This window comes from Sanguibacter sp. TS_SC_8, assembly GCF_055361235.1.
The window spans coordinates 3,546,610-3,603,706 of sequence record NZ_CM143955.1 but is presented as its reverse complement, the minus strand read 5'-3'; the positions used below and the strand labels follow the sequence as shown (position 1 = coordinate 3,603,706).

49 protein-coding genes (2 of these 49 running past the window's edge) are annotated in these 57,097 nt (G+C 72.1%); 30 read left to right on the top strand and 19 right to left on the bottom strand.

The window, feature by feature from the left end; all coding sequences use genetic code 11:
• The 3 genes from ACWA15_RS16225 to ACWA15_RS16215 form a co-directional block, all read left to right on the top strand.
• On the top strand, nt 1-137 hold the final stretch of the coding sequence (locus ACWA15_RS16225; RefSeq protein WP_464056527.1) for a GntR family transcriptional regulator. Its footprint begins 601 nt before the window's first position; the window shows 137 of its 738 coding nt (coding positions 602-738); its start codon lies beyond the left edge, outside the window; the stop codon is at nt 135-137.
• A gap of 145 nt (nt 138-282) precedes the next feature.
• Nucleotides 283-1,389, top strand: coding sequence for a transaldolase family protein (locus tag ACWA15_RS16220; protein WP_464056525.1), 1,107 nt, complete (start codon nt 283-285; stop codon nt 1,387-1,389).
• A gap of 28 nt (nt 1,390-1,417) precedes the next feature.
• The gene (locus ACWA15_RS16215) at nt 1,418-2,173 is read left to right on the top strand and encodes a phosphotransferase (protein ID WP_464056524.1); all 756 of its coding nucleotides are present in this window, start codon (nt 1,418-1,420) and stop codon (nt 2,171-2,173) included.
• Between the two features lie 19 nt (nt 2,174-2,192).
• Here ACWA15_RS16215 and ACWA15_RS16210 read toward each other — a convergent pair whose 3' ends face one another.
• Genes ACWA15_RS16210 through ACWA15_RS16200 form a run of 3 tightly spaced genes read right to left on the bottom strand, consistent with a single transcriptional unit; the run spans nt 2,193 to nt 4,728 of the window.
• Nucleotides 2,193-2,825 carry a DNA-3-methyladenine glycosylase I gene (locus ACWA15_RS16210; protein ID WP_464056523.1) on the bottom strand — a complete coding sequence of 211 codons (633 nt, stop codon included), beginning with the start codon at nt 2,823-2,825 and terminating at the stop codon, nt 2,193-2,195.
• Nucleotides 2,822-3,511, bottom strand: coding sequence for an alpha-ketoglutarate-dependent dioxygenase AlkB family protein (locus ACWA15_RS16205; RefSeq protein WP_464056522.1), 690 nt, complete (start codon nt 3,509-3,511; stop codon nt 2,822-2,824). Before ACWA15_RS16205 ends, ACWA15_RS16210 begins: the two co-directional genes overlap by 4 nt.
• Entirely contained in the window at nt 3,508-4,728 is a 1,221-nt protein-coding gene (locus ACWA15_RS16200) for an MFS transporter (RefSeq protein WP_464056521.1), read from the bottom strand. Before ACWA15_RS16200 ends, ACWA15_RS16205 begins: the two co-directional genes overlap by 4 nt.
• Before the next feature lie 453 nt (nt 4,729-5,181).
• Here ACWA15_RS16200 and ACWA15_RS16195 point away from each other — a divergent pair, with 453 nt between their 5' ends.
• The 4 genes from ACWA15_RS16195 to ACWA15_RS16180 all read left to right on the top strand — a co-directional run bounded on the left by ACWA15_RS16195 (nt 5,182) and on the right by ACWA15_RS16180 (nt 9,752).
• Nucleotides 5,182-6,687, top strand: a complete 1,506-nt coding sequence (locus ACWA15_RS16195) for a hypothetical protein (protein WP_464056520.1) — start codon at nt 5,182-5,184, stop codon at nt 6,685-6,687.
• A 110-nt stretch (nt 6,688-6,797) separates the two neighbouring features.
• Entirely contained in the window at nt 6,798-7,628 is an 831-nt protein-coding gene (locus ACWA15_RS16190; RefSeq protein ID WP_464056518.1) for a sigma-70 family RNA polymerase sigma factor, read from the top strand.
• 141 nt (nt 7,629-7,769) lie between these two features.
• On the top strand, nt 7,770-8,345 hold the full coding sequence (locus ACWA15_RS16185; protein WP_464056517.1) for an RNA polymerase sigma factor: 576 nt from the start codon (nt 7,770-7,772) through the stop codon (nt 8,343-8,345).
• Nucleotides 8,346-8,381: 36 nt separating this feature from the next.
• Nucleotides 8,382-9,752 carry a hypothetical protein gene (locus ACWA15_RS16180; RefSeq protein WP_464056516.1) on the top strand — a complete coding sequence of 457 codons (1,371 nt, stop codon included), beginning with the start codon at nt 8,382-8,384 and terminating at the stop codon, nt 9,750-9,752.
• Nucleotides 9,753-9,776: 24 nt separating this feature from the next.
• Here ACWA15_RS16180 and ACWA15_RS16175 read toward each other — a convergent pair whose 3' ends face one another.
• Nucleotides 9,777-10,295 (bottom strand): DUF3806 domain-containing protein, encoded by a 519-nt coding sequence (locus tag ACWA15_RS16175; protein WP_464056514.1) that lies wholly within the window; start codon nt 10,293-10,295, stop codon nt 9,777-9,779.
• A gap of 168 nt (nt 10,296-10,463) precedes the next feature.
• Here ACWA15_RS16175 and ACWA15_RS16170 point away from each other — a divergent pair, with 168 nt between their 5' ends.
• Nucleotides 10,464-10,904 (top strand): OsmC family peroxiredoxin, encoded by a 441-nt coding sequence (locus tag ACWA15_RS16170; RefSeq protein ID WP_464056513.1) that lies wholly within the window; start codon nt 10,464-10,466, stop codon nt 10,902-10,904.
• A gap of 71 nt (nt 10,905-10,975) precedes the next feature.
• On the opposite strand, the gene ACWA15_RS16165 is transcribed toward ACWA15_RS16170, so the two are convergent.
• Both ACWA15_RS16165 and ACWA15_RS16160 read right to left on the bottom strand, forming a co-directional pair.
• Nucleotides 10,976-13,555 (bottom strand): ABC transporter permease, encoded by a 2,580-nt coding sequence (locus ACWA15_RS16165; RefSeq protein ID WP_464056512.1) that lies wholly within the window; start codon nt 13,553-13,555, stop codon nt 10,976-10,978.
• Nucleotides 13,555-14,328, bottom strand: coding sequence for an ABC transporter ATP-binding protein (locus ACWA15_RS16160; protein ID WP_464056511.1), 774 nt, complete (start codon nt 14,326-14,328; stop codon nt 13,555-13,557). The genes ACWA15_RS16165 and ACWA15_RS16160 overlap by 1 nt, the downstream gene beginning before the upstream one ends.
• Nucleotides 14,329-14,683: 355 nt before the next feature.
• Here ACWA15_RS16160 and ACWA15_RS16155 point away from each other — a divergent pair, with 355 nt between their 5' ends.
• The gene (locus ACWA15_RS16155) at nt 14,684-17,620 is read left to right on the top strand and encodes an FAD-binding and (Fe-S)-binding domain-containing protein (RefSeq protein WP_464056510.1); all 2,937 of its coding nucleotides are present in this window, start codon (nt 14,684-14,686) and stop codon (nt 17,618-17,620) included.
• Between the two features lie 47 nt (nt 17,621-17,667).
• Nucleotides 17,668-18,321: an SDR family oxidoreductase gene (locus ACWA15_RS16150; RefSeq protein ID WP_464056508.1), complete on the top strand. Its 654-nt coding sequence runs from the start codon at nt 17,668-17,670 to the stop codon at nt 18,319-18,321.
• A 140-nt stretch (nt 18,322-18,461) separates the two neighbouring features.
• Here the strand turns inward: ACWA15_RS16150 and ACWA15_RS16145 are convergent, their stop codons facing one another.
• The gene (locus ACWA15_RS16145; protein ID WP_464056506.1) at nt 18,462-19,064 is read right to left on the bottom strand and encodes an acetate uptake transporter; all 603 of its coding nucleotides are present in this window, start codon (nt 19,062-19,064) and stop codon (nt 18,462-18,464) included.
• A 217-nt stretch (nt 19,065-19,281) separates the two neighbouring features.
• Here ACWA15_RS16145 and ACWA15_RS16140 point away from each other — a divergent pair, with 217 nt between their 5' ends.
• Both ACWA15_RS16140 and ACWA15_RS16135 read left to right on the top strand, forming a co-directional pair.
• Nucleotides 19,282-19,578, top strand: a complete 297-nt coding sequence (locus ACWA15_RS16140; protein ID WP_464056505.1) for an MTH1187 family thiamine-binding protein — start codon at nt 19,282-19,284, stop codon at nt 19,576-19,578.
• A gap of 29 nt (nt 19,579-19,607) precedes the next feature.
• A complete protein-coding gene (locus ACWA15_RS16135; protein ID WP_464056503.1) occupies nt 19,608-20,846 on the top strand; it encodes a restriction system modified-DNA reader domain-containing protein in 1,239 nt (412 codons plus the stop codon).
• A 52-nt stretch (nt 20,847-20,898) separates the two neighbouring features.
• On the opposite strand, the gene ACWA15_RS16130 is transcribed toward ACWA15_RS16135, so the two are convergent.
• Both ACWA15_RS16130 and ACWA15_RS16125 read right to left on the bottom strand, forming a co-directional pair.
• A complete protein-coding gene (locus ACWA15_RS16130; protein ID WP_464056502.1) occupies nt 20,899-22,005 on the bottom strand; it encodes an alpha/beta hydrolase in 1,107 nt (368 codons plus the stop codon).
• Entirely contained in the window at nt 22,002-22,961 is a 960-nt protein-coding gene (locus tag ACWA15_RS16125) for a zinc-binding dehydrogenase (RefSeq protein ID WP_464056500.1), read from the bottom strand. The genes ACWA15_RS16130 and ACWA15_RS16125 overlap by 4 nt, the downstream gene beginning before the upstream one ends.
• Nucleotides 22,962-23,034: 73 nt before the next feature.
• On the opposite strand from ACWA15_RS16125, the gene ACWA15_RS16120 reads away from it, so the two are divergent.
• Complete coding sequence (locus ACWA15_RS16120) at nt 23,035-23,856, top strand: class I SAM-dependent methyltransferase (protein WP_464056499.1); 822 nt, start codon at nt 23,035-23,037, stop codon at nt 23,854-23,856.
• Nucleotides 23,857-23,901: 45 nt separating this feature from the next.
• Here ACWA15_RS16120 and ACWA15_RS16115 read toward each other — a convergent pair whose 3' ends face one another.
• Nucleotides 23,902-24,633, bottom strand: a complete 732-nt coding sequence (locus tag ACWA15_RS16115) for a maleylpyruvate isomerase N-terminal domain-containing protein (RefSeq protein WP_464056498.1) — start codon at nt 24,631-24,633, stop codon at nt 23,902-23,904.
• Between the two features lie 60 nt (nt 24,634-24,693).
• On the opposite strand from ACWA15_RS16115, the gene ACWA15_RS16110 reads away from it, so the two are divergent.
• Complete coding sequence (locus ACWA15_RS16110; protein ID WP_464056497.1) at nt 24,694-25,644, top strand: hypothetical protein; 951 nt, start codon at nt 24,694-24,696, stop codon at nt 25,642-25,644.
• On the opposite strand, the gene ACWA15_RS16105 is transcribed toward ACWA15_RS16110, so the two are convergent.
• The 3 genes from ACWA15_RS16105 to ACWA15_RS16095 all read right to left on the bottom strand — a co-directional run bounded on the left by ACWA15_RS16105 (nt 25,604) and on the right by ACWA15_RS16095 (nt 29,309).
• Nucleotides 25,604-26,563, bottom strand: coding sequence for an aldo/keto reductase (locus ACWA15_RS16105; RefSeq protein WP_464056495.1), 960 nt, complete (start codon nt 26,561-26,563; stop codon nt 25,604-25,606). The two genes, ACWA15_RS16110 and ACWA15_RS16105, sit on opposite strands and share 41 nt — an antisense overlap.
• A 34-nt stretch (nt 26,564-26,597) precedes the next feature.
• Nucleotides 26,598-27,839 carry a homoserine O-acetyltransferase MetX gene (gene metX / locus ACWA15_RS16100; RefSeq protein WP_464059544.1) on the bottom strand — a complete coding sequence of 414 codons (1,242 nt, stop codon included), beginning with the start codon at nt 27,837-27,839 and terminating at the stop codon, nt 26,598-26,600.
• A 120-nt stretch (nt 27,840-27,959) separates the two neighbouring features.
• Entirely contained in the window at nt 27,960-29,309 is a 1,350-nt protein-coding gene (locus ACWA15_RS16095; protein WP_464056493.1) for a bifunctional o-acetylhomoserine/o-acetylserine sulfhydrylase, read from the bottom strand.
• A gap of 493 nt (nt 29,310-29,802) precedes the next feature.
• Between ACWA15_RS16095 and ACWA15_RS16090 the strand changes: the two genes are divergently transcribed.
• Together ACWA15_RS16090 and ACWA15_RS16085 are read left to right on the top strand one after the other, a co-directional pair.
• Entirely contained in the window at nt 29,803-31,266 is a 1,464-nt protein-coding gene (locus ACWA15_RS16090) for a C40 family peptidase (protein ID WP_464056492.1), read from the top strand.
• A gap of 208 nt (nt 31,267-31,474) precedes the next feature.
• Nucleotides 31,475-35,248: a choice-of-anchor I family protein gene (locus ACWA15_RS16085; RefSeq protein WP_464056491.1), complete on the top strand. Its 3,774-nt coding sequence runs from the start codon at nt 31,475-31,477 to the stop codon at nt 35,246-35,248.
• Nucleotides 35,249-35,319: 71 nt separating this feature from the next.
• Here the strand turns inward: ACWA15_RS16085 and ACWA15_RS16080 are convergent, their stop codons facing one another.
• From ACWA15_RS16080 to ACWA15_RS16065, 4 genes are all read right to left on the bottom strand, one after another.
• Entirely contained in the window at nt 35,320-36,858 is a 1,539-nt protein-coding gene (locus ACWA15_RS16080) for an alpha/beta hydrolase family protein (RefSeq protein ID WP_464056490.1), read from the bottom strand.
• A complete protein-coding gene (locus tag ACWA15_RS16075) occupies nt 36,855-37,700 on the bottom strand; it encodes a hypothetical protein (protein WP_464056489.1) in 846 nt (281 codons plus the stop codon). The genes ACWA15_RS16080 and ACWA15_RS16075 overlap by 4 nt, the downstream gene beginning before the upstream one ends.
• Nucleotides 37,694-38,173, bottom strand: a complete 480-nt coding sequence (locus tag ACWA15_RS16070; RefSeq protein ID WP_464056488.1) for a hypothetical protein — start codon at nt 38,171-38,173, stop codon at nt 37,694-37,696. Before ACWA15_RS16070 ends, ACWA15_RS16075 begins: the two co-directional genes overlap by 7 nt.
• A 137-nt stretch (nt 38,174-38,310) precedes the next feature.
• Entirely contained in the window at nt 38,311-38,808 is a 498-nt protein-coding gene (locus ACWA15_RS16065) for an inorganic diphosphatase (RefSeq protein ID WP_093181478.1), read from the bottom strand.
• Between the two features lie 215 nt (nt 38,809-39,023).
• Between ACWA15_RS16065 and dacB the strand changes: the two genes are divergently transcribed.
• The 9 genes from dacB to ACWA15_RS16020 all read left to right on the top strand — a co-directional run bounded on the left by dacB (nt 39,024) and on the right by ACWA15_RS16020 (nt 49,687).
• Complete coding sequence (dacB, locus tag ACWA15_RS16060; RefSeq protein WP_464056487.1) at nt 39,024-40,433, top strand: D-alanyl-D-alanine carboxypeptidase/D-alanyl-D-alanine endopeptidase; 1,410 nt, start codon at nt 39,024-39,026, stop codon at nt 40,431-40,433.
• Entirely contained in the window at nt 40,430-41,497 is a 1,068-nt protein-coding gene (locus ACWA15_RS16055; RefSeq protein WP_464056486.1) for a zinc-dependent metalloprotease, read from the top strand. Before dacB ends, ACWA15_RS16055 begins: the two co-directional genes overlap by 4 nt.
• 57 nt (nt 41,498-41,554) lie before the next feature.
• Complete coding sequence (gene tilS / locus ACWA15_RS16050) at nt 41,555-42,679, top strand: tRNA lysidine(34) synthetase TilS (protein ID WP_464056484.1); 1,125 nt, start codon at nt 41,555-41,557, stop codon at nt 42,677-42,679.
• A gap of 16 nt (nt 42,680-42,695) precedes the next feature.
• Nucleotides 42,696-43,250 (top strand): hypoxanthine phosphoribosyltransferase, encoded by a 555-nt coding sequence (gene hpt, locus ACWA15_RS16045; protein ID WP_464056483.1) that lies wholly within the window; start codon nt 42,696-42,698, stop codon nt 43,248-43,250.
• Between the two features lie 192 nt (nt 43,251-43,442).
• On the top strand, nt 43,443-45,521 hold the full coding sequence (ftsH, locus tag ACWA15_RS16040; protein ID WP_464056481.1) for an ATP-dependent zinc metalloprotease FtsH: 2,079 nt from the start codon (nt 43,443-43,445) through the stop codon (nt 45,519-45,521).
• Nucleotides 45,522-45,552: 31 nt separating this feature from the next.
• On the top strand, nt 45,553-46,131 hold the full coding sequence (gene folE / locus ACWA15_RS16035) for a GTP cyclohydrolase I FolE (protein WP_464059542.1): 579 nt from the start codon (nt 45,553-45,555) through the stop codon (nt 46,129-46,131).
• A gap of 23 nt (nt 46,132-46,154) precedes the next feature.
• Entirely contained in the window at nt 46,155-47,015 is an 861-nt protein-coding gene (gene folP / locus ACWA15_RS16030) for a dihydropteroate synthase (protein WP_464056479.1), read from the top strand.
• 48 nt (nt 47,016-47,063) lie between these two features.
• On the top strand, nt 47,064-49,205 hold the full coding sequence (gene folK, locus ACWA15_RS16025; protein ID WP_464056477.1) for a 2-amino-4-hydroxy-6-hydroxymethyldihydropteridine diphosphokinase: 2,142 nt from the start codon (nt 47,064-47,066) through the stop codon (nt 49,203-49,205).
• Entirely contained in the window at nt 49,205-49,687 is a 483-nt protein-coding gene (locus ACWA15_RS16020) for a DUF3180 domain-containing protein (RefSeq protein ID WP_464056476.1), read from the top strand. Before folK ends, ACWA15_RS16020 begins: the two co-directional genes overlap by 1 nt.
• A 13-nt stretch (nt 49,688-49,700) precedes the next feature.
• Here the strand turns inward: ACWA15_RS16020 and ACWA15_RS16015 are convergent, their stop codons facing one another.
• Both ACWA15_RS16015 and ACWA15_RS16010 read right to left on the bottom strand, forming a co-directional pair.
• Complete coding sequence (locus ACWA15_RS16015; protein ID WP_464056475.1) at nt 49,701-51,482, bottom strand: ABC transporter substrate-binding protein; 1,782 nt, start codon at nt 51,480-51,482, stop codon at nt 49,701-49,703.
• Nucleotides 51,483-51,501: 19 nt separating this feature from the next.
• Complete coding sequence (locus ACWA15_RS16010; protein ID WP_464056473.1) at nt 51,502-52,173, bottom strand: PadR family transcriptional regulator; 672 nt, start codon at nt 52,171-52,173, stop codon at nt 51,502-51,504.
• A gap of 150 nt (nt 52,174-52,323) precedes the next feature.
• On the opposite strand from ACWA15_RS16010, the gene ACWA15_RS16005 reads away from it, so the two are divergent.
• The 5 genes from ACWA15_RS16005 to pstA all read left to right on the top strand — a co-directional run.
• A complete protein-coding gene (locus tag ACWA15_RS16005; protein ID WP_464056472.1) occupies nt 52,324-53,034 on the top strand; it encodes an ABC transporter ATP-binding protein in 711 nt (236 codons plus the stop codon).
• Between the two features lie 8 nt (nt 53,035-53,042).
• Nucleotides 53,043-54,989 (top strand): FtsX-like permease family protein, encoded by a 1,947-nt coding sequence (locus tag ACWA15_RS16000; RefSeq protein WP_464056471.1) that lies wholly within the window; start codon nt 53,043-53,045, stop codon nt 54,987-54,989.
• 315 nt (nt 54,990-55,304) lie between these two features.
• Nucleotides 55,305-55,634: a hypothetical protein gene (locus ACWA15_RS15995; protein WP_464056470.1), complete on the top strand. Its 330-nt coding sequence runs from the start codon at nt 55,305-55,307 to the stop codon at nt 55,632-55,634.
• Nucleotides 55,631-56,656, top strand: coding sequence for a phosphate ABC transporter permease subunit PstC (gene pstC / locus ACWA15_RS15990; RefSeq protein ID WP_464056469.1), 1,026 nt, complete (start codon nt 55,631-55,633; stop codon nt 56,654-56,656). The genes ACWA15_RS15995 and pstC overlap by 4 nt, the downstream gene beginning before the upstream one ends.
• 4 nt (nt 56,657-56,660) lie before the next feature.
• On the top strand, nt 56,661-57,097 hold the beginning of the coding sequence (gene pstA / locus ACWA15_RS15985; protein ID WP_464056468.1) for a phosphate ABC transporter permease PstA. Its footprint extends 883 nt past the window's final position; the window shows 437 of its 1,320 coding nt (coding positions 1-437); it begins with the start codon at nt 56,661-56,663; the stop codon falls past the right edge of the window.

The following is a 57,097-nucleotide window of genomic DNA, read 5'->3' as shown; positions in this document are numbered from 1 at the left end:
TCGACGAGGCCGCGCGCGCCGCGCTGCTGACGATGGAGCGGACGGCGTACGACGACGCCGGCCGGGTCATCGAGTTCGGCCGACACATCTACCGGGCATCGCGCTACATGTTCGACACCACGCTGTTCTCCAACTGACGGCGGCGCGGGTGTGTGTGCCCGCGTCTCACGTCTGATTGTCAGGACATACGGTTGACAGTCCGGCCCGTCGCAGGTTGAATGATGTCCCTCAGCGCGATGGTGCTCTGACCGCGACCAGCGACGACAGCGATGGAGAGTTCCCGTGACAGATGCGTTCGAGTCGGCGTCCACGCAGGCCACACACGAGGCTGCTCCGCTGCGACGGATGACGCAGGCGTTCCCCCGCACCGCGCTGTGGAACGACTCGGCCGACCCGGTCCAGCTGGCGGCGTCGATCGGCTTCGGGGCCGTCGGCGCGACGTGCAACCCCGTCATCGCCCTCGCGGCCATCCAGGCGGACCTGCCGCGGTGGCGCGCCCGGATCCGCGAGATCGCCGACGAGCTGCCGCAGGCCACCGAGAGCGAGATCGGCTGGCGGGTCGTGGAAGAGCTCTCCATCGACGCGGCGCTGCTGCTGCTTCCGGCCTTCGAGGCGAGCGGGGGACGGAACGGACGGCTCTCGGTGCAGACCGATCCCCGGCTGCACCGCAACGCCGCCGCGCTGGTCGAGCAGGCCGAACGGTTCGCCGCGCTGGCCCCGAACATCATCGTCAAGATCCCGGCGACGGCGACGGGCATCGACGCCATCGAGGAGGCAACCTTCCGCGGCATCGCGGTGAACGCCACGGTCTCCTTCACGGTGCCCCAGGCCGTCGCGGTGGCCGAGGCCGTCGAACGAGGTTTCGCACGGCGCGCCCAGGCGGGGCTCCCCGAGATCGAGCTGGGATCGGTCGCCACGATCATGGCCGGGCGCCTCGACGACTGGCTCAAGTCCATCGCGGCCTCGCAGGGGCTGCTCATGACGCCGGGCGTGCTGGACTGGGCCGGCGTCGCCGCCCTCAAGCACGCCTACGAGATCTTCCAGGAGCGCGGCTACCGCACCCGCGTCCTCGCGGCCGCGTTCCGCAACCACCTGGCGCTCTCCGAGCTGGTGGGCGGGGACCTGGTGATCTCACCGCCGTTCGAGTGGCAGGCCAGGATCAACGACTCCGGGCACGAGCTCCCCACACGTATCGGGGTGCCGGTCGCCCCGGAGATCATGGCCGAGCTGCTCACGATGGGGGAGTTCGTGCGGGCCTACGAGGCCGATGGCATGTCGCCGTCGGAGTTCGAGGGCTTCGGCGCGGCGCGCCGCACGTTGCGCCAGTTCCTCGTGGCCGACGAGCAGCTCGACGCGATCGTGCGCGACGTGCTCGTGGCTGCGGCCTGAGGCGCGATCATCAGGGGACAATCACAGCATGGGTGAACAGCTGGACGGCGGATTCGACGGCGGTGCTCACCTGGTCGACGGGACGGTTCGCCGGGTTCCCGGCGCCTGGAGCCCAGCCGTCGCCGCCCTGCTGAGGCACCTGGAGTCGACGGGGTTCGTCGGGGCGCCGCGCTCGCTCGGAGCAGATGGACACGGCCGTGACGTCGTCACGTACCTCGACGGTTCGACAGTCGGCAGCGCCCGCCCGTGGCCACGGTGGACGCACAGCGTCGAAGCGCTCCTCGACGTGGGGGACTGGCTCAGGCGCTACCACTGCGCCGTCGCCGACTTCGTCCCGCCCGAGGACGCGCGGTGGCGCGAGGGCCAGGCGTGGACGCCTGGTCTGATCGTCGGGCACAACGACGCGGCGCCCTACAACGCGGTCTGGAACGACGACGGGCTGGTGGGGTTCGTGGACTGGGACATGGCCGGACCGACCACGTGCGCCGAGGACCTCGCCTGGGTCGCGTTCTCGTGGGTGCCGCTCCATGCACGCCACGTCGTCCTCGACGAAGGCTTCACCGCGTTCGGGGAGCGCCGTGCTCGCCTGGAGGTGTTCCTCCGGGCCTACGGGTGGGACGGCACGACACACGATGTCCTCGACCTCGTCCGTCGACGTGTCCAGACGCAGCTCGACGTCGTGCGGTCGGTGGCCGCCAGCGGCGACGAGACCTATCGGAGGATGCTGGCGCACGGAGTCGACCGCAACCTTCAAGGCGCTCTGGACGGCCTCAGCGCCGTCTGACTGTGGCACGGTTCCGGCGTCACGCCCGTGGCCACACCCCGGACGACCCACGCCGGTGGCTGGTCACCAGATGGGTGTCGATGATCCCGATGGCCTCCATGAGCGCATACATGGTGGTCGGCCCGACGAAGGCGAATCCCCGGGCCCGCAGCGCCGTGGACAGGGCGAGGGACTCCGGTGACCGGGTGGGGACCTCCTCGGGGGAGCGAGGCTGTGGGGTGGTGGCCGGCTGGTGGGACCACACGAGCTCGACGAGCCCGCCGTCGGCCCGCAGCGCGATGGTCGCGCGCGCGTTGGTGATGGTCGCGAGGATCTTGGCGCGGTTGCGCACGATGCCCGCGTCGGCCAGCAGCCGGATCACGTCGGAGTCGTCGAAGAGGGCCACGGCGTCGGGGTCGAAGCCGGCGAAGGCCGCGCGGAAGGCGGGGCGCTTGCGCAGGATGGTCGCCCAGGACAGCCCGGCCTGGAACGCCTCCAGGCTGATCCGCTCGTACAGACCGTGCTCGTCGCGCACGGGCAGGCCCCACTCGGTGTCGTAGTACTCGCGCAGCAGCGGGTCGCGGGACGCCCAGGCGGGACGGGCGAGCCCGTCCTCCCCGACGACCACGCCGGGTGCGGCGGTGGCCCCGTCGGCTGGGTGCGCCGGGGTCACGGGGCCAGCCCGGTGACTCGCATGGTGATGTTGATCCGGCCGTGCTCGAGACCGCAGCCGGTCGGTGCGGTTCCCGGGTGCACCTTGGTCACGCCGTGGAAGGCGAGCCGGGACGGGCCGCCGAAGACGAACAGGTCGCCGGAGACGAGGTCGACGTCGCGGTAGGGGCGGGACCGGTGCTCGGTGTTACCGAGGCGGAAGGTGCACGTGTCACCGATGCTGAGCGAGACGACCGGGGCACGGGAGAGCTCGTCCTTGTCCTGGTGCAGGCCCATCCGCGCGGCGTCGTCGTAGAAGTTCACCAGCGCGGTGTCCGGGGTGTAGCTCGCTGCGGCGGCGGGGTCCTGGTACGCCTCGAGGTGGGCGCGCCGCCCGAGCCGGACCATCCAGTCGGGGAAGTCGAGCACCTGGGCGCCGTTCACGTCGGTGGCCTGGCGGGTGTACCGGTACGGCTGCCAGTGCCAGCCCAGGCACACGGTCCTGACGCTCATCTGGTGCCCGCGGACCGTGGCGGCGCGGATCGGGACAGGTCCGGCCACCCACTCGTGGAACCGGGCGACGATCCATCGTTGCTGGTCGAGGGTGAGCCATCCGGGGACGTGGACCGCCCCCGGGGCGACCTCGGCCCGCGGGCGAGGGAGCAGGTCGTCCCCGAACAGCGTCCCTGTCGAGCCGTCACCGGTCATGCGCGGACGTCCTCCCGGGGGTTCTCACCTGTCTCGTCCATCGTGCCGTCTCCGGCGGGTGGTGGCGACGCGGGCTCAGGCGCCCGCGCGCTCGCCGCGATGAGCCCGCTCACCGTCATGATCGTCAGTGCCCCGATCACCACGAAGAGCGGAGCCGTCCATCCCCCGGACCGGGTGTGCACGGCTCCGAGGGCGAACGGCCCGACGGCGGCTGCCGCGTAGCCGAGCGACTGCACCATGGCCGACATCCGCCGGGCCTCGTTCTGGCCGCGCGAACGCTGCACCACAAGGGTGAAGATCACGGTGAAGTTGCCACCCTGGGACATGCCGGCGCAGGCGGCCCACACCGGCCACAGCTGCGGCGCGAGGAGGAGTCCGACCGGCAGGGTGAGCCACAGGGCGCTCATGCCCGCGAACACTGTGCGCAGGGACGCCCCGCGAGCGACGAGGAGCGGCACCCCGACGCCGCCGACGATGCCGAAGAGCTGGAAGAGGGAGGCCGCGCCGCCCGCCCCGGAGTCGCTCATACCGCGCAGGTCGCCGAGCAGCTCGGGCAACCAGGTGGTGACGGCGTAGTAGGAGAAGGACTGGCCGGCGAAGGCCAGCATCAGGCACCAGGCGATCCCTCGACGCCAGACCGGACCCAGCTCGCCCGCTCCGCCGGCCGCGGTGCCGCGGACGAGTGCCACCTTGTCGTGCGCCCGCCCGGCGGTCGCCCGGCGCCACAGCACGCCGGCGGCGAGCATGAAGGCCGACCAGGCCACGAGCGCCCACTGCCAGCCGACGGCCGCGGCGAGCGGGGCGGTGATGAGGGTGGTGATGACGGACCCGAGGTTGAGCGCAGCCGTGTACATCCCGGTCACGGCGCCGGCTGACTGTGAGAAGTCGCGGCTGATGAGCACGGGCACGGCGACGTTGCCGATCGTGATCGCTGCGCCGATGACCACGGTCCCCACGAGAGCCAGCTCGAAGCTCCCCGCGGACCGGATGCAGGTCCCGATGAACACCCCGAGCAACGAGAGCGAGATCGCCCGCTCGATGCCGACCTTGGCCAGCAGGATCGAGGCGAAGGGGGCGCAGATCGAGAAGCACAGCACCGGGATGCCGGTCAGCAGTCCGACGGTCTCCGGGTTGACGCCGAGACCGTCGGCGACCGTGTTGACGATCGGGGCGAGCGAGACGAAAGGCGCTCGGAGGTTGAGCGCGAACATGAGCATCGCTGCCAGGAGGAGACCGCTCGAGCCGTAGATCTTCGTGCGGCGTGTGATGACTGCTCCTCGTGACGTGCGGTGTCTGGACCGGTCCAGGCTACGTCAGTTCAGCGGGAGAGCCCTTTCCTCAGTCCCGGGCGCGGACGCGAGCAGCCCGTGTGCACCCTGCGGGTGGGCTCCGGGTGAGGCGGTGGGTGACGCAGTGGGTGACGCAGTGGGTGAAGCAGTGGGTGACGCCGTGGGTGAGTCGCCGCGCCTCCGACGGTCGATCGGGAATCACCTCGGGGTCGCCCAGCGACTCCGTCATCTCGAGATCGGGCGGCTGTCTCATCAGTAGGTGACTGGAGCACGGACGACCCACGGACGCCCCCTGGACGACCTCTGGCTGGCCTCCGCGTACCTGAGCAGCGACTCGACGACCAAGACGATGGAGGTGGCGTGATGCGAGGATCTCGGTGGGTGTTCGGTGCAGCATGGACGGGCAGGGTGATCGCCGGTCTGGTGGCCGTCGTGCTGGTGACGGCATGGGGCGTCGTCGGGCTCGGGCGGGCGGAGGCCGCCCCGCTCGGCGGGGCGGTGCCCATCGAGACCATCACGGAGTTCGAGGCACCCCGGTGCCCCGGCAGCACGACCCTGGATCCCACGAACCCGAGCACGCACGCGGGACTGGACAACCTGCTGCTGGTGACCGGTCCACGCCTGGCCGCGTATCGCTCCGGTGCGGTGGTGCCGTTGTACGACGCCTCCGGACAGACCGAGGATGCGCCGCTGTGCGGTACCCGGTACGTCGCCGGCGCCGGGGGAGCGGCGGACGCCGTCTCGCAATGGATGTTCTGCACCTCCTGGGCGGACGACCTGTGCGGTGACGTCACCGAGGACGGGCAGGCGACGGACCGCGACGGCGCACCGGTCGGGGACATGGAAGCGCTCGAGGACCACCCGAGCCTCGGTCCCGACGCCGAACGGCTCATCGCCTACCTCATCGAGAACGGGCACTCCTACCAGGGCGTCGGTAGCTATGCGTTCGGCGGCGTCACGCAGGCGACGGCCGACGAGTCGACCAGCTCGCGCAGGGCGCTCCAGATCCTCGTGTGGTGCATCACCGACCGGGACACCATCCCCAACCCCGACTTCGGGACGACCTGCGAGCGCAACCTCCCGGTCGAGGAGCAGCAGCGGCTGCTGGCGCTCATCCCCGTCGTCACGGTCCCGGAGCTGAGCTTCGCCGCCTCCGGGGAGGTCTTCGACGTCGAGGAACAGGCGCGGTTCACGTTGACGACCAACCTCTTCATGACGCCGATCGACCTCACGGCCTCTCTGCTCGGCACCGTCAGCGTCTGCGCCGGCGAGGCGACCATCACGGGCTCTGTGCTCACCGTCGCCCGCCCCGACGGGTCGCCGACGGCGCACATCGAGCTGTGCGCGACGGCCACCACGGCAGGCTCGGCCTCCGTGACCGCGACCACCACGCCGGCGCCGGTGACCCGCGCGGCGTGGAACCAGTCGGACCCTGGACTCTCGGCGTTCACCTGCCAGGTCTTCGCCTCCGTCGTGGATGTCGCCGTCCCACCGCTGACCTCCACCGCGACCGCCACCTTCGCGGTCCCCGACCCGGAGCCGACGCCCGACCCGACCCCCGATCCGACCCCGGACCCGACGCCCGATCCGACCCCTGACCCGACGCCGGCTCCCACCCCTGCGGTGACGGATCGCCCGACGCAGGGAGCGGCACCGTCCGCCGCTCCGACCACCACGGCGAGCGTGACCACCCAGGTGTCCGGCGTGGCCGGCGCCTTCGGGGTCCGCCCGCCCGTCTCGGCGGTGACCCCGTCGGTCGTGGATCGGGCCGGGCTGGCACAGTCCGGAGCCGACGACGCTTCGCTGGTGCTGCTGGCCGGGCTGACCTGGCTCACCGGCGTCGTGCTCGTCGTCGTCAGCCGGCTCCGTCGTCGTGGACAGAGGTGACGCCCTGTCGAGGATGGCGGTTTTCACCCGGCTCCGCTCGCACCTCATCCCGTGAAGCTGCCGATACCAGGGAGACGGCGGAACAGGTCGACGATCGGGTAGGGCTGGCGATGGCACACGAGGGGACGCCCGGGTCGGGCGACGTTGAGCTGATCGAGGAGAGCCGTGCCGGCTCGGCGGCCGCCTTCGCGGAGCTCTGGCGACGCCACGCGGCTGCGGGTCGCCGGGTCGCGGCCCGGGTCACTCACGCGAGCGACCCCGACGACCTGGTGCAGGAGGCGTACCTGCGGATCTACGCCGCGATCCTCAAGGGGAGAGGGCCGGACGCGGCCTTCCGTCCCTACCTCTACCGGACCATCCGGAACATCGCGATCACCTGGGCGGAGAAGCCCCTCGAGCAGTCGATCACCGTCCTGCGGGAGGTCTCCGACGGCGCGGACATGGCCGGGACGGCGCTGGAGAACTCGATCACGGCCAGGGCCTTCCGCAATCTCCCTGAGCGCTGGCAGTCCGTCCTGTGGTACTCCGAGGTCGAAGGTCTTGATCCCGCGGAGATCGCCCCGCTCCTGGGAATCACGGCCGGCGCGGTCTCGGCCCTGGCCTACCGGGCCCGGGAGGGTCTGCGCAAGGAGTGGCTCCAGGTTCACGTCAACACGGCCTCGGTGCCCCCCGAGTGCCGGTGGGCTGCCGAGCGGATGGGGGACTTCACCCGCGGCGGGCTGCGCGGTGCCGCGGCGACGAGGTTCGAGCACCATGTCGGCGACTGCTCGCAGTGCACGGTGCTCATGGACGAGGTCGGTGAGGTCTCCCGCACGCTCGGTCTGATCATGGTCCCGCTCGTGGCGGGTGTCCCGTGGGCGGCCTTCACCGGGGCTCGCGACGCCGTGCTCGTCCCACCCGTTCTGCCCGTCCCACCCGCCTTCGCCGCCGGCGCGCGCTGAACCAGCAGGTCATCGTTACCCAACCGTCACCGACCGACCTGCAAGGACGGCCCGGCGCGCGACACTTCTCACGTAGGGCGCACCTGCCGATGCGTCCGCACCGTGCGCTGCCGTGCGCTCGCCGACGTCTGGAGAACCACCGTGACGCTGACCGGCCCGAGCGGCCCCCCGACCGAGCCGGCGCGCGACGCCGCGTGGTTCGACGCGCTCTTCCGTGACCACGCGCTCAGCGTCTTCCGCTTCGTCGTGCGCCGCGCCGCCCGGGACGATGCCGACGACCTCACCGCCGAGGTCTTCACCACCGCGTGGCGTCGGCGCGAGGACGTGCCCCAGGGCTTCGAGCTGGCCTGGCTCTACCGGACCGCGGGGTTCACCGTCGCCAACCACCATCGCAAGGCTCGCCCGGTCCTCGTCGAGACCGTGCCCGAGACCGGCGACCCGACGTCGCCGGAGCTCGTGGTCCTCGCCGACCTGGAGGTCCGCGAGGCCTTCGCCCGCCTCGGCGAGCGCGACCGCCAGATCCTGCTGCTCGCCGCCTGGGAAGGGCTCCAGGGGGAGGCGCTCGCCGGCGTCCTGGACATCTCCCGCTCAGGAGCCGACGCCGCGCTGTCACGGGCCCGCAGCCGCCTGCGCCAGGCCTGGGACGGCACCGCGGTCACGGCGGACCCCGCGCAGGCACCTGCAAGATCGACCGGCTCCACGACACAGACCAAGTAGCAGACCCGCGATCGGGTCCCTCACCTGGAGGTCCTCATGAACACCAGCGACACCGACCCGCGCGACGAGCGACTCTCCGACCCGGGGTACGAGCGGCTGCGCGCGATCGACCCGGCTGCCACGACGGAGCCGGACCTCGCGGTCATCAAGGCCACGGTCGACGCGGTGACCGCGCAGACGGACGCCGCGTCCGAGGCGCCGGTCGTGGACCTCTCGGCCCGGCGGTCCACTCGCCGCCCGCCGCGCTGGCTGCAGGTCGCGGCCGCCGCCGTCGGCGTCGTCGCGGTGGGCGCGGGTGCCTTCGTCGTCGGGCAGCAGACCGCGGACGCCCCGGTCACAGCCGACGCGGCCAGCGCGCCGGTCGGCACTCCTGAGCCGGGGATCCTCAGATCAGCGCCCGCCGGTCCTCCCGCCGGTCCGGGCACTGGTCCGGCCACCGAGGGCGGGTTCGCCGCTGGGGTGCAGGATTCAGCCACCCAGAGCAAGAGCGCCGGCAGCGCCATGGACATGGTCGGCCCGGGGTACAGCCGGACGGTCTTCACGTCGTCGGGGCTGTCGGACGCCACCGCGAGCGGGCAGGCCTGGGGATTCGATGCCGCGTCCACGTTCTCCGCCGAGACCGCGGCCCGCCTGGCGGCGGCCCTCGGTGTCACCGGCGACCCGACACCCAGCTACGGCAGCTGGCACGTGGGATCCACCGACTGGACCGCGGCGGCGCTCGACCTCACCGGCGACGGCCTGACGAGCTTCTACTACTCCGACCCGGCGCACAACCCGTGGGACGAGGGGTCCACGACCTCCCCGGCCACGCCCGAGGCCGCGACCGCGGCGCTGACGGACGCGATGACCACGCTGGGTGTCGACCCTGCCGGCTACGAGATCACCGTCGACGAGGTGCAGGACCTGCGCGCCGCCTCGGTCACGGCGACCCGGCTGCAGAGCGGGAGCGCAGGGGAGGGCATGTGGTCCGCCATCGTCACCACCGACGGGCTGTACAGCCTCAACGGCTCCCTCGCGCCGCTCGTGGACCTGGGCACCTACGAGGTGGTCAGCCCGCAGACGGCCGTCGAGCGCCTCGGCGACGAGCGCTTCGGGGCGTCTCCTGACTACTCCGCCTATGCCACGACCGACATGGAGGTCGCCCGGGACACGGTCACCACCCTCCCTGCCCCCGACGACCCGGCTGCCATCCCGGTCCTGCCCGGCGTCGTGTCCCCCGGGTCCAGCTTCGCCTGGCCGGTCGCGAACGTGGAGATCACCGCGGCGACTCTGGGCACGGGGACCTACTACCAGCCGGACGGATCCGTCGCCCTGCTGCCGACGTACACCCTCACCGGATCGGACGGCAGCATGTGGACGGTCGTCGCGCTGGCCGACGCGCACCTGGACTTCGCCGCCACGAGCTGAGGCCCGGGCGGGGCGAGCAGGTGCTCAGCCCCGCCCGACCGCAGCACGTGCCAGGGAGGGGCTCAAGGTCACGCTCATCGTCTCGATGAACGGCGCCATCCACCCGGTCTCGCCGGTGATCCACCGGCGCGCCACGGCGTCGACCGGGAAGATCGTGCCGCGGAACAGGTCGTTGCGGATGGCGACCGTCGTGGTGGGCTGCCCTGCGGCGACCATCCACCGCGTGCCGGCCGTCCGCACGACGAGGACGTCACCGAGCGTGACCCCGAGTGCGGTGATCACGTAGTTGGGGTCCCAGCGCTCGCTCTCGCCTGCCGCGTGCCAGGCGTGGCAGTACGTGTCGAAGAGCCGAGAGATGTCGTTCACGGACGTGACATCCACTTCCGGGGAGCGCAGGTGGACTCGCAGCTCCTCCATCCACACGAGGTCGACCGGGGTCGGGTCCCGCAGGACCACCTGGCCGTCAGAGCACGCGGCGTCGAGGTCTGACGTGGGCGAGGGGATGCCACGATCCTGCTCGGCGAGGCGCAGCTGTGGCTTCATGTCTGACCTATCGGTTCCGGACGGAGGTTTCTGAAGCGTTCACACCACCTTCACGACGCCGTGGGACGTGTTTCACCTGCGGTCCTGCCAGGATCTGGCGACGGGTCGACCGACGGGGAAGCGGCTACGGTGGGCGTGTCATGTCCCCGGATTTGAAAGAGGTCTCTCATGGCTAGTCGTACCGCACGCACTGCCTGGAACGGAACGCTCAACGAGGGCGGCGGCCAGGTCGAGCTGTCCAGCTCGAAGGTCGGGACCTTCGACGTGTCCTTCCCCAAGCGGGCCGCTGACGAGGCTGGTGGCACCACCAGCCCGGAGGAGCTCCTCGCGGCCGCGCTCTCCTCGTGCTACTCGATGCAGTTCTCCGGTCTCCTCGGCGCTGCCGGTGGGAACCCGGTCGCCCTCGATGTCTCCGCCGAGGCGACCTTCGCAGCTGACCCGGCCGGCGGGTTCCACGTCCCGAGCATCGCGCTCACCGTCCGCGGCGAGGTCGAGGGTATCGACGAGGCGACGTTCCTCCAGGTCGCCGAGGACGCCAAGGCGACCTGCCCGGTGTCCAAGGCGCTCACCGGCACGACCATCACCCTGCACGCGACCTTCGAGCAGTAGCCCTCCCCGCTCGCGCTGCCACCCGCTCGCCTCTCGCTCCGCCCGTCACGGGAGCGGGAGGCGAGCGAGGGTCAGTCGACCGTGACGGCCTCCAGGACGGGCAGGCGGGCTGCGCGGATCGCCGGCCACGCGGCGGCGAGCACCCCCACGACCACCGCGATGACGAGCATCGTGACCAACGAACCCCACGGGACGACCAGGTCGGTCAGCCCGCTGCTGGAGAACACCGTCGGGAGCCCCGCCGCGAGCGCCACCCCGACCGCGAGCCCGAGCACCGTCCCGAACACTGCGGTGAGCACCGACTCGATGGCGATGGTCGTGGCGAGCTGGGCCCGGCCCAGCCCGACCGCGCGCATCAGCCCGATCTCCCGGGTCCGCTCGATGACGGACAGCGCGAGGGTGTTGACGATCCCCAGGATGGCGATGACGATCGACAGCCCGAGCAGCGCGTAGAGGATCGTCAGCATCTGGTTGACCTGGCTGGCCAGGTCGGAGATGAACTCCTCGTTGTCCTGCACCGAGACGATCACGTATGGCGCAGCCGCCGCGGTGACAGCGGACTTGAGGTCCTCGATGCTCACTCCGTCCGAGCCCTTGACCAGCAGGATCGTCACCTGGTCAGCCGGCGCCGCAGCGAGCTGGTTGAAGCTCGTGTCGGCCATCACGAGCGGCGTGTCCAGGGCCGCCGAGCTGAAGATCGCCCCGATCGGTGCCGTGACGGTCCCCCGCTGGGAGGAGACGGTCAGCACGTCACCGACCACCCACCCCTCGGCGTCCGCGGTGCTCCGCTGGACCGCGACCGACCCGTCGGCGAGGGTCGCCAGGTCACCCTCGACAGTGGTGGTCTGCCACGTCCGCCCGAAGGTCGACGGCGAGGAACCGAGGGCGTAGAGCATCTCCGGCTCCTCGGTCGAGGACGCCTCGGAGACGAAGAAGGAGTCCACTGTGACGGCGTCGGCCACACCGACCTCGGGCAGGGCAGAGATGTCGGTCACGGCGCCGGCAGGCACCGTCTGGGATGCGGACTGGATCACGAGGTCGGCGAGGGACTCGTTCTCCACGACCGAGCGCATCGACGCCTGGGTCGACGCGGCGAGCACCGAGGCCGCACCGACCAGGCACATGCCGATCATCAGGGCGCTCGCGGTGCTGGCCGTGCGGCGCGGGTTGCGCGTGACGTTGCCGTGGGCGAGCTTGCCCAGTGGCTTGCCCCACGCCACGAACGGTGCGGAGAGCACCGAGAGCACGGGCCGGGCGAGGACCGGGGCCAGCACGAGGGCGCCGATCACGACCGCCACTGCGCCGAGGCCTAGCAGTCCGCCGGTGCTCACGGTCTCGTCCGCGGCGGCCTGGGCCACCGCAGCCACCACCGCGCCGGCGCCGGCGCCGGCGACGACCACCCCGAGGATCCCGCGGACCCGCAACGAACCAGCCGGTGCGGGGGAGTCCTCCCGCATGGCCTCGACCGGCGGGACGAGGGCGGCCCGGCGGGCCGGGACGGCTGCCGCGGCGATCGAGACGACGATGCCCAGCACGAGGGAGATGACCACCATCGAGGTGGTCAGCGGGATGTCACCGGCCAGCTCCATGCCCATCCTGGAGAACAGCGACCGGATGGCGGTCACCAGGCCAAGACCACCGACGATCCCCAGGGCCCCACCGAGCGCGCCGACCACGGCGGCCTGGACCAGGATCGAGGAGAACACCTGCAGCGGCGAGGCACCCACCGCCCGCAGCAGCGCGAACTCGCGCTGACGCTGGCGGACCGTCATGGCGAAGGTGTTGGCGATGATGAAGGCGCCCACGAAGAGGGAGATACCGGCGAAGATGAGCAGGAAGGTCTCGACGAAGCCGAGCATCGTCGCGACGTCGGATCGAGCCTCCTCGCGCATGGCGGTGCCGGAGAGCGCCTCGACCGGGGTCGGGGAGCCGGCGGACTCCACCGCGGAGCGCACCCGGTCGGTGAGCACCTGGTCGTCGGTCGACCCGTCCCCGTAGACCGAGATCGTCGAGACCAGCCCGTCGGGGGCGAAGGTCGCCTCGGCGGTGGCCTCGTCGAGGAAGACGATGGTCGCCCCGGCCATCGAGGCGCCCAGGTCGATCAGCCCGGTCAGGGTGGCCTCGTGGATCTGGCCGCCCACGACGAGGGTCGTGGTGTCCCCGACGCTCAGACCGGCGGCCTCCGCGCTCGCCGCCTCGAGGGCGAACTGCGTGGCGTCGGCGGGCGGTGTGCCCTGCGCGATGGAGATCGACGGGTCGTCGTCGGAGTAGGCGATGGCGAAGCTCGGCGCGCCGCCACCGGAGACGGCGGTGCCGTCGTCACCGACGAGCACGATCGGGCCGGTGAAGTCGGGGAGTGCGACGTCGACGCCGTCGACGTCGGACACGGCGGTGGCCAGGTCGGCGGGGATGGTGTTGCGGACGGCGCCGGCGCTCGCGCCGCTGGGCACCATGGTGGAGGAGTCCTCCGCCCCGCGCAGGTACACGTCGCCGACGTACCCGGTGTCGATGATGGTGTCGAAGGTCGTGGAGAGCATCTCGCGCAGCGCGAAGGTGCCCGCCACGAAGGAGACGCCGAGGACGACGGCGAGGATCGACAGGCCCAGGCGTACCAGGTGCGCCTGGATGTTGCGGAGGGCGACCTTGAGCATCAGACGCTCGCCTTCTGGCGGGTCAGCGAGCCGAGGACCTTGAGGATGCTGTCCGGGGTCGGCTCGGTGAGCTCGGCGACGATCAGCCCGTCGGCGAGGAAGAGCACCCGGTGGGCGTAGCTCGCCGAGACCGGGTCGTGGGTGACCATGACGACGGACTGGCCCAGGTCGTCGACCGAGGAGCGCAGGAAGGTCAGCACCTCCCGGGAGGAGACGGAGTCGAGGTTCCCGGTGGGCTCGTCGGCGAAGACGACCGACGGCTTGGACACGAGCGCCCGGGCGCAGGCGACCCGCTGCTGCTGCCCGCCGGAGAGCTCGCTCGGGCGGTGGCGCAGGCGGTCCTCGAGTCCCACCGCTGCCACGACGGCGGCCAGGTGGTCCTTGTCCACCGGGCGCCGGGCGATGTCGAGCGGGAGGGTGATGTTCTCCAGCGCGGTGAGCGTGGGGACGAGGTTGAAGGACTGGAAGATGAAGCCGAGCTGGGTCCGGCGCAGCTTGGTCAGCTGGCGCTGGTTCATGGTCGAGACGGGCAGGTCGTCGACCACGACGGTCCCCTCGGTGGGGGTGTCCAGGCCGGCCATGCAGTGCATGAGCGTGGACTTGCCCGAGCCGGAGGGGCCCATGATCGCGGTGAACTGCCCGCGGGCGAAGTCCACGTCGACCCCGGCCAGGGCGTGCACGGCGGTCGCGCCCTTTCCGTAGGTCTTGACGAGACCGCGCGCGGTGGCGATCGCGGCGCTGCGCGACGGCGGGCTGGCGGGGGTGGAGGACATCGGAGTCTCATCTCTGGCGTCGGTGGAACCGGGGAGTCTGGGATCGAGAGGGAACGATCGGGGGCAGATGCTGCGCACAAGGGGCAAAGCTGCCCTGTGACCATCCTGTCCTGGGATCGTGACCTGCGTCGATGGGGGAACCCCCTGATTTCACCCTGAGACGAACCCGAGGGTCAGGGTAGGGGGAGCCCCCCGAATACCAGGCGCGGTGGGCCGGAGGCCGCGCTGCAGTGCACTCTCATCCAGATCACCACACCGGGGCCGCCCCTGCCACAGCAGCCCCTCCGAGCGCCTCGACCGACCGGTGGGTGGAAGTCCCAGCCGACCATCGCGGCGACGGTGGGAGAATGTCCGCGTGGCAAGCCCAGTAGATGTTGAGATCACCGATCCCGGCGCACCCCGGTCCGCCCGGTCCGCCGCTGACGCCCGCGCCGCCCTCGTGGCTGCGCTCCGAGCTGCCGTCGACGGGGAGGTCTCCGACTCCTCCCTGCGCCGCGCCGAGTACACGACCGACGCGTCCAACTACCGCGTCGTCCCCCAGGTCGTCGTCATCCCCCGGGACGTCGACGACGCGCTCGCGGCCATCACGGTCACCCGCGAGGCGGGTGTCCCCATCACCACCCGAGGTGCGGGCACCTCCTGCGCGGGGAACTCGATCGGCCCCGGTGTGGTCATCGACTTCTCCCGGCACGTCAACACCATCTACGAGGTCGATCCCGAGGCCCGCACCGCCCGGATCGACCCCGGCGTCATCATGTCCTCGCTGCAGAAGGTCGCCGCCCCGCACGGCCTGCGCTTCGGGCCCGACCCGTCGACGCAGAACCGCGCGACCCTGGGCGGGATGATCGGCAACAACGCCTGCGGCCCGCACGCGGTCGCCTACGGGCGGACCTCGGACAACGTCGTCGACCTCGACATCGTCGACGGCCTCGGCCGCCGGTTCACCGCCGGCGGCGACGGCCAGGGCGTCGACAGGGTCCCCGGCCTGGGCGAGCTCGTCACCGCGAACATGGCGCTGCTGCGCACCGAGCTGGGCCGCTTCGGCCGGCAGGTCTCCGGCTACTCCCTCGAGCACCTGCTGCCCGAGAACGGCAACCACCTCGCCCGGGCGCTCGTGGGCACCGAGGGGACGGTCATGTCCATCCTCGGGGCGACCGTCCGCCTCGTCCCGATCGCCGGCGCCCCGACCCTCGTCGTGCTGGGCTACCCCGACATGCCGTCGGCGGCCGACGCCGTCCCCGCCCTGCTCACCCACTCCCCGCTCGCCGTCGAGGGCCTCGACGCCCGCCTGGTCGACGTCGTGCGGCGCGCCAAGGGCGCCGGCTCCGTCCCGGCGCTCCCGCCGGGCGGCGGCTGGCTCATGGTCGAGGTCGGCGGGTCCACCGCGGCGGAGGCGATGGCCAACGCCGAGGCGATCGTCCGCGACTCCGGCACCACCGCGACCCGCATCCTCCCCGCCGGCCCCGAGGCGACCGCCATGTGGCAGATCCGGGCCGACGGCGCAGGCCTGGCCGGGCGGACGCCGTCGGGCGCCCAGGCGTGGCCCGGCTGGGAGGACTCGGCCGTACCGCCCGCCCAGCTCGGGGCGTACCTGCGCGACCTCGACGTGCTCATGGCCGAGTTCGGCGTCGACGGTCTGCCCTACGGGCACTTCGGCGACGGCTGCGTGCACCTGCGCATCGACATCCCGCTCGAGACCTCCGGGGACATCCTGCGCTCGTTCATGACGCAGGCTGCCGCGCTCGTGGGCAAGTACGGCGGCTCCCTGTCCGGTGAGCACGGCGACGGACGGGCCCGCTCGGAGCTGCTGCCCGCCATGTACTCACCCGCCGCCATCACGATGTTCGAGCAGTTCAAGGCGCTCTTCGACCCGAATGACCTGCTCAACCCGGGGGTGCTGGTGCGCCCGAACGCGATCGACGCGGACCTGCGCCGCCCGCACGCCAAGCCGATCCTGGCCAAGACGGGCTTCAGCTTCACCCACGACCACGGGGACTTCACCCAGGCGGTCCACCGCTGCGTGGGGGTGGGCAAGTGCCGCGCCGACTCGACCGCCGCAGGCGGGTTCATGTGCCCGTCCTACCTGGCCACCAAGGACGAGAAGGACTCCACCCGCGGACGCGCCCGGGTGCTCCAGGAGATGGCGAACGGCACCCTGGTCACCGGCGGCTGGCGCTCACCCGAGGTGCACGACGCCCTCGACCTGTGCCTGAGCTGCAAGGCCTGCTCGAGCGACTGCCCGGCCGGGGTGGACATGGCCCAGCTCAAGTCCGAGGTGCTGCACAACACCTACAAGGGCCGGCTGCGCCCGATGAACCACTACGCCCTGGGCTGGTTGCCGCGCTGGGCGCGGCTGGCCAGCTACATGCCGAAGATCGCGAACTTCGCGCTGAGCATCAAGCCGCTCGCCAAGGTGGTCCTCACCGTCGGTGGCATGGACACCCGCCGGTCCATCCCGGCCTTCGCCGACGTGCCGTTCCGCACGTGGTGGAAGCGCGAGGGGGCGGCGCTGGCGGCGACCTCGCGCGGCGTCGGGCAGGAGGGGCAGGGGACCGAGGCGAGGCGCAAGCCGAAGGTCGTGCTGTGGACGGACTCCTTCAGCGACTCCCTCGCGCCGAACGTGCCCGAGGCGGCCGTGAAGGTGCTGCTCGCGGCCGGGTACGACGTCGTCATCCCGACCGACGAGGCGTGCTGCGGGCTGACCTGGATCAGCACCGGGCAGCTCGACGGGGCGAAGAAGAAGCTGTCCACGCTCATGGACACCCTCGGGCCCTTCGCGGTCAACGGCATCCCGATCGTGGGTCTGGAGCCCTCGTGCACCGCGGTGCTGCGCTCGGACCTGGTCGACCTCTTCCCCGAGGACCCGCGGGCGCACGCGGTTTCGTCCGCCACCCGCACCCTCGCCGAGCTGCTCACCGACCCCGAGACGGCCCCCGGTCCGGACTCCGGCTGGATCATGCCGGACCTCTCGGACGTGACCGCCGTCGCCCAGCCGCACTGCCACCAGTACTCCGTGATGGGGTACGGCACGGACGAGGCGCTGCTGCGTGGGGCCGGTGCGACCATCACGACGCTGGCCGGGTGCTGCGGGCTGGCGGGGAACTTCGGGATGGAGAAGGGGCACTACGACGTGTCGGTCGCGGTCGCTGAGAATGCGCTGCTGCCCGCGTTGCGGCAGGCTGGAGAGGGCGACATCTTCCTCGCGGACGGTTTCTCCTGCCGTACACAGGCCGACGACCTCGCCGGGGTCAAGGGCAAGGCGCTCGCGGAGCTGTTGGCCGAGCGGCTCTGAGGTGCCGGCGTGGTTGTCGGCTCCGCGGGCCATCTGAGAGGACCACCATGTCACGCATCGCGATCATCGGAGGGCACGGCAAGGTGGCGCTGCGACTGGCGCGCCTGCTGAGCGAGTCCGGCCACGACGTCACCTCGATCATCCGCAGCGCCCGCCAGCGCAAGGACGTCGCCGCGACCGGCGCCGCGCCGGTCGTGGCCGACGTCGAGCGGCTCGGCCCGGACGCCCTGGCCAAGACCCTGGCCGGGCACGACGCCGTCGTGTGGTGCGCGGGGGCGGGCGGGGGATCCCCCGAACGGACCTACGCCGTCGACCGTGACGCGGCGATCCGGTCGATGGATGCCGCGCTCGCCGCCGGGGTCGCGCGTTACGTCATGGTGTCCTACAAGGGCTCCCGGCTCCAGCACGGGGTGCCGCCGGAGGACGGCTTCTTCGCCTACGCCGAGGCGAAGGCCGCCGCCGACGAGCACCTGCGGGCCTCGACCCTGGCCTGGACGATCCTGGGGCCCAGTGCCCTGACCGACGACCCGGGGACCGGGAAGATCGAGATCGGCGCGCACCTGGAGTCCACCTCGGTCCCACGCGACGACGTCGCCGCCGTGGCCGCAGCCGTCCTCGACCTCCCCGCCACCATCGGCCGCTTCATCGAGTTCAACACCGGCACCACCGACATCCCCCAGGCCCTAGAGGCCTACACCTGACCCCCCACCCCCCGCCAACCCCGCTGAGTGCTGGAAGATACGCACGACACGCGGGCGTTTCGCGTATTTTCCAGCACTCAGCAGGAGGGGTTGGGGCGGCGGGAGGGGTTGGGGCGGCGGGTGGGGCTGGGCCCCGGTGGTCAGCGGGGGCCGAGGGGGAGGACTGTACGTCCCCACGTCGTGTTGAGGACGCCGGCGAAGGAGTTGTACCAGGCGGTTCCGGCGGTGATGAGGCCGAAGACGCCTCCCACGGTCGTGAACGCGGAGGTCTGGGTGAAGGCGCCGACGGTGAGCAGCAGGAAGGTCACCGACAGCGGGATGAACACGGCCATCAGCCCGAAGGAGACCCGCAGGGTCACCACGGTCATGTAGAGGGTGAAGATCGTCCACGCGAGCAGGAACACACCCGTGGCCTGGTGGGCGGAGTCGGCCGGCAGGTCGGGGACGACGAACTTCACGTAGGCCGCGAAGGACATCCAGAACGCGCCGTAGGAGGAGAACGCGAGCGCGCCGAAGGTGTTGTTCTTGGCGAACTCCCACATGCCGGCGAGCAGCTGCACGAGGCCGCCGTAGAAGAGGGCGAGCGGCAGCACGACCGGCTCGAGGTGCGCATCGAGGATCCCCGCGTTGAACACCGACAGCACGAAGGTGGTCAGCGCGAAGGCGGCCAGCCCGAGCGGACCCGGGTCGGCCAGGTGACGCAGAGCCGGGGCGGTCGGGGCAGGGGCAGCAGGACGAATCACGAGGGGCCTTTCGCAGGAGCGCGTGGAGCAGACGGCGGGAGCGCACTGCTGGCGGGCACGAGCCGGGACCAGCGGGGGTGGCGCAGCGCCGCAGCTGGGCGCCGTAGGCGAGCCTAGGCGCGGTTCCCGGGTGCGGGGAGGAGGAAGGTCCCGTCCAGGCCGTCCTGCGACGCATGTCACGCTCGACTTCGACCGCGCGAGGTGACAGGTTGGGGGCATGCTCTTTGCCTTCTCAGTTGCCCCGCTCGGTGCCGGCGAGTCCGTGACCGACGCCGTGGCCGACGCCGTCCGGATCGTCCGCGAGTCGGGCCTGCCCAACCGCACCGACGCCATGTTCACCACGATCGAGGGTGAGTGGGACGAGTGCATGGACGTCATCAAGCGTGCCACCGAGGCTGTCGGCGCCGGTGGCCACCGGGTGTCCCTCGTCCTCAAGGCGGACATCCGCCCTGGTCACACCGGTGAACTGACCGGCAAGGTGGACCGCGTGGAAGCCCGGCTCGCCCAGCCCTGACCCTGGACAGGGGGGTCTACGCTATGGCCATGCCGCTGTTCGACATCCGTGGGGCGGAGCGGGCGCATCCCGTCACCCCCACCCTGCCCGACGACGCGTCCTTCGCCGCAGCCGCCCGCGCCGTGGTCGCCGAGCACCTCCCGGCGCTGCTCGGCGAGCCGCTGTTCACGTTGGCCCAGCGACGAGGTGCGACCGCCGAGCTGCCCGGTGCTGCGCGAGCACACCCTGCGGCAGCCGATCTGGTGGCCCTGGATGCCTCAGGGCTGCCCGTCGTCGTGCAGATCATGGCGCGGCTCACCGGACCGGGACTCCTCGAGGCGCTCGACGCCGCCGGCCGGGCCTCGAAGCTCACCCGTGCGGACCTCGCCGCCAAGCACCCTGACGGCCCTGACCGCTTCCATGCAGGCCTGCGCGCGTTCTTCGACAGTGTCCCGGTGGCGCGTCCGGCGCTGACGGCGCCCACGGCGGGGACGGTGCGCCTGGTGATCGTCTGCGCCGACGTCGAGGACTCTCTGCTGCACACCCTGACGTTCCTGCGCTCGGGCGCGGCCCGGATCGAGGTGCTCCATGTGGGCATGCTCGCCGGCCAGAACGGGCGACGCATCATCGACGTCTCCCCGCTGCGGCCCGAGCAGGCCGCCGCCAGGCGAGCCGTCGAGTCCGTGCTCACCGGCGCGGTGCCAGCCGTGCCAGCCGTGCCAGCACTGCCAGCGGCGCCAGCCGTGCCAGGAGCACCGGGTGTGCCGGCGGTCCCTGTCGCAGGAGCGACCGCTCCCGGGCAGCTGCGGTCCGCGTTCGGCGCGACGATGCCGCCGGGCTCGGCGATCGCCTCGAGCGACGCCGCCTACGTCCCGGTCTTCCTCGACCTCCCACCGGACCGACTTCCCGAACGTCCCTCGGACCTGCCGGGCGCCGGCCCTGCCGCGCGCACGCCCCTGACCGGGGTGGACCGTCCTGTCTCCCCGGTCCTCGACCTGCTTGCGCCGCCGAGCGCCCCGTCCTCCGTCGTCGGGCCGGTCGACGCCGCGCTCGCCGAGCTGGCGGGCACGCTGGCGGCGCCGTTGCGCCTCGTCTGGGTCCGGCACCGGCGTGGGGAGCGGTTCGAGGTCATGCTGCACCCGGACGGGTCGCTGCACACCGCAGGTGGCACCCGCTACGCCGATCCCACGTGGGCGGCCAGCGCCGTCTCGGGCGGCACCGCCTCCGACGGGTGGCGGGTGTGGCGGGTCGGTGACCAGGGGCGCACCCTCGCCGAGCTGCGCGGGTAGCCCGCCCGACCAGCCCGCCCGACCAGCCCGCTGAACGGCCCGCCCGACCGGCTCAGTCCTGCGACCACCCGTACGCGGCCGCCCAGCGCGCGATCTGGGCGTAGTACTGCGCCCGCACCGGCGCCGTGGAGAGCGCGAGGTCGTGCAGCCCGCCTTCGATCCGGCTCACCGTGACCGTCGGGCCGAGCTGGACGGCGCGGCGTGCGAGCAGCTCGACGTCGAGCACGATGTCGCTCGTGCGCATGTCCTCCGACCAGCGCGGGGACATGACCGAGCGGGCGGAGGCGAGCATGAGGATCGGCTGCGCGATCCGCAGGCCCCGGGCGACCTCGGCGTGCCCGGAGATGATCGCGTGCAACCAGCCGGCGCGCACCGGGAAGGCCGGAGTCGGGCGCCACGTCTCGTTGAACTCCCACTCCCCGCCGTCGATCTTGCGCACGGTCCGCGCGTAGTACCCGGCGTCGATGTTGGGCAGCGGGGTCTTCGGCTGGAACCGGGCCAGGCGGTTGATCGCCGGCGCCGAGACGGTGCGCAGCACCGATGACCCCTGCAGCTCCAGCCACGGGCTGTTGAGGACCAGCCCCGCGGTCTTCCCCGGGTTGCGATGGGCCCACAGGACTGTGGTGAGCCCGCCGGTCGAGTGCCCGTGCAGCATGATCGACGTGTTGTGGCCGAGGTCGGCGTGGATCGCGTCGAGGGCCGCCTCGATGTCTTCGCCGTAGGCGTGCAGGTCGTCGATGTAGCCCGGCGTCTGCCCCGGGCGCAGGCTGCGTCCGTACTTGCGCAGGTCGAGGGCATAGAACGCGACCCCCAACCGGTCCCAGAAGTGCGCGGTCTCGGTCTGGAAGAAGTAGTCGCTCCAGCCGTGGATGTAGAGCACGGCGCGGGCCGAGCGGATGGAGCCGGTGGGCCGGAACCGCACGAGGGAGGCGACCACCTCCCCCTCGTCGTCGGGGGTCAGGGGGAGGGACTGCACCTCGAAGCCGGGCCCGAGGGGGTCAGGCGCCCAGGAGGTGTGCGCGCCGCGGGTGGTCAGGACGTGGGTGTGCGCGCGGAACTCGTCGGCGATCACCTCGGAGAGCTGGGCGTCGAGGGCGGGGACCACGCCGTCGGGCACCGAGCGCGAGAGGAACCGCGGCAGCGGCACACGCTCGGTCACGGAGTGAGCACGACCTTCCCGGTGTGCTCGCCGGAGGCGAGGCGGGCCATCGCGGTGGTGGCGGCGGCGAGGGGCATCGTGGTGTCGATCCGGGGGCGGATGTCGGCGCGAACCATGAACGCCAGGACGTCGGCGAGCTCGTCGCGGGTGCCCATCGTCGTCCCGCGGATCGTGATCTCGTTGAAGAAGATCCGGGTGAGCTCGGCCGCGGTGGGGTCGCCCGACGTCGCGCCGGCGACGGCGATGACGCCGCCGGGGCGGACGGAGCGGACCGAGTGCGACCAGGTGGCGGCGCCCACGCTCTCGATGACGGCGTCCACCCGGTGGGGGAGGCGGCCGCCCGGCTCGACCGCGTGGCTCGCACCGAGCCCGAGGGCCGCGGTGCGCTTGGCGCCGCTGCGGCTCGTCGCGAACACCTCGATGCCGGCCGCGGCGGCCAGGGTGATCGCGGCCGAGGCGAGCCCGCCGCCCACGCCCTGGATCAGCACGCTCTGGCCGGGGGTCAGCCCGGCCGACCGGAACAGCATGCGGTAGGCGGTCAGCCACGCCGTCGGCACGCAGGCGGCCTCGGCGAAGGTCAGGTCGGACGGCTTGGGGACGAGGTTGTGGGTGGGCACGGAGACCTGCTCGGCGAGCGTGCCGTCGTACTTCTCCGAGAGCAGGGTCCGTCCCTCGCCGGGCCCGACGCCGTGCCCGTCCGCGCCGATCACCGCGTGGACCACCACCTCCTGGCCGTCGTCGGTCACGCCGGCGGCGTCGGTGCCCAGGATCATCGGGAGCTGGTCGGGGCGCAGCCCCACCCCGCGCAGCGACCACAGGTCGTGGTGGTTGAGGCTGGCAGCGCGCACCGTGACGGTGGTCCAGTTCTCCCGGGGGGCCGGAGCCGGGCGGTCTCCGACCGTCAGTCCGTCGACGGGTGAGGCGGGGCAGAAGTTCGACACGGAGGCAGCCAGCATGCAGCCCAACCTACCGCTCCCCGGCGGGGTCCGTCCGGTGGCGAAGGTCCCTCGTCTGGGAGAAGGTTCGCGTATGGATATCGACTCCGATGGCGTCCGACGAGCGTCGAACGGCGACTACGCGACCCTGACGTCCCTCGAGGTCAGGCTCGAGACCCACCGGCGTTTCAGCCGGCATCCCGACGACATCGAGACGGCGGTGCTCGGCGCCGTCGACCTGGAGGGCACCGAGACGGTGCTCGACGTCGGGTGGGGGACGGGCACGTTGGTCCATCATCTGGTCGACGGCGGTCATACCGGGCGGGTCATCGCCCTCGATCTCTCCCACACGGCCTACCTCACCGCGCGTCAGGTTCCCGGCGTCGAGACGCTCCACGCCTCGGCCGAGGAGATCCCGCTCCCCGACGGTTCGGTCGACGTCGTGTTCTCCCGGCACATGCTCACCCACCGGGACGCCCCGGAGGCGATCGTGGCGGAGTGCGCCCGGGTGCTCGCCGACGACGGTGTCCTCGTCCTGACCGTCAACCATGCCCGCACGGTCCCGATCATCCGGCACGTGGTCGAGACCGAGCTCGGCGCGCTCGGCCTGGTGGTGCCGACCCACACCGGCTGGGTGACCACCGACAACGTCGCCGACGTCGTCGGAGCCTTCTTCGAGTCGGTCGAGGTGGTGCGGTACGACAACGAGCTCGTCTTCACCGAGCCCGGCCCGCTCGTGCGGTACGCGACGTCGTTGTTCGCGCTCTACGACGTCGACGAGAACCCTGCGGTGCGTCAGCTGCTGGTCGAGCGGGTCAGTGCCCGGGTGGACGACTGGTTCAGCGCCGCCGGCCAACCGTGGATCGAGCCGAAGGGCTACTCCGTCTGCACCGCGCGGGGGCGCAGGACCACCTGACCCTGGGCGCACCCGGCCGCGCAGCGCTCCGCCCAGGCGGAGCCCTCACATGAGCGGGAGCATCCGGCCCAGATCGGGGACCCCACCGGCGGTGTAGTCCGTGGTGAGCGCCCGTGCGAGGTCGTCGACGTTGTACCGGGCGCGCCCGGTGGCCAGCCGGATCCACAGTCCCGGGTCGGTGACCTCCAGGTCCCACCCGCCGCGGGTCACCACGATGTCCAACAGCTCGTCGGCCACCATCCGCTGCGCCTCGCGGTCGATCGGGTTCGCCGGACCCGCGGAGTCCACCACGCCCTTGAGCGAGGCGACCAGGTCCTCGGCGTGCACGACGAGCTCGATGAGGCGGGACATCGCCATGTCCCGCAGCGTGATCGGTCCGCGCCGCGCCTGCACCAGCACAGTGCCGTCCAGGCTGAGCTCGTCGAGCTTCGCCAGGGCCCGGGTCGCCAGCGCGTCGACCGAGGCCAGCGGGGCGTCGGCGATCTCCACCGCGAGGTCGCGGGTGACGCGAGAGATGTCGTCGGCGCGCTCGGGGTAGGAGCCCAGGTACTCGGCCAGCTCGATGGGGCGGGTGCCTGCCGGAGCCGGCGTGCACACCGCGAGAGCCTCCATCGCCCGCCCCAGGTGGGCCACGAGCTCACCGACGGTCCAGCCGGGCAGGACCGAGGGCTTGTTGCGGTTGCCCAGCAGGTTGTCCCCGAGCGGACCCACCCAGGAGCGCAGCCGCCCCCACTGGGTGTGCAGGGCTGAGGTGATCTGGGGGAGGTCGGCGGTCATGGCCTCATCCTGCCGCACCTGGGCAGGACCGTCACGTGGCGGGGCCGTACTCTTCGTCCTATGGCTGACGGACACCACCACCGGGGGCGACGCGCCGCGGTCGTCGCGCTTCTGCTCGTCGGCGCGCTGCTCACCCCGGTCGCACTGCTGGCGGACTGGGCCCGGGACACGATCACGAGCACCGACGGGTACGTGGCCGCGGTCGAGGAGGTCACCGCCGACCCGGCCGTGCGGTCGGCCCTGGTGGACCACCTCACGTCCGCCACGCTCGAGCAGATCGACGTCGACGTGCTGGTCTCCTCCGCGCTCGAGCCCTTCGTGCGGGACGGCATCGCCCAGGTCGTCGACAGCGACGCCTTCGCCGCTGCGTGGGCCCAGGTCAACCGCAGCGTCCACACCAGGGCCGTGGCGCTGCTCCGCGACGACGCCGGCGCGCTCAGCCTGGAGGCCGACGGGCAGGTGAGCCTCGACCTCGCACCGGTCGTGGACCTCGCCCGCGCCGAGCTGGCCGCGCGCGGGATCACCTTCGCGGCCCAGGTCGACGCGACCGTCCCGCTGTTCTCCAGCCAGGAGCTCGTCTCGGCCCGGACCTCCTACACGGTGCTCGACGCCGTCGCAGGCTGGCTGCCGTGGGTCGTCGCACTCCTGCTGGGCGCCGCGGTCGCGCTGGCCCGGTCCCGGGCGGTGGTCCTGGCCTGGGAGGCCGGGGTGGTCGTGGTCCTGACGGCGTTGTCCGGCCTCGCGGTCGTGGCGGCGCGGTCGCTGTACCTCGACTCCGTGACCGGCTCGCCGCTGCGCACCGAGCTCACCGGTGCGGCCGTGCACCTCCTCGGCGACTCCGCGCTCGACGCGCTGCGGGCGGGCTACGTGCTCGGGGCGGCCCTCGGCGTCGGCGCGGTGGGCGTCTGGCTGGTCAGCCGGCGCCTTGGCCGGCGCCGCACGCGGGCCACGGGCTCCACCTACCGTCCGGTCACCACGGCTGGTCCAGGGCCGCGACCTGCTCAGGGCTGAGCACCAGGCGGGCTCCTGCCACGGCGTCGGCCAGCTGGGCCGGGGTGCTGACGCCCAGGACCGGACGGATCTGCGGGGTCGAGGCGAGCATCCAGGCGACGACGACCGCCGAGCGGCTCATGCCGAGGTCGCCCGCCAGCGCGGCCAGTGCCGCGAGGCGGCGCGTCGTGCCGGGGTGGTCGTAGGCCTCGGGGACGGGGCGGTCGTCGCGGTCGTAGGCGCCGCCGAGCAGCGGGCTGTATGCCCACAGCTCCCAGCCGGTCTGAGTCGCGGAGTCGAGCACCTCGTCGGTGATCCACCCGAAGCGGTGGTCGTGGACGCCGTCGCGCACGAGGGGACGGGGCTGGAGGTAGGAGTAGCGCAGCTGGAGGGCCGACGGCGCGGCCCAGCCGCGCTGGGCGGCGATCCCGCGGGCCCGCTCGGCCCGCCACAGGGCGTAGTTGGACAGCCCCAGCCGCCCGGCCTTCCCGGCGGCCACCTGCGCGGCGAAAGCGCCGGTGCTCTCCTCGAGGGGGGTCGTGCGGTCGTCGCGGTGGGCCCAGAAGAGCTCGACGTGGTCGGTGCCCAGGCGGGTCAAGGACTCCTCCAGGGCGCGCGCGACCGTGGCCGCGCCCAGGCCCTCGGTCGCCTCGGGGTAGGTCCCGGGCCCGGCCGGCTCGCAGCCCACCTTGGTGGAGATCTGCACCCGGTCCCGGGCGCCGGGGCGGGCGGCGAACCACCGGCCGAGCATCGTCTCGCTGGCCCCGCCCCGCCCGTCGGTGGACTCCCAGAAGGCGTAGCAGTTGGCGGTGTCCACCCACGAGCCGCCGGCGTCGAGGAACTGGTCGAGCAGGGCGAAGGACGCCGCCTCGTCCTGGCGGGTGCCGAAGGTCATCGCCCCGAGGGCGATCGGGAGCGGTTCGCGGTGCGCGGAGGTCATGGTGCCTACTCAAACACCTCGAGCGCGCTCAAGGTCAAACGGACCGGTTGACCTCGGAGAGGAAGGACGCCACGATCGGGCCCAGCTGGTCGAACTCGATGAGGAAGCCGTCGTGGCCGTAGTCGGAGCGCAGCAGCTGCGACTGTGCGCCCGGCACGAACCGGGCGATCCGCGCGGACTCGGCGGGCAGGAACAGTCGGTCGGTGTCCACGGCGACGACGAGGGTGCGCGCGGTGATCGTGGTCAGCGCGGTGTTCACGCCGCCGCGGTCGCGGCCCAGGTCGTGGGTGAGCATCGACTCGGTGAGCACGACGTAGCTGTTCGCGTCGAAGCGTCGGGCGAGCTTGCTCGCGTGGTGGTCGAGGTAGGACTGGACGGCGAACCGCCCACCCCGCATCGGGTCCTCCCCGCCCTGGGAGATGCGCCCGAAGCGTGCGTCGAACTCGTGGGCGCTGCGGTAGGTGGTGTGTGCGATCGAGCGCGCGATGCCCAGGCCGAGGTGCGGCCCGTCACCGGGCTCGGCGTCGTAGTAGTCACCGCCGCGGAACTTGGGGTCGGAGTGGATCGCGGTCAGCTGGGGGTGGGCCCAGGCGATCTGGTCGCCGGAGGTCTGCGCGGCCGAGGCGATGACGCCGATCGACTCGACGGCGATGCCCGACTCGGGGCCGAGCAACGCCCACTCGAGCACCCGCAGACCGCCCATCGAGGCGCCCACGACGAACCGCCAGGACGCCACGCCGAGCGCGCGGCTGAGCTCGATCTCCGCAGCGACCTGGTCGCGGACGGTGATGATCGGGAAGTGGCTGCCCCACGGTCGCCCGTCCGGGGCGAGGCTGGAGGGGCCGGTCGAGCCCTGGCAGCCGCCGACGACGTTCGGCGCGACGACGAAGAACCGGTCGGTGTCGATGGGGGCGCCCGGGCCGACCATCTGCGACCACCAGCCGGCCGTCGCGTGCCCGTCGCCGGCTGTGCCTGCGACGTGGCTGTCCCCGGTGAGGGCGTGCAGCACGAGGATGGCGTTGTCGCCCGCCTCGTTGAGCGTGCCCCACGTCTCGTAGGCCATCCGGACGGCGGGGATGTGCCCGCCGGCCTCGAGCTCGAGGGCGCCGATGTCGGCGAAGCGGCGACCGCCGACCGGGTCGCCCTCCCGCCAGGCTCCGGTCGCCGGGAACACCGTGGCCAGTCGCCGTGGCTGCGCGCGGGAGGGACCGCCGGTGCGGGTCCACTGCGGGCCGGGCCGGGACGAGCCGCCTGAGCCCTGGGAGTGAAGAGTCATCGCCGACCAATCTACGGACGATCCGGCGTCGGGCGCGGCCATGTCCATCTCCGGGTGCCGGTGCGTGGGCACCGGCCCGGGGACGTTGCCACGGCGCGACGCCGGATCGCTCATGTCAGCTCACGCGCCCGCGGTGACGGGAGTGGACTCAGCGACGGCCTGGGCCGCGCGGAACCCGCTCTCGAGGTCGGCGAGGATGTCGTCGATGTGCTCGATGCCCACGCTGAGGCGCACCAGGCCCGGGGTGACCCCGGAGAGCAGCTGCTCGGAGGCGCTCAGCTGGGCGTGGGTGGTCGACGCCGGGTGGATCACCAGGGAGCGCACGTCACCGATGTTGGCGACGTTGGAGTGCAGCTCGAGGGCTGAGACGAAGGCCTGACCGGCGGCCGCACCGCCGTCGACCTCGAAGCTGACGATCGCGCCCGGGCCGCGCGGGGTGTACTTCTGGGCGTTGGCGTACCAGGGGCTCGAGGGCAGGCCCGCATAGCCGACGGAGAGGACGTCGTCGCGCGAGTCGAGCCACGTGGCGACCTTCTTCGCGTTCTCCACGTGGCGCTCCACGCGCAGGGAGAGCGTCTCGATGCCCTGGGCGATGAGGAAGGCGTTGAACGGGGAGATCGCGGCACCGAGGTCGCGCAGCAGCTGCACGCGTGCCTTGAGGATGTAGGCGAGGTTCGCCCCGAGGATCCCGTTCACCCCGAGGTCGCGGGCGTAGACGATGCCGTTGTAGCTCGGGTCGGGGGTGTTGAAGTTCGCGAAGCGCACGGGGTCGGCGGAGAAGTCGAAGTTCCCCGAGTCGACGATGACACCGCCGATGGCCGAGCCGTGCCCGCCGAGGTACTTGGTCGCGGAGTGGATGACGATGTCCGCGCCGAACTCGATGGGGCGCAGCAGGTACGGGGTGGCGACGGTGTTGTCGACGATGAGCGGGACGCCCACCTCGTGCGCGGCGGCGGCGACGGCCTCGATGTCGAGGATGTCGGCCTTGGGGTTGGGGATCGTCTCGGCGAAGAAGAGCTTCGTGTTCGGACGGGCCGCGTCGCGCCAGGCCTGGGGGTCGTGCGGGTCGCTGACCCACGTGGTCTCGATGCCGAGCTTGGTGAGGGAGTACTGCAGCAGGTTGTACGTGCCGCCGTAGAGCGAGGGGCTGGCCACGATGTGGTCGCCGGCCTCGGCGAGGTTGAGGATCGCGAAGGTCGTCGCGGACTGGCCGGAGGCCAGGAGCAGGGCTCCCACACCACCCTCGAGGCTCGCGATGCGGTTCTCCACGACCTCCTGGGTCGGGTTGCCGATGCGCGTGTAGATGGGGCCGAGGTCCTTGAGCGCAAAACGGTCGGCGGCGACCCCTGCGTCGGGGAACACGAAGGACGTGGTCTGGTAGATCGGCAGCGCGCGCGCCCCGGTCGTGGGGTCGGGCGTCTGGCCGGCGTGGATCTGGCGGGTCTCGAAGGACCAGTCGGTGGTGCTCATCGGGTGCTCCTGGGGACGGTGGGGATGGGGACACGTGCTGCGTCTGGGTGCGCTCCCGGGCGGCTGTCGCTGCTCACCTCGCCACTCGCGTGGCCGGTGGGCGGCGAGATCGACGGGTCATTCCGTCGGGTGCGGCCGGTGGTGCAGGGAGGACGAAGCGCAGGGCGCGGGAGGGCTGAGGCGGTTCGGTCAGCAACACATTCGCATCGTCATGGTGAAAGCGTAGGCACGTGTGGCGCCGAGGGACAGCCCTGGACCGGGAAGTTCTCACACTCTGGACACCTGGTGGGCATATCTGGTCCAATATTCGGGATTCTCAGCTCCGAGGGCGGGTGGGCGGGCGACGTCGGGGTGTCTCGTCGGCCGTGGTGCGGGTGAGACTACTGGGAATGATGTGACAGAAGTTCACTCCGGCCGCGGACCTGGGTAGTCTCGGGGGAGACTTCTTCGCAGCAGGTCAGACCGGCTGCGCCGTGCGGTGAGAGGAACCCTGATGGCGACGTCCCGGCGAGTGCCCCGCAGCACGTCCCGCCCCAGGTTCGTCGCGCTGCTGGCCGTGACCGCGCTCCTCGCCGCCGGCACCGCGCTCCCCGCGTCCGCGGACCCCGCCGCGCCGTCCCAGGACGACGTCGACGCCGCCCGCCAGTCCGTCGTCGACGCGGCGGCCTCGGTGGCCTCGATGGACGTCCAGATGGCGGCCCTCACCGCGACCCAGGAGGCGGCCTTCAACGCCGCCGCGGGGGCGGGGGAGGCCTACAACCAGGCGATCGTCGACCTCGACGTCGCGACCGCGGCGGCTGCCGACGCCCAGGCCCGCTCCAGCGCCGCGACGCTGCGCGCCGAGGAGTCGCGCAAGCTCCTCGTCGGCCTCGCCCGTGAGACCTCTCGCAACGGCGGGGGGCTCGAGCAGATCGGCATGTACCTCACGGCCGACGGCGTGGGCGACGCGATCAGCACCGCGAACGCGATGGCGCTGGTCGGGTCCAAGGCGGACCAGGCCGCCCAGCAGTTCCAGGCGGACTCCGTGGTGTCCGCGACCCTCCAGGGCGCCGCCACGCAGGCGGTCGCGGACCGTCAGGTGAAGAAGGACGCGGCGACCGACGCCCTCGAGGCGACGCGCACCACCCAGGAGGCCGCCGACCAGGCTGTCGCGACCGCGAACGCCGACCGCGAGTCCTTGCTCATCAGCCTCGCCGCGGCGCGCAGCACGAGCGTCGAGGTCGAGCAGGCTCGTCAGCAGGGGCTGCAGGCGGAGCGCGATGCGGCAGCCGAGCGCCTGGCCCGCGACCGCGCGGCCGCCGCGAGCCCGCAGGCGCCGACCCCGGCGCCGTCGTCGCCCTCGTCGCCCTCGACCCCGGGTGTGACGCCCCCGGCCCCCACGCCCACGACCGGGCCGGTCGCTCCTCCGACGACCTCGCCGTCGACGCCGCCGCCCGTCCTGCCCCCGGTCGTGCCACCCGTCTCCCCACCCGTCGTGCTGCCGACGACCGCCCCGACCCCGGCGCCGACCGTCGCGCCGACCCCCCCGGTGGTCAAGCCGCCGGCGACCGGAGGTGGCCTGGGGACCGGGACGTCGCGCGGCAACGCCGGCCAGGGCCAGGCCGCGGTCGACTGGGCCAAGACCAAGGTGGGCCTGCCCTACGTCTGGGGCGCCACCGGTCCGGACTCCTACGACTGCTCAGGCTTGACCGGCCGCGCCTGGTCCGCCGCGGGCGTCTCCATCAACCGCACCTCCCGGGACCAGTACAAGCAGGTCCTCAAGATCAGCCTGGACTCCATGCGCCCCGGCGACCTCGTGTTCTGGGGAAGCAACCCCAACGACCCGTCGACCATCACCCACGTCGCGCTCTACGCCGGCAACAACCAGATCGTCGAGGCGTCCAAGCCCGGCGTCCCCCTCCGCGTCACGTCCATGCGCTGGGACAGCCGCCTCATGCCCTACGCCGGCCGCCCCTAACCCCACCCACCCCCGCTGAGTGCGGGAAAATACGCACTTCGCCCGGCGTGTCGCGCGTATTTTCCAGCACTCAGCGGACTGCGGGGCTGTCGGGCGGGGTGGGGGCGTTCATGGGGGTGCTGGCTGGGAGTCGGCTGGAGTTCACCTGGGCGTCGTTGCGGGAGTCTAGACAGGAGGGGCCCCATCCGGCCCCTCATGGAGATCACCTATGTCCGCATCCCGGCGCCCCACCCGCCGTCGCACTGCGCTCGCTGCTCCCTTCGCGACACTGACCGTCGCGGCACTGTCCCTGACCGCAGCGCTCGGAGGCGCCGCCGCGGCGGTAGCCGCTCCGACCGCCGTGGCGCCTGCCGCGGCGGCCGCGCCCGTCGCCGACCCGGTCACCCACTCGGCGCCCGACGCCGCGCTCGCCCTCTCGGTCCTCGGCAGCTACTCCACGGGCGTGTTCGACGCCTCCGCCGCCGAGATCGTCGCGTTCTACGACGACAAGCTCTTCGTCGTCAACGCCCAGGCCGGCGCCGTCGACGTGCTCGACGCGACCGACCCGGCCGCGCCCACCAAGCTCTTCTCGATCGCCGGCGCGGGCATCGCGAACTCGGTCGCGGTCCGCCCCGACGGCCTGGGCGTGGTCGCGCTCGAGTCGACGGTCAAGACCGACCCGGGCACGCTCGTCTTCTTCGACGCGAACGCCACGACCCCCGAGGTTCTGGGCACCGTCACGGTCGGCGCGCTGCCGGACATGGTGAGCATCTCCGCCGACGGCGCCTACGCCGTCGTCGCCAACGAGGCCGAGCCGGCCGCGGACTACTCGATCGACCCGGAGGGCTCGGTCAGCGTCGTCGACCTCCCGGGCACCGTGGCCGCCGCCCAGCAGAGCGCGGTCCGCACCGCGGACTTCCACGCCTTCGAGGCCGGCGGCAGCACGACGCTGCACGAGGACGTGCGGATCTTCGGCCCGACCCCGGAAGCCGACCTCCCGGTCTCGCGCAACCTCGAGCCCGAGTACGTGGCGATCGACGGCGCGACGGCCTACGTCGCGCTGCAGGAGAACAACGCGGTGGCTGTCGTCGACCTGGCTACCGCCTCCGTCACCGACATCTGGCCGCTGGGCTTCAAGGACCTGGGCACCGCTGGGAACGGGATCGACGCCTCCGACAAGGACTCCGCGATCTCCGTCACCACCCACCCCGGGGTCTTCGGCATGTACATGCCCGACTCCATCACCTCCTACACCGCCGCCGGGACCACCTACCTGGTCACCGCGAACGAGGGGGACGCCCGCGAGTGGGGCGACTACGTCGAGGGTGTGCGCGTCAAGAGCCTCGGCAAGAACGGCGTCCCGCCGATCTGTTCCGACAGCCCGCTCGCCGCGCTCACCGCAGACGCCGCGCTCGGCCGGCTCAACGTGACCACCGAGAACGGTCTGAACGCCGCCGGAACCTGCTTCGAGAACCTCTACGCCTTCGGCGGCCGGTCCTTCGCGGTCTGGACCACGGCCGGCGAGCTGGTCTTCGACTCCGGTGACGACCTCGAGCAGATGCTCGCCGACGCCGTCCCGGACTACTTCAACTCCAACCACTCCGCGACCGGCTTCGAGGGCCGCAGCGACGACAAGGGCCCCGAGCCGGAGAACCTCACGATCGGGCAGGTCGAGGGCCGCACCTACGCCTTCATCGGCCTCGAGCGGATCGGCGGCGTGGCCGTCTACGACATCACCTCTCCCACGGCGTCGACGTTCGTGACCTACCTCAACAACCGCGACTTCTCCGTGGACATGGACACCTCGGCCGACGTCGCCGCGGACCTCGCCCAGGCCGGTGACCTCGGCCCTGAGGGTTTGACCTTCGTGCCTGCGGCCACGTCCCCGACGGGCCGGCCGATGATCGCCGTCGGCAACGAGGTCTCGGGCACCACGACCCTGTTCGACGTCTCGACCACGACCAGCGCCACCCCGGTGGAGCTGCAGATCCTCGGCATCAACGACTTCCACGGGCGCATCCAGTCCGACGCCTCCTCCAAGGAGCCCGGCGCCGCCGTCCTCGCCGCGGCCGTCGCCGGGATGCGCGAGGAGAACCCGAACACCGTCTTCGTCTCGGCCGGCGACAACATCGGCGCCTCGACCTTCACCTCCTTTTCCCAGCAGGACAACCCCACGATCGACGCGCTCACGGCCGCCGGTCTTGAGGTCTCGGCCGTGGGCAACCACGAGTTCGACGGCGGGTGGGCCGACCTCACCGACCGGGTGATCCCCCGGTACGGCTCGGGCGACCTCGCTCTCGGCGCGAACGTCTACCTCAAGGGCACCATGACCCCGGCGCTCCAGGAGTACGCCATCGTCGAGCGTGGGGGAGTGCGCATCGCCTTCGTGGGGACCGTCACCGAGCAGACCGCCACCATGGTCTCCCCGGCCGGCATCGCCGACATCGAGTTCGGCGACCAGCTCACCGCCGCCAACCGGGTCGCCGACCAGCTCCGGGACGGCGACGCGAGCAACGGGGAGGCCGACGTCGTCGTCCTCCTCGCGCACGACGGATCCGAGACGGCCGACTGCGCGGCGATCGCGTCGTCGGACACGACCTACGGCAAGCTGGTGCGCGGCGCCTCTCCGGCGATCTCCGCGATCTTCTCCGGACACACCCACCAGTCCTACGCCTGCTCCTACCCGGTCTCCGGGTGGAGCGCCGACGTGCAGCGCCCGGTGGTCCAGGCGGGCCAGTACGGCCAGAGCCTCGATCGCGTCACGCTGTCGGTCGACCCGGTGAGCAAGGCCGTCGTGGCCGCCTCGGCAGGCGTCGTCCCGCTCGCCGTGGGCGCCGTCCAGGACCCCGCGGTGGCCGCCATCGTGGCCGACGCCGTGGCGCGCGCCGCAGTGGTGGGCCAGCAGGTGATCGGCTCGATCAGCGCCGACATCACCCGGGCCGGCGTCAACGGCTCGGACCGCGGCGCGGAGTCGACCCTGGGCAACCTTGTCGCCGACATGCAGCTGTGGTCGACGTCGAACGCGAGCTTCGGCGGTACCCCCGCCCAGATCGCGTTCATGAACCCCGGCGGCATCCGCGCAGACCTCATCCGCTCAGCGACCGGCACGGTCACCTACCGGGACGTGGCGACGGCGCAGCCCTTCGGCAACACGCTGTGGACGATGGACCTCACCGGCGCCCAGCTCCGTTCGGTCCTGGAAGAGCAGTGGCAGCCGGACGGGTCCGCCCGCCCCAAGCTGCACCTGGGCATCTCCGAGGGCTTCAGCTACGTGTACGACGACGCAGCACCGCGTGGCGCGCACATCACCTCGATGACCTTCCAGGGTGCGCCGATCACCGACGCCCAGGTCTTCCGGGTCGCCACGAACTCGTTCCTGGCCTCGGGCGGTGACAACTTCACGACCTTCGCGGCCGGCACCGCCCGCGCCGACTCCGGCCAGATCGACCTGGCGGCAGCGGTGGCCTACTTCGAGGCGCACCCCCTCGTCGACCCCGCCCCGCTCGGGCGGGCCATGGTCGCCGGCACCGACTGGGCGACCGTCGCCCTGGACACGTCCACCGTCACCACGGGCGGCAGCCTCGGGGTGACCGTCTCCGGGCTCGAGCCCGGCCAGCAGATCACCGCCGAGCTGCGCTCCGACCCGATCCTGGTGACCGGTCTCCCGGTCGCGGACGCGACCGGCACCGTGCGGTTCACCGTCGCGATCCCTACGACCCAGGATGCCGGGCTGCACACGCTCGTCGTGTCGCTGATCGGCCGGGAACCGATCCTGACGTCGGTCACCGTCGTGGCCGCCCCGGGAACCACGCCCACCGCCACGACCCCGGGATCAACCACCCCCGCGGTCGTGGCGGCGGTCTCCACCCGGGGTGGGACTCCCGCAGCGACGACCGCGGCGGCCCTCGCCACGACGGGTGCCAACCTGGCGATCCTCATCGCCCTGGCCGCGGCGCTCATCGCCCTCGGCGCGTTCCTGACCCGCCCGCGGACCACCAGCTGATCCCACTGCTGGTGTGATGCCGCTCGACCACCCGTGCGCCACCTCCGACCTCGGAGGTGGCGCACTCGTGGTCAGGGAGCCACCGCGGGCCCGGTCGGGGAGATCTGGTAGCGGGAGACCTCGCCCCCGCCGTCGAGGAAGGCTCCGTTCTGCTCGCGCCAGGCGGCCAGGCTCGGGTCCGTGGTGTCGGAGTCGATGAGCGCCCCGGTGGTCGAGTACAGGCCGGTGCCGTGCGCCTCCCCGGGATTGAGGGGGTCGCCGGGCGCCGTGTCCGCCGCGATGTCGTCCGTGACGTCGCGTCCTACGGTCACCCAGTTGGCGGCGTCCGGGTTCTCCCGGCCCTCGAGCATCGGCACGGGGTCCTGGTCGTGCTCCACGGCCAGCACCGAGACGGAGTCGGGGATGTCGAACCGTGCGATCGGTGAGCCACCGGTGACGATGCTGGTGACGTTGAACTCCTCCATGAACGCCGGGTCGGAGGCCATCGCGGCGCACGCGATCCCGCCCTGGGAGTGACCGGTGAGCATGACCGGGTCGCCGGGTTGGATGCCGGCCTGGCGCATCGCGTCGGCGATCTGCTCCCGGAGCACCGAGTCCTGCCCGCTCATGAGGTTGACGTTGGACGCCAGGTCGACCGGGCTGTCCGTCCGGTCCGGTGACCAGTCCTGCGTGCCGGGGACCTGGACGATGTAGGACGTGGACCCGTCGGGCGCCGTCTTCGTGATGATCTGGACCTGGCCGTGCGCCTCCTCCACCCCGAGGCTGCTCTGCTGGGCGAAGATGTCCTCGACCGAGTGCGGGACCGCCGGGGGCACGGGGAGGTGCGGCGGCTCGGAGAGGTCGCCCCCTGCCACCCACTCGGCGATCGCCCGTGTCCGCGCCAGCGCGTACTGGGCGTCGGTGTCGTCGGGGTCCACCGGGTCCGTCCGGAAGCTGCCGTCGTCGGCGAACATGCCGACGAGGCCCCCGATCGAGACCAGCCCGGCGACGGAGTCCTCATAGCTGCCCGTGGGCCAGTGGCCCCCGGAGAGCAGCGCGACGAGCGGCCCGCCGGTCAGCGTGCCCGCGGCACCCTGGATGATCCACGGGAGGGACGCCGTGATGTCCTCCATCAGCCACGGGTTCTCGAACAGCGTGTCCAGGGCGCCGTCGGCGAGGGCGTCACGGTTGGCGTACAGCACCGCGGTGAGCAGCGGGTTGGAGGCGAGCACCAGGACGCCGCCGACGGCCAGCAGCGGCAGCGCCGCACCGAGCAGGTACCCACCCGCGGCGTTGAGGGCCTCCATGGCGGTCTGCTGCGCCGAGTCGAAGAGGACGTAGACGTCCACCGACTCCGTGAGGATCAGCGCTGAGGCCTCCAGGCCCACGCTCACCGGCAGCAGGCCGTCGGGTCCGGTCGCCGCCGCCCCGATCGCCAGCTCTGCCTTGACGACCATGTCCGGGCACAGCAGCGCAGCGCCCAGGACTGCCTCGTCGACGAGCAGCAGCGCCATGTCGTCCGACCACTTGCGCACGCCGTCGCCGGCGGTGTCCAGGATGCGGGCGTAGGTGCGGATGTCGTCGAAGGTTGCCCCGACGCCGCCTGCCCCGCCGTCGACCTCGATGCTCATGCGGACTCCTCCTGCGTGGGGGTGGCGATCGCTCTCAAGGCCGTGTCCATGCGCCCGGTCACGTCGAAGATCAGCATCCTGGTGATGTCCGCGGCGCTCCGCGGCTCGTGACGGACCTGCTGGTCGGGCGTCCGGATGAGCTCGACCCAGCCGGCCGAGCAGCGCAGCAGGGACAGCATGCTGACGTCGGTGCGTCCGGCGCTGCGCACGGTGAGCACCACCGACCCGTCCATCGACTCCACGACCGCCATCACCAGCGGCGGAGGTTCCGCCACCCGGAGGTCGCGGCAGACGGCGTCGAGCAGCCGGGCGTTGCCGGTGCGGACCGCTTTGGCCAGCGTGATCGTGATCTCCTCGGGGATCGTCACCGCCGGCGCGGGGGTGCTCACCGGGGCCGGTGGGACGAGGCGCAGCACCTCATCGAGCAGACCGCCGACGCCGAAGGCGCTCACCTCCATCCCGGGTCGCTGCCGGGTCGCCGTCGGCCCCTCACCGGCGGCCACGTCGATCCCGCGGACCACCGAGGACCCGGTGCCGGTCCCGGTCCAGACGAGGGCGCACACGCCCCGGTCGCCGGCCGTCACCGCCACCTCGACCTCGACGAGGGCGGCCGGGCGCATCCACGCGGCCTCGACCAGCGCCGGGTCCACGTCGGTCGTGTCGCCGGGCACGGCCTCCGCCGCCTCGACGATCTCGTCGGGGGGCGTCATGGGCTCTGCCCACGCCGGGACCGGGGGCGACCCGGCTGCGGCGAGCACGGAGCGCCACTGCGACTCGCGCAGACGTCGCCGGAGGCCGTCGCCGGAGGGGACGTCGAAGGAGATGGCTGTCGTTGTCACCATGGGGTCACCCAGTCCAGGAGTTCTTTGCCGGCACTGACGACGTTGGAGACCGACAGGTTCGACCCGAGCGTCCCGGCGCGCCGGATGAGGTCTCTCGCCGCGTTGCTCGCGGCCTGCTCCGCCTCGCTGAGCTCTTCCAGGGCGATGTTCGCGTACCGGTTCACGGTTCGCCGGGCGTCCTCGACCTTGTCGGAGACGGCGTCCACCACGTTGGTGAGGAACTTCTGGCGCTCGGCGAGCTCGTCCGCCAACGCCTCGAGGGCCACGGCGGCGGCGATCATCTCGTCGTGCGCCTCGGTGATGTTCCGTGAGTGGTCGGCGAGCCGCTCGCGGTACCGGTCGGCTGCGTTGCCGACCCAGGTCGCCCCGGTGTTCGCGCGGACGTCGTCCCGTGTCCCGGTCACGTCCGTCGCCCAGGTGCGGACTGTGAGCGCCAGGTCCCGGATCGCGTCCGGATCGCCTCCAAATGACATGAGGGGAGCCTATTGACCGGTCCTGACCTGTGTCGATGGGGAGAAGCGCCCATGGGCGGACCAAGCGCCCACGCGGACGCAGCAACGGCCGGCACCGAGGTGCCGGCCGTTGCGGACCGCTGGAGAGAGTTGGGGACTCAGTGGTTGTAGTACCCGGCGTCCTTGGCGCGCTGGAAGGAGCGCTCGACCTCGATCTCGGCCTCGGCCTTGCCCGTCCAGTGCGCGCCCTCGACCGACTTGCCCGGCTCGAGGTCCTTGTAGACCTCGAAGAAGTGCTGGACCTCCAGGCGGTGGAAGTCGGAGACGTCGTCGATGTCCTGGCGCCACGCGGCACGCTGGTCACCGGTGGGCACGCACAGCACCTTGTCGTCGCCCCCGGCCTCGTCGCGCATGCGGAACATGCCCAGGGCGCGGCAGCGGATCAGGCAGCCGGGGAAGGTCGGCTCCTCGAGGAGGACGAGCGCGTCGAGGGGGTCGCCGTCCTCGCCGAGAGTCCCTTCGATGAACCCGTAGTCGTCGGGGTAGCGGGTCGAGGTGAACAGCATGCGGTCGAGGCGGATCCGACCGGTCTTGTGGTCGACCTCGTACTTGTTGCGCTGACCCTTGGGGATCTCGATCGTGACGTCGAACTCCACTGTTCTTCCTCCAGTTGCACCCGCTGCGCGGTGTCGCGCCCAGACAGGGTCGTGTGTGTCGCATGCGTGGTCGGTGTAGCCACTCGCCAGACTAGACGACATCGTGGCGGTTCGCGGAAGGTACCTGATGTGATGCTGGTCGTGACCTAGTGTGACTCGGGAGCGCATGCATCCGCGCGTGGACCATATCCTGGAGGCGTGAAGGTGACTGTTTCATGGCGCTGATGGGACGCGTCGTCGCGGGGACGATCGCCGCCGCGCTCGTCGTGCTGGGCGGCTACGCCTGGGCGGACGCCCGCGACATCCTTCCCGGGATCCTCACCCTGGGCCCGGAGCCCGCCCCGGCGGCCCCCTTCCCCACCGCCCCGGCCGCTATCCCCGGACCGTCCCCCCGGGACACCCTCGAGGTGCTCGACGCCGCAGCGCCGGTCCCGGACGCGGCAACCCTCCAGGCGGCAGTCGACACGTTCGTCGCCGACCCCCGGATGGGGACCTCGACCGGGGTGGTCGTCGCCGACGCCCTGACCGGGCAGGTGCTGGCCTCAGCCTCGCCCGAGGTGCCGCGCGTCCCGGCCTCGATCCAGAAGCTGCTCACCGCGGCCGCGGCGCTGAGCGCGGTCGGCTACGACCATGTGCTGACGACGACGGTCACCCAGTCCGCCCCGGGCACCATCGCCCTCGTCGGTGGCGGGGACATGATGCTCTCCGCCGGCGCCGGGGACCCCGCTGCCGTCTCCGGGCACGCCGGCCTGGACGACCTCGCCGCCCAGGTGGCCAGGGAGCTGGCGTTGGCCGGCACCACGACCGTCACGCTGACCCTCGACGACACGCTCTTCACCGGCTCGTCGACGGGCCTGTGGGAGGCGAACATGCCGAGCCTGGGCTACGCGGCCCCGGTCGCTGCCCTCGCGGTGGACACCGGGCGGCTCTCCCCCGGGGAGTACGCCCCCCGCGACGCCGACCCCGGGCTCGCAGCCGCGAACGCCTTCGTCGCGGCCCTGGCCGTCCATGGGGTGACCGTGGACGGTGCGCCGACCCGCGGGGCGGCGATCAAGGACGCCCGGGTCATCGCCACTGTCGACTCCGCCCCGATGGGTGAGATCGTCCAGTACTTCCTGCACACCTCCGACAACACGATCACCGAGGTGGTCGGGCGGATCGTGGCGGTCGAGGCGGGCCTGCCCGGGTCCTTCGAGGGCTCGACCACGGCGGTGCTCAACGAGCTCACGGACCTGGGCGTCGACACGTCCGGGGCTGTCCTGACCGACTGCAGCGGCCTGGCCGACGGCTCACGCCTGTCTGCCACGACGATGCTCCAGGTCCTCGACCTCATGGCCGACCCCGCCCACCCCCAGCTGCGCCCCGCCATCATCGGCATGCCGGTCGCAGGGCTGGACGGCACGCTCGACGACCGGTTCCTCAGCTCAGAGGCCCGCGGCCTGGTCCGGGCCAAGACCGGCTCCCTCCCGCACGTCACGTCGCTGGCCGGCACGGCGCTGAGCGCTGACAACCGTCAGCTCACCTTCGTCATCATGGCCGACCAGACGCCCGACGGCGGCCAGTGGGGACCTCGCGCAGCGATCGACGACTTCGTCGCCAACCTTGCGGCCTGCGGTTGCCGATGAGCGTGTCCGAGCGGGAGCTCGTCGACTGGGCCGACGCCGCCCAGATCGCCGGGCGGCTCGTGCCCCCCGGCCCGGTGGCGTCCCGCGGGGAGATCGAGGACCTCGTCGCCTCGCTGCGGCGGGCTGCCGGTCGAGCGGTCGGGCCGGTCGCCACGATCACCGGGCTGCTGCCCGCCGACGGACGGGACCTGTCCACCGAGCCGCTGTCCACCGTCCGGGTCGTCGACCGGGCCCGCTGGGCCCAGGCCGGCGCCGCGTCCATGGCGGCGATGACCACCGGAGCCCTGCGCGCGCCGTCGGGCAGGGCGGTGCCGCTGGCCGCCGAGCTCGCCGCGAGCGCGGAGGTCGGCGCGGCCCTGGCCTTCATGTCCACGAAGATCCTCGGCCAGTTCGACCCGTACGCCGCGGCACCCGGCGAGCTGCTGCTGGTGGCGCCGAACGTGCTGCACGTCGAGCGGGAGATGCAGGTGCGGCCCGAGGACTTCCGGCTCTGGGTGTGCCTGCACGAGCAGACCCACGCGCTCCAGTTCGCCGCCGCGCCGTGGCTGACCGAACACCTGCGCACCCGCACCCGGGCGCTGGTCTCCGGGATCGGTGAGGTGTCGCAGTCGCCGTGGCAGGCCACCGTCCGGGTGGGAGCCTTCGTCCGCGCGGTCTACGCCGCGGTGCGCGGGCGGGAGGGTGCCCAGCTCATCGACGGGCTGCTCACCCCGGCCCAGCGGGTGACCTTCGAGGAGATCACCGCGATCATGTCGCTCCTGGAGGGCCACGCCGACGTCGCGATGGACGAGGTCGGCCCGTCGGTCGTGCGCAGCGTGCGATCCATCCGGGCGAAGTTCGACAAGCGGAGCGCGACGGGCCAGGGCCGCGACGGCGTGCTGCGCCGGCTCATGGGCATGGACGCCAAGATGGAGCAGTACCGGGGCGGGGCGGTCTTCGTGCGGGCGGTGACCGCGGAGGTCGGCACGACCGGGCTGAACGCGGTCTGGTCCGGGCCGCAGACGCTGCCCACCGCCCGGGAGATCGCCGACCCGATCGCGTGGGTGCGCCGGGTCCATGGCTGAGACGCCCCTGCCCGGCTGCGCCGCGGGCATGGCGGGGACGCACCCGGTGGCGGGGCGGTGAGCGGGCCGCCCCGCGCCGTCGCGCAGGCCCGGCTGGCGCTCCGGGCTGCCGTCGCGGACCTCGGGGGAGCGGCGGGTCCCGACGGGGGGACCGGTGCGGGTGGTGCTGCGGAACCCACGCCCGGTCGCCCGCTCGTCCCGCCCGTCCCGCTCGTCCTGGTCGCCTGCTCGGGCGGGGCGGACTCCCTCGCGCTCGCGGCGACGACCGCCTTCCTCGCCCCCCGCCTGGGCCTGCGGGCCGGTGCGGTGATCGTGGACCACGCCCTGCAGGACGGGTCCGCGGCGGTCGCGGCGAGGGCGGCCGACCAGTGCCGCTCGCTGGGCCTCGATCCCGTCGAGGTCACCCGCACAGCGGTGCCCGCCGGACCGGGCCACGGCGGCCCGGAGGGCGCCGCCCGCACGGCCCGCTACCGCGCGCTGCACGCCGCCGCCGAGCGGCTCGGCGCGCGCGCCATCCTGCTCGGTCACACGGCGGACGACCAGGCCGAGACCGTGCTGCTGGGCCTGGCCCGGGGCTCGGGGGCACGATCCCTGGCCGGGATGCGCGCCGAGGTCGGTGCGCTGCGCCGACCGTTCCTCGACCTGCGCCGCACCGACACCGAGGAGATCTGCCGGGCGGCCGGCCTGGAGTTCTGGCACGACCCGACCAACGCCGGGGACCACCCCGGCGCGCCCCTGCGCTCCCAGGTCCGCGCCCGCGTCCTTCCCCTGCTCGACGACGTGCTCGGGCCGGGCGTGGTCGCCGCCCTCACCCGGACCGCCGCCCAGCTCGACGAGGACGACACCGCGCTGTCTGGCTATGCCGCGGCGCTGCTCGACCGCGCGCGGTCGGCCGCCGGGCCGGAGGGCGGCGGGCCGGTTGCGGGCCGCCCCGGCTGGGACGTGCTCGACGTGCTCGACGTCACCGAGCTGGCCGGTTCCCCGGCCGCGGTCCGCACCCGGGCGCTGCGCCGCGCGGCGCTGGAGGTGGGCTGCCCCGCAGGCACGCTCGCCAGGTCGCACGTCCTCGAGCTCGACCGCCTCGTCACCGACTGGCGTGGTCAGGGACCCATCCAGCTGCCCGGGGCGGTCGAAGGACGCCGGGACTGTGGCAGGCTAGTGCTTGAACACCTTCTCAACTGATCAAGGAGCTCTCCCCGTGGGATCTGCCCAGACCGGCGACATCGACCACGTCCTGCTGAGCGAGGAGCAGATCACCGCCAAGCTCGATGAGCTGGCCGAACGCATCGACGCCGACTACGCGGGCAAAGACCTGCTGCTCGTCGGTGTGCTCAAGGGAGCGGTCATGGTCATGGCCGACCTGTCCCGGCGGATCCAGCACCAGGGCGTCGAGATGGACTGGATGGCGGTGTCGTCCTACGGCTCGGGGACCAAGTCCTCCGGCGTCGTGCGCATCCTCAAGGACCTCGACGCCGACCTCACCGGTCGGAACGTGCTGATCGTCGAGGACATCATCGACTCCGGGCTGACCCTGTCCTGGCTCATCTCCAACCTGCGCAGCCGACGGCCGGCCTCGGTCGAGGTCGCAGCCATGCTGCGCAAGCCGGACGCCGCCAAGGTCGAGGTGGATGTCCGCTACGTGGGATTCGACATCCCCAACGAGTTCGTCGTCGGCTACGGCCTCGACTATGCCGAGAAGTACCGCACGCTGCCCTTCGTGGGCACGCTGGCGCCGCACGTCTACTCAAGCTGAGCGCTTTTCAACCAGTCGCTGGGTGCCCGCTGAACGTGCACTGATTCACTGTCGCCTCCCTCCGGGACGTTCGCCTCATCCTGCCCTGGGCGAACAGCGGCCATTTTGACAGTCAAATGTCAGGTGAGACGTGTATTTTCGACGACGTACCAGTGCGCGAGCGGAAGGATGCGGGGTGTACCCCCGTCGACGATGAACATGAAGCGTCTTTTGAGCGGGCCATTCTTGTGGATCATCCTGGGCTTGGTGATCCTCGGCTTTGCGCTCACCACGCTGTTCGGGGTCAAGGTCTCCAAGATCGACACCTCAGCCGGCCTTGCTCTGCTCGACGGCGGGACGGTCGAGCAGGCCCTCCTCGTCGACGGCGACCAGCGCGTCCAGCTGACCCTGTCCGAGCCCTACACGGTGGGCGAGGAGGACTTCGGCACGAGCGTCGAGTTCTACTACGTCCAGCCGCAGGGTGAGCAGGTCGTCGACGCCGTGACCCGCGCCGACCCGGAGAAGGGCTTCAACTCCGAGGTGGCCCGCGCCGGGTTCCTCACCTCGATGCTCTCGGTGATCATCCCCTTCCTCATCATCGGCGTGATCTTCTACTTCATCCTGTCCCGCATGCAGGGTGGCGGCTCGCGGGTGATGGGCTTCGGCAAGTCGAAGGCCAAGCTGGCCACGAAGGACACCCCGCAGGTGACCTTCGACGACGTCGCCGGGGCGGACGAGGCCGTGGAGGAGCTCCGCGAGATCCAGGAGTTCCTCTCCGAGCCCGCCAAGTTCCTCGCCGTCGGCGCGAAGATCCCCAAGGGTGTCCTGCTCTACGGTCCTCCCGGAACCGGTAAGACGCTGCTCGCCCGCGCGGTCGCCGGCGAGGCCGGTGTCCCGTTCTACTCGATCTCCGGCTCCGACTTCGTCGAGATGTTCGTCGGCGTAGGTGCCTCCCGCGTCCGCGACCTCTTCGCCCAGGCCAAGGAGAGCGCTCCGGCGATCATCTTCGTCGACGAGATCGATGCGGTCGGTCGCCACCGCGGCGCCGGGATGGGCGGCGGGCACGACGAGCGCGAGCAGACGCTCAACCAGCTTCTCGTGGAGATGGACGGCTTCGACGTCAAGGCGAACGTCATCCTCATCGCCGCGACCAACCGACCCGACATCCTCGACCCGGCGCTGCTGCGCCCGGGACGCTTCGACCGCCAGATCGCCGTCGAGGCACCGGACCTGCAGGGCCGCACCGACATCCTGCACGTGCACGCCAAGGGCAAGCCGATCGTCGACGACGTCGACCTGCGGGCCGTGGCCCGACGCACCCCCGGCTTCTCCGGCGCGGACCTCGCCAACGTGCTCAACGAGGCGGCGCTGCTCACGGCGCGCTCCGGCGCCCAGCTCATCGACGACCGCGCCCTCGACGAGGCGATCGACCGTGTCATCGCCGGCCCGCAGAAGCGCACCCGGATCATGAACATCAAGGAGCAGAAGATCACGGCGTACCACGAGGGTGGTCACGCGCTCGTCGCGGCCGCCATGCGGTACACCGACCCCGTCACGAAGGTGACGATCCTGCCCCGTGGGCGCGCGCTGGGCTACACGATGGTCATGCCCACCGAGGACAAGTACTCCACCACCCGCAACGAGCTGCTCGACCAGCTCGCCTACGCCATGGGTGGGCGCGTCGCGGAGGAGATCGTCTTCCACGACCCGACCACCGGTGCCTCGAACGACATCGAGAAGGCCAGCGCCACGGCTCGCAAGATGGTCACCGAGTACGGCATGAGCGAGCGGGTCGGTGCCATCAAGCTCGGCCAGGGCTCGGCCGAGCCGTTCATGGGCCGCGACCTGGGCCACCAGCGCGACTACTCCGAGTCGGTCGCCGGGACGGTCGACCACGAGGTCCGCAAGCTCATCGAGTCTGCGCACGACGAGGCCTGGGAGGTGCTGGTGGAGTACCGCGACGTGCTCGACCACCTCGTGCTGGAGCTCCTCGAGAAGGAGACGCTCAACCAGGCCGAGCTCGCCGCGATCTTCACCCCGGTCGTCAAGCGTGCCCCGCGTGAGGTGTGGCTCTCGAGCGAGCAGCGCGCGGTCTCCGACCGTCCCCCGGTGCTCACCGAGGCGGAGCGGATCGCGCACGGCGACGGTCCGGTGATCCCCGAGGACGAGGCTGCGGCCGCCCGCGAGGAGCACCCGGCAGAGGCCGTCCGGGAGGTCCCCCCGGGTGGCAAGGTCGGTCCGGTGAACCTGGCCAAGCCGGTCTCCGACCAGCCCGACGACGCGAGCGAGTGAGGACGACGTGACCGATCCGAACGAGGCACCCATGCCCGCCGTCGAGGTGGACTTCGCCCGGGCCGAGGCGGCCGTCCGTGAGCTGCTCTTCGCTGTCGGGGAGGACCCTGACCGCGAAGGTCTGGTCGACACCCCCGGGCGGGTGGCCCGCGCCTACGCGGAGACCTTCGCCGGCCTGTACCAGAACCCCGCAGACGTGCTGCAGACGCTCTTCGACATCGGCGGCCACGAGGAGATGATCCTCGTCAAGGACATCGAGGTGTACTCCACCTGCGAGCACCACCTCGTGCCCTTCCACGGGGTGGCCCACGTCGGGTACATCCCGGGGCTGGACGGACGCGTCACCGGGCTGAGCAAGCTCGCCCGCCTCGTCGACGTCTTCGCCCGGCGCCCCCAGGTCCAGGAACGCCTGACCGCCCAGATCGCCGACGCCCTCGTGGAGTTCCTCTCCCCGCGGGGCGTGATCGTCGTCGTCGAGTGTGAGCACCTGTGCATGTCGATGCGTGGTGTGCGCAAGGCGGGGGCCCGTACCGTCACCTCCGCGGTCCGTGGGCAGATGCGCGACGGTGCGACCCGCGCCGAGGCCATGAGCCTCATCATCGGCCGCTGACGGTTCGACGGACGGAGCCAGACATGTCGTCCGCCAGGGCACTGCCCGACCATCTGAGCGCCGCCGGCCGGACCCTCGTCATGGGGGTCGTCAACGTCACCCCGGACTCCTTCTCCGACGGGGGGGAGTGGTTCGAGCCGTCCGCCGCCATCGCCCACGGTGCGCAGCTGATCGCCGAGGGCGCCGACATCCTCGACGTCGGTGGAGAGTCGACCCGTCCCGGCTCAGCCCGGGTCACCGTCGAGGACGAGCTGGCCCGGGTGATCCCGGTGATCAGCGCGCTGGCCGCGAGCGGCGCCGTCGTCTCGGTGGACACCACCCGGGCCCGCGTCGCCGAGCGGGCGGTCGCCGCAGGAGCGCAGATCATCAACGACGTGTCCGGCGGCCTCGCCGACCCGGGCATGGCGGAGGTGGTCGCGCGGACCGGCGTCGTCTACGTCGTCATGCACTGGCGCGGGCCTGCGGACGTGATGGACGACCTCGAGCACTACGACGACGTGGTCCGGGACGTGCGGGCCGAGCTGGCCGAGCGGGTGGCTGCGCTCGAGGCCGCTGGGGTCGCGCGGTCGCAGATCGTGCTCGACCCGGGCCTGGGGTTCTCCAAGGCCGGCGCGGCGAACTGGCCGCTGCTGGCCCGGCTCGACGAGCTCACCGACCTCGGGCTGCCCGTGCTCGTGGGTGCCTCCCGCAAACGGTTCCTGGGTCACCTGCTGGCCGGGGAGGACGGCGTGCCGGTCCCTCCCCTCGCGCGCGACCGCGCGACCGCCGCAGTGAGTACGCTGGCAGCGATGTCGGGCGCCTGGTGCGTCCGGGTGCACGATGTACCCGGCACGCATGATGCCGTCCGGGTGGCCCAGGCGTGGATGCACGCTCGCGGCACATAGGATTCTTCACACATGAGTCACCGTCGACGACACAGGACAGGACCACCCATGAGCACGCTGGTGCAGCGATCGGTGCTTGGCAGCAGCGGATACCCGCTCGATCAGATCCGCATCGCGGGGATCGCGGCCCGCGGGTTCCACGGTGTGCTCGAGAGCGAGCGGCTCGCGGGGCAGGACTTCAGCGCCGACGTCACGCTGTACCTGGACACCCGGGCGGCCGCGCACGGCGACGACCTCACCGAGACCGTCAACTACGCCCTCGTGGCCCAGGACGTCGCCGACATCCTCTCGGGCGCCCCGGTCAACCTCATCGAGACGGTCGCCGAGCAGATCGCGGCAGCGGTGCTGGCCCGCCCGTCCGTGATCTCCGTCGACGTCACGGTCCACAAGCCACAGGCGCCCATCCCGGTACCGTTCGCCGACGTCGTCGTGGTCATCCACCGCGACCGGATCAACGCGCCCGTCGTCGCGTCGCCGGTCGACGCCGCGCCGGTGCTCGATGCCGCTGCTCCGGTCGATGCCGCCCCGGCTGATGCCGTCCCCGACGACGCCACTGAGACCGAGGACATCGAGCAGGTCGAGGAGGTCGAGAGCTTCTCGGCCATGGAGGCCGTCGAGGCTGGAGACAGCGAGCCTGAGCCTGAGGCGGCCCGCGTCGAGGAGGTCGCCGCGCCGCAGTGGCGGGCGCCCGTCCCGGTGGTCGGGACAGGACTGCCCGTCGTCATCTCGCGCCCGGCGAGCGTGAGCAGCACACCGCTGGACGCGCCCCTGGACGCGCCGCTCACGGCTCCCTTGGATGCGCCGCTCGACGCCCCCTTCGACGGGCCGCTCGACGCCCCGCTCGAGGACGAGAGTGCGCCGGTCCCCGAGGTGGGACCGGTACCCCCGCCCCCGGTCGCCGAGCCTGCTCCGATCACCACAGACCTCAGGTTCGACGCAACGGTTGTCCTGCCTCCCCTCGACGAGCAGGTGCTCGCCGAGCAGGCCAGGTTGTCCGAGCAGTCGCGCCGCCCCGAGGTGTTCGGCATGGCCGACATCTCCGCGGGCCGGGCCCCGGATGTCCTGCTCGACGCCGCCTCCTCGGTGAGTCCGACCTCCCCGGACGGTGCTGCCGATCCGCACGCGCTCGGATCCGAACCCTCTTCAGTCGAGACCGCTGTTCTCGAGCCCGTCGCGTTCGAGCCTGCAGAGTTCGAGACCGCTGTTCTCGAACCCGTCGAGTTCGAGCCTGCAGAGTTCGAGACCGCTGTTCTCGAACCCGTCGAGTTCGAGCCGGACGCCGCCGAGACCGTTGTTCTCGAACCCGTCACCGGTGAGCACGCTGCCGACGAGTACCTCGCCGGTGAGCACGCTGCCGACGAGTACCCCGCCGGTGAGCACGCCGCCGCCGAGGACGCTTCCGACGACCTGGCCGCCGTGCCGGGGCTGCACGCCGCGGACCCGACCGACCAGGACCTGACCGACGAGGACCCGGCCGACGAGGACCCGGCCGACGAGGACCCGACCGACGACGCCGGGTCCCCGGACGACACGACGGTCGTTCCTCGGGCCTTCGACCGGATGGACGCCGCACCGGCTGAGCCGGTCGAGGTGGTCATCGCCCTCGGAGCCAACCTCGGTGATGCGCAGGACACCCTGCGCCGGGCCGTCTTCGGTCTGGGTGCGGTCTCCGCGCTGACGATCACGACGGTCGGTCCGCTCGCGCGGACGGCTGCGGTCGGTGGACCTGAGCAGCCGGACTTCCTCAACACTGTCGTCCTGGCCACGACCACGCTCTCCCCGCGCGACCTGCTCCACGTGTGCCAGAGCATCGAGGCCGACCACGGACGCGAGCGACTCGAGCACTGGGGGCCGCGCACCCTCGACATCGACATCATCGCCTACGGGGCGCTGGTCCACTCCAGCGACGACCTGGAGGTCCCCCACCCTCGCGCCAACGAGCGGGCCTTCGTCCTGGCGCCGTGGGCGCACGTCACCCCCGACGCGGTCCTGCCCGGGCTGGGCGGCGGCCCCGTCGGTGCGCTGGCGGCGACGGCCCCGGACCGCGACGGCATCCGGTGGCTGGCCCTCGACTGGCTGCAGGAGTCCGAGCCGGCTGCCCAGGCTCCCGCCTCGATCCCCCCCTCACCCTCGGCCCAGCCGGTCACCTCCGGGATTCCGACCGTCGTACCGCCCGCGCCGCCAGCCTGATGAGCCGCACGAAGGTCTCCGTGCTCGCCCTCGTGGCCGCCGTCTCGCTGGCGCTCACGTGGGGGGTGCTCGTCGTCCTGGAACGCCAGGGCACCCATCTAGGTGCAGTGCCCTGGGTCGTGGGACCCGTGCTCGTGGTGCTCGCCGTCGTCGTGCTGTGGATGGCACTGGCGGTCCGGGCCTACCAGCGCGGCCGCCGGCCCTCTCTGGACGCCCTGCGCGCCGCACGCACGGCGGCGCTCGCCAAGGCGGCCTCGCTCACCGGAGCGCTGCTGCTCGGCTGGTACGGCGGGCAGCTGCTGCTGACGCTGGGCCGGTTGCAGTTCGAGTCCCAGCAGTCCCGGGCCCTCGCGGCCGGGACAGCGGCACTGTGCGCGATCGTGCTCAGCGTCGCGGGGGTCATCGCCGAACGGTTCTGCCAGCTGCCCCCGCCGAGCGACGGGGCACCGGCCGGGCTCGGCGACGGGGACTCCCGACGCTGACCTCAGCGGTCTCTCAGCCACGCACCCAGAGGTCGGCGAACGCCCAGCCGCCGGTTCCCGGGTTGAGCGCTGCGCCTCCCACGTCGCCCCCCGCGACCCGTACGGTGCGGTAGGAGACCAACGGTACTGCCGCGCCGTCGAGCAGCGCCTCGCCGACGATCGTGGCGGCACCCGCCTCGCGCAGATCCTGCTCGGTGGACGCGCGGACGACGTCGATGGCCAGCTCTGAGCGTTCGTCACCCCATCGAGAGACGTTGAGGTCCCCGTCCCCGGCCAGCAGGTCCTGGACGGTCTGAGCTCCTGACAGCGGGTCCGGCGCGTAGTCGACCATGACCAGCTCTCCGGTGAGATCGCGGGATCGCAGGTGCTCGGCGTAGCCGGTCAGCGGGATCGGCCGGGTGGTGACCTCAAGGCCGACGGCCCGCAGGTCCGCCGCGACCGCCGCGGCCGCCGCCGTGTCCGGTGCAGTGTCGGGATGATCGAGGGTGAGCGGGCCGGGCGGGGTCTGCGCGCCCTGGAGCAGGGTCCGCGCCGCGGCCTGGTCGCCGCGGTCCGGAGCGTCCCCGAGCGCGGCCCACACCCCCTGTCCTGCGCCGTCGGGTACGAGCCCGGGCGGGAGCATCGAGCCGGTGAGGTCCCCGCCAGCTGGCCCGGTGAGAACGTCGCGGACCCGGACACGGTCGACGGCGAGCTGGATGGCGGTGCGGGCAGCGGCGTCCGTGACCCGGCGGACGTCGATCGACAGGTGGCGTTCCCAACCGTCCGGACCGCTCGCCACCGTGACGCTGGAGGCGGTCCTGTGCGCCACGGCCCCGGCCGCGGGTACCGGATCGGTCGTGAGGCTGCCCTCGGCGACGAGCGCGTCGAACAGCGGCGCGGAGATCGCCGCGCCGACCGTCCTGCCCGCGGCGTCGGCCGTGCCGGCCAGGATCTGACGGGTGGCGAGGTCCGAGTCGCCGTCCTCGATGACCGTGATGACATCCGGGTAGGCGGGACGCTGGGCGTCGCCGTGCCCGTCCCACTGGGAGCTGCGGACCAGCTGCACACGGCCGTCGGTGCGCTCCTCGACCCGGTACGGTCCGGTCCCCACCGGGCGCTCCTCGTACCGCAGGCCGATGTCCGACTCGACGGGCACCGGCGCGAAGGCAGGGCGGGCCACCCACGCGTCGAAGTTCCCGGTGGGCTCGCGCAGGCGGAAGGTGATCGACGACCCGTCCGGGGCGCAGGCCACCGCCTCGTCGAAGGCCGCCGAACCAGCAGGTGACTGCGTCGTGTACGGACCGAGGTAGAGGGACCCGCCGTCGCCGTCGCGCGGGACGGCGAGAATCGAGACGGCACCGCTGCCGTCGTTGCCGAGCTCGCGCGCAAAGTTGCGGGCCACGCCGTGCTTGACGTCGGCGCAGGTCAAAGGTCTGGCGTTGTCGAAAGAGACGCCAGCGCGCAGGCGAAAGGTCCACGTCGTGCGGTCGGTCGAGACGTCGGGTGCGCCGACGGCGAGGTCCGGCACGACGGTCCGGGACGTGGTCCCGGCCGTGGCGGGGTAGGCCATGAGGGTCCGGAAGACGTAGGCGCCGAGCAGGGCGGCGGTCTCGGGGTCGTCCAACCGCTGGGGATCGATATGCTCGAGAGCCCCCGGGAGCAGGACGATCGTCAGGTTGCCTCCGCGCCGAGGCGGGTCGGACCCTGCCGGCGCGCATCCGGCCACGAGCGAGACCAGCACGACGACGAGGATGCCGGCCAGCGCCGATCGGCCCGCTGCTGCGTCCACGACGGTCGTCCCGGATCGGCCTGTCACCCCCAGACGGCGCACTCCTCTACCGGGTGCCGCGCCTGGAGGTGATGCCCACGACCCCAGCCGCGCGCTCGGGGCCCGAGGTACCGGTCGCCCGCATCGGCTGCTCGGTCTCGGACCTGCTGTCCACCGTGGCGCCATCGTGTCTGGCCTGTGTCGTCGGGAGTGCCAGCAGCGGTGAGTCGGCGCGTTCGTCGGCCGCCTCGATGAGCTTGAGGTCGGCCTGGGTGTGCAGGATGGCCGCCTCGATGGTCAGTGCCGAGAGGGGCTCGTTCGCGTGGGCGCGACGCAGGGTGCGCAACGCCGCGAGCTCGGCCATCCGCGACTCCCGCTGCACCGCGCAGACCGCCCGGACCGCATCTGGCCCACGCTGGCCGGCGGCGAGGATCTTGAGGATGAAGTCGTCCCGGTAGCCCGATGCTCGGGTCGTCGGGTCCGCGAGCCACTGGGCGAGCTCGGCTCGACCGGCGTCGGTGATCTCGAAGATCGAGCGGTCTGGTCGGTTCTCCTGGGTGATCGTGTGCGACATCGCGATGAGCGCGTCGCGGGAGAGGCGCTCAAGGATCTGGTACATGTGCCCGATGTTGAGGCCGCCCCACTGGGGCCCCACGGCAGCCTCGAAGTTGGCCTTGAGCTCGTAGCCGTAGCTCGGACCTTCGTCGAGAAGCGCGAGGACTGCATGCTGGAGTGGCATGCAGCCCAGTTTAGGGGCGATCCACGGGGCCGTCCGCACTGCCTGGATGCGCACGGACGGTGTTCGGCAGATCGTTGCCGTGCGTTCATCTGTGCCCATCATCATCAGCAGATGGTCGGTGACGGGGCAGGGGCCGGTGCGTGGGTCGTCATGCGTAGCGTCACGCGGACCTTCCGCCAGGGTCGCTCCCTCGTGCGAGCGGTGGACGGGGTCTCCTTCGACGTCGAACCGGGTGAGACGGTGGCTGTCACCGGGCCGTCGGGCGCGGGCAAGTCGTCGATGCTGCACCTCGTCGGAGGGCTGGACACCCCCGACTCCGGTCGGGTCGTGGTCGGCGGGGTCGACGTGCACACGCTCACCCGCCACGCGGCGGCACGGTTCCGCCGCCGGATCGGGTTCGTCTTCCAGCAGTACCGCCTGCTGGGCCACCTGTCCCCGGTGGACAACGTCCTCGCCCCCCTGCTCGTGGGCCGGGTGCACCGCGACGACGTCCGGTGGGCCAACGAGCTGCTCGAGTCCGTCGGGGTCTCGCGTTCAGAGCACATGGTGGCTGGGCAGCTCTCCGGAGGTGAGCAGCAGCGCGTGGCGATCGCGCGGGCTCTCGTCGTGCGCCCCCGCCTGCTCATCGCCGACGAACCGACCGGCGCCCTCGACTCACGGACCGGGGAGGAGATCCTCGACCTGATCACCACGCTTGCCCAGGACTGGGGCTTCACACTGTTGCTCGCCACGCACGACCCGACGGTGGCAGCACAGTGCGGACGCCAGATGCGGATGCTCGACGGCGCGGTCGTCCGCGACACGCGGATCGCCCCCTCAGACCCCGACGCGCTGTTGCGCCGGGTCACCGGGCTCGGCTGATCGCCGGGGTGCGCGGCCGGCTCCTCCGGGCAGAGGTGGGCCGCAGCAAGGGTCGGCTGCTCGTGGTCGCACTCGGCGTCGTCCTGGCATCGGTGTCGTTCACCATCCTCGCCGCCGCCATCACACAGCCGCGGCTGGCCCTGGGACCGCTGCCAGCGCGCACGACCGGCGCCCCCGCCGCGGCGCAGGCGTGGGACGTCGTGGTGAGCAGCCCGTCGGTGTCCACGCCGACGATCACGGCGCTGCAGGTGACGCAGATGTCGACGATGGCGGAGGTCCGGCGCGGGGTCGCGATCGCGGTCCTGGGGACGGTCGAGCTCCCTGCCGGTGGAGCGCAACCCCGGCCGGCCGGCACCTGGGAACGTGTGCCGGGCCAGCGCGCCCTCGTCTGGACGCTGCCCGACACCGCGCCCTCCGGCGAACCGGGACCATCCATCGAGCTGGTGCTGGTCGCGATCTCGACCGGGGCTGACGAGGACCTCGGGCTGTCCTCCGCGCTGACCGCGGGCACCCCTCTCGACACGGTTGCGGCCGATCGGGTCGCCGGTGACGTCCCTGCGCTCGTGGCCACGTGGGACCCGGCCGTGGGGGCACGGGTGCTCACAGAGCACGCGGGTGGGGCTCGGGCCCTCGTGCAGACGTACACCGCGCTCGACGGGACCGTGAGCCGCGCCCCTCCCACGAGCGCGTCGCCGTTGACGGCACCGCGCTCGCTGCAGGCGGTGGGGACGCTCGACGTACGCGCGCTGAGCGCCGTCCTGGGTGCTGCGGCCGACGATCTCGGGATACGTCCCGCGGACGGGTACGTCGTCGTCTCGGTCGCGGACCTGGCCGCCTTCCTCGACCCGGCGGCCTACGTGGACCCACCGGCGGCGCCGTTCCACGAGGTGCGCCTGCAGGTCGTCGACACCCGCGGCGCCGGCGCCCGGACCGAACGGGCTCGGACGGTGGCCGAGCAGGTGAGCCGGGGGGCCGGGCTCGTGGTGCGGGTGGAGGGGCGGCCCGGGACGGTAGTCCCGGCTCTGGACGTCAAAGGAGTCGTGCTCATCGTCGCGGGGGTTGCGCTCACCCTGATCTTCGTAGCGAACTCCGCGGCCGCCTCGATGCGATCGCGTCGCGCGGAGATCGTCACGGTCGTCTCCCTCGGCTGGACGCCGCTCGCCGTCGTGCGCATGGTGGCGACGGAGATGCTGGTGGTCGCGCTTCCTGCCGGAGTCCTCGCCATGGTCGCCGCCGCGGTCGCCGCCCCCTGGACGGGGGTCGTGCTGACCCCGGCGCAGGCCGTCGTGGCGTTCCCGCTGACGGTCGGTCTGCTCGGCGTGGGCTCGGTGCGCCCGGTGTGGTTGACCGCCCACGGGCCGGTCGTGCCTGGACCGCGCCCGCCCGTGGCCCGGTCCGCGCTCGCCCGGCAGGCCCGCTCCCCGTGGTCCTTCGCGGCCGGGAACCTGTGGCGGGCCCGTGGCCGCGCCGGGTCGGGTGCCTTGGCGGTCGCGGTGGGAACCGGCGCCCTGACGGCAGTCGCCGTCGTGTCCTCCGGGGCGGTCGTGGGGTCCGTCCTCGGGGACGGTGTGTCGCTGCGCTCGGGCCCGCTGGACTCGCTCGCGGGCGCCGCTCTCGTCGTCCTCGGCTGCATCACCGTGGTCGACGTCGTCGCGCTCGACCTGCGTGAGCAGCGCCGCGAGATCGCGGTGCTGCGGGCGATCGGGTGGTCGCCCGCCCACGTCGCGCGGCTGGTCCTCACCGAGGTGGTCCTGCTGGCGGCGTCGGGCGCGGTCACGGGTGCGGCTGTGAGCGTGGGGACGATCGCGCTGGTCACCCGGACCGCCAAGCTGTCCTCGCTGGTGGTGGCGGTCGGCGCGGTGCTGGTGGCGGTGCTGCTCTCGCTGCTCGCGGCCGTCGTGCCGCTGCTGCGCCTGCGGACCCGCACCGCGCGGCTGCTGGCCGACGAGACCTGACGGCGACACACCGGTGCGCCAGCCGCTCCAGGCCAGCGTTCACGCAGAGTTCAACCCGAAGACACACTTGTTCGTATAGATCGTGCCAATCTACTTGCCATGCATCGTGACAACATATCTGGAACGACTCTTCATGCGCCGAATCCACCGTCCCAGATACCGGTCGCGCCAGGCTCGCCGGCGCTGGTAGCCCGCTTCCACATGGCCGTGACGCCGGGGGTCGACGCGTTCTCGTGGCGTCTGATCGCTGCGAACCGTACCCATCTGGCGTGTGGTGCGCGCTCCTTCGAGGATCTGCGCAGCGCGGAGCGGGACGTGCAGGCTCTGCAGTCCGAGGCCCGGGACGCGCGTGCCAGCCTCGGCGCGGTCGAGATCCCCGAGCTCGGAGGGTGGGTCTGGTACGTCCACGCAGCGGGGACCCTGCTGGCCCTCGACGTCTCCGGGCAAGAGCGCCGTGCGACGTCCCTCACCCGGGGCGAGCGGTTTCTCGAGCGTGCACCGGACTATTCGATCTCGGGTGTGGTGCACGTGGAGGAGGGCCTCGACGGGGAGCAGGTTGCCGCGGCGCGCATCGCGGAACTGCTCGTTCCCGCAGTGCCCGAGGGATCTCCCGCCGGTCGTGACAACGCCTCTCCCACCTCATGACCACCACGGTGCGCCCGCCTGACGTCCCCAAGGTGCTCCCCGGCCCCGAGAGCCGTCGCCGGCTGGTGTCCGCGCGCGACGTCCAGGATCTCGTGTTCCGGGGATACTCCTGGACCGTGGGGATCGTCGTGGTCGCCATCATGGCCTCGGTCGGGATCTTCCTCGCGATCCGCGCGAGCTCGGCGCTCAAGGTCGCGGGGTGGAGCTTCTTCACCGAGCAGACCTGGGAACCCGAGATCGGCAGGTTCGGGATCGTCGCAGTGATGTTCGGGACGGTGCAGATCGCCCTCATCGCCCTCGTGATCTCTGTCCCGCTGGGCATCGGTGCGGCGCTGTTCATCTCCGAGGTCGCCCGAGGTCGCCTCAAGCAGACACTCGTCTCACTGGTGGACCTCATGGCCGCGGTACCCAGCGTCGTCTTCGGCCTGTGGGGGATCTTCTTCCTCACCGCCCAGGTCATCCCGGTCTCGCGGTGGCTGGCGACCTGGCTCGGCTGGATCCCGCTCTTCCGGGTCGACGGCTACGACCCGTCAGACCCGCTCGCCGGCGCCAACCTGTTCACCTCCTCCCCGTTGATCGCGGGGGTCGTCGTGGCGCTCATGGTCGTGCCGACGCAGTGCTCGGTCATGCGTGAGGCGTTCAGCCAGGCTCCCGCGGGGGAGCGGGAGGGGGCGTTCGCGCTCGGGGCCACGCGCTGGGGGATGATCCGGTCGGTGGTCCTGCCCTTCGGCAAGGGCGGCATCATCGGCGGGACGATGCTGGGGCTGGGTCGCGCCCTGGGCGAGACCATCGCCGTCTACATGATCATCTCCCCGGTCTTCGAGATCCAGTGGCAGCCGCTGCGCACCAACGGCAACTCGGTCTCGGCGCTCATCGCCATGCGGTACGGGGAAGCGAGCGAACGAGCGTTGTCCGCGCTGATGGCCGCCGGGCTCGCGCTGTTCGTGCTGACCCTGATCGTGAACTTCACTGCGTCGTCGATCGTGGCACGGTCACGGTCCGGCGCCGAGAGCGAGGGCTGAGCTCATGACCCAGACGACGCACGCACCACAGACGACGGGCGCACCCCGAACGTCCCGCATCGCGCCGCCGCGCACCATGCCCGACGATGGGCACCGCACCTTCCGCCCCGACCCCGACGCCGACGGCATCGAGGTCGGCCTGCGCCGCCGCCCGGGGGCCATGACCCTCGCCGAACGGCTCGACGTGGTCGGGGCGGCGCTCGCCGCGGGGTGCATCACCGCGCTCCTGTTCGGGCGGCTGACCTCCATGAGCGGCGTCCTCGGCGCACTGCTCGTCGCCTACGTCGGCTTCGTGGTCGTGTACGCGCTCCTGGCGGGGCTGTCCTCGGGCTGGCAGGCGGTCAAGAGCAAGATCGTGACGGTCATGCTCACCTCCGCGGCGACGACGCTGCTCATCGCGCTGGTGTTCATCATCGTCTTCACAGTCTTCCGGGGCCGCGA

Bases quoted from the DNA above. Each gene is read 5' to 3' on its own strand.
- ACWA15_RS16160 (WP_464056511.1), bottom strand. From the start codon at position 14,328: ATGTCCTCCACCCCCGCCAGCCCGCCGTCGCGCAGCGCCGCGATCGCC.
- ACWA15_RS16095 (WP_464056493.1), bottom strand. From the start codon at position 29,309: ATGAGCACCACCGACTGGTCCTTCGAGACCCGCCAGATCCACGCCGGC.
- ACWA15_RS16190 (WP_464056518.1), top strand. From the start codon at position 6,798: ATGGCACACGAGGGGACGCCCGGGTCGGGCGACGTTGAGCTGATCGAG.
- ACWA15_RS16070 (WP_464056488.1), bottom strand. From the start codon at position 38,173: ATGTCATTTGGAGGCGATCCGGACGCGATCCGGGACCTGGCGCTCACA.
- ACWA15_RS16020 (WP_464056476.1), top strand. From the start codon at position 49,205: ATGAGCCGCACGAAGGTCTCCGTGCTCGCCCTCGTGGCCGCCGTCTCG.
- ACWA15_RS16200 (WP_464056521.1), bottom strand. From the start codon at position 4,728: ATGCTCATGTTCGCGCTCAACCTCCGAGCGCCTTTCGTCTCGCTCGCC.
- ACWA15_RS16005 (WP_464056472.1), top strand. From the start codon at position 52,324: ATGCGTAGCGTCACGCGGACCTTCCGCCAGGGTCGCTCCCTCGTGCGA.
- ACWA15_RS16085 (WP_464056491.1), top strand. From the start codon at position 31,475: ATGTCCGCATCCCGGCGCCCCACCCGCCGTCGCACTGCGCTCGCTGCT.
- ACWA15_RS16090 (WP_464056492.1), top strand. From the start codon at position 29,803: ATGGCGACGTCCCGGCGAGTGCCCCGCAGCACGTCCCGCCCCAGGTTC.
- ACWA15_RS16135 (WP_464056503.1), top strand. From the start codon at position 19,608: ATGCCGCTGTTCGACATCCGTGGGGCGGAGCGGGCGCATCCCGTCACC.
- folP (WP_464056479.1), top strand. From the start codon at position 46,155: ATGTCGTCCGCCAGGGCACTGCCCGACCATCTGAGCGCCGCCGGCCGG.
- ACWA15_RS16010 (WP_464056473.1), bottom strand. From the start codon at position 52,173: ATGCCACTCCAGCATGCAGTCCTCGCGCTTCTCGACGAAGGTCCGAGC.
- ACWA15_RS16075 (WP_464056489.1), bottom strand. From the start codon at position 37,700: ATGGTGACAACGACAGCCATCTCCTTCGACGTCCCCTCCGGCGACGGC.
- ftsH (WP_464056481.1), top strand. From the start codon at position 43,443: ATGAACATGAAGCGTCTTTTGAGCGGGCCATTCTTGTGGATCATCCTG.
- dacB (WP_464056487.1), top strand. From the start codon at position 39,024: ATGGCGCTGATGGGACGCGTCGTCGCGGGGACGATCGCCGCCGCGCTC.
- folE (WP_464059542.1), top strand. From the start codon at position 45,553: ATGCCCGCCGTCGAGGTGGACTTCGCCCGGGCCGAGGCGGCCGTCCGT.
- pstC (WP_464056469.1), top strand. From the start codon at position 55,631: ATGACCACCACGGTGCGCCCGCCTGACGTCCCCAAGGTGCTCCCCGGC.
- ACWA15_RS16125 (WP_464056500.1), bottom strand. From the start codon at position 22,961: ATGCTGGCTGCCTCCGTGTCGAACTTCTGCCCCGCCTCACCCGTCGAC.
- ACWA15_RS16180 (WP_464056516.1), top strand. From the start codon at position 8,382: ATGAACACCAGCGACACCGACCCGCGCGACGAGCGACTCTCCGACCCG.
- ACWA15_RS16105 (WP_464056495.1), bottom strand. From the start codon at position 26,563: ATGACCTCCGCGCACCGCGAACCGCTCCCGATCGCCCTCGGGGCGATG.
- ACWA15_RS16175 (WP_464056514.1), bottom strand. From the start codon at position 10,295: ATGAAGCCACAGCTGCGCCTCGCCGAGCAGGATCGTGGCATCCCCTCG.
- ACWA15_RS16120 (WP_464056499.1), top strand. From the start codon at position 23,035: ATGGATATCGACTCCGATGGCGTCCGACGAGCGTCGAACGGCGACTAC.
- ACWA15_RS16080 (WP_464056490.1), bottom strand. From the start codon at position 36,858: ATGAGCATCGAGGTCGACGGCGGGGCAGGCGGCGTCGGGGCAACCTTC.
- ACWA15_RS16205 (WP_464056522.1), bottom strand. From the start codon at position 3,511: ATGACCGGTGACGGCTCGACAGGGACGCTGTTCGGGGACGACCTGCTC.
- metX (WP_464059544.1), bottom strand. From the start codon at position 27,839: ATGACTCTTCACTCCCAGGGCTCAGGCGGCTCGTCCCGGCCCGGCCCG.
- ACWA15_RS16110 (WP_464056497.1), top strand. From the start codon at position 24,694: ATGGCTGACGGACACCACCACCGGGGGCGACGCGCCGCGGTCGTCGCG.
- ACWA15_RS16150 (WP_464056508.1), top strand. From the start codon at position 17,668: ATGTCACGCATCGCGATCATCGGAGGGCACGGCAAGGTGGCGCTGCGA.
- ACWA15_RS16165 (WP_464056512.1), bottom strand. From the start codon at position 13,555: ATGCTCAAGGTCGCCCTCCGCAACATCCAGGCGCACCTGGTACGCCTG.
- folK (WP_464056477.1), top strand. From the start codon at position 47,064: ATGAGCACGCTGGTGCAGCGATCGGTGCTTGGCAGCAGCGGATACCCG.
- ACWA15_RS16055 (WP_464056486.1), top strand. From the start codon at position 40,430: ATGAGCGTGTCCGAGCGGGAGCTCGTCGACTGGGCCGACGCCGCCCAG.
- ACWA15_RS16115 (WP_464056498.1), bottom strand. From the start codon at position 24,633: ATGACCGCCGACCTCCCCCAGATCACCTCAGCCCTGCACACCCAGTGG.
- ACWA15_RS16140 (WP_464056505.1), top strand. From the start codon at position 19,282: ATGCTCTTTGCCTTCTCAGTTGCCCCGCTCGGTGCCGGCGAGTCCGTG.
- ACWA15_RS16170 (WP_464056513.1), top strand. From the start codon at position 10,464: ATGGCTAGTCGTACCGCACGCACTGCCTGGAACGGAACGCTCAACGAG.
- ACWA15_RS16215 (WP_464056524.1), top strand. From the start codon at position 1,418: ATGGGTGAACAGCTGGACGGCGGATTCGACGGCGGTGCTCACCTGGTC.